We start from the raw sequence: 55419 nt of genomic DNA on the forward strand, positions 1-55419 counted from the left end.
ATCGAGAACTGCCTCGACTTGGGCGGCCTCAAAGCATTGGCCAATCAGGCCGAGCCCGGCGTGCGAGGTTAATTCCAGGTTGCGCGATTGCTTGACTTCAAAGCGTGGCATGATCAGTCGGGTGAAAACAGGAAATGCAATATTTTACTTTGCAATCAATGACTTGATCAACTATTGCATGGGCTGGAACACGGATTCAGGAAATAGCATTGCCTTAGACGTTGACGGTTGATTTACACATGAAAATTATTGCCATGTTTGAAATCTTATGAAAAATCAAAGTTCACATTATCCAATACACATAAAGTTCTTTAACTGTTCATGCCGAAGTGGAATTTCGATGAGCGGTGTTGATGGAATGCATTTTGATAAATGCATTCCATTTTGAAACTTTAATTTGAAAATTGGAGTGATAATGAATAAGCAAAGCAAACAGCGTATTCACTTGAAAACCGCGGCAATCGTTGTTGGATTATTGGCGGGACTGATCAGCATCAATGCCTCCGCGCAGTCGACGCCAGCGGCAAAAGCGACGTTTGCATATACGTCGCTTACCGTTTTGCCACCATGCAATAGCACTGACGCCGGCGGCTGTGCGGGCAAGGGCAGCGACGGCTGGACAAGCATTTTAATGCAGCAGCTCAAGACGGCTAATCAAAAAGACCTGTTTATCAATGCATCACTTCAATGCGGCATCGTGACCGATACGACGGTAAAAAGCGTCAATGGTTCCCTGGATACGGCGGAAGCGCGGGGAACCGTTCGCGTGAAAGTGAAGATTACCGCTCCCTCTGGCGCGGTCAGTTACGCTCAGCCCTCGACCGGTCAGGATGCCACCAACACGACTGGCGATGGCATCGTGTTCTGCGACCGCGTGCAGACGCTCAAGGCCAGGTTTTCAGGCCTGAACTGTAAGGCGGATTTGACAACCGGCGCGGTGACTTGCGCCGACCCGGAGGAGCTGCAGCTCATCTTGAAAACGCTGAACGCCAACGCATTTAATTTCGTGGCGCCGGGTCTCAGCTCCGGCGTGAATACCATCGAGGTGCTGGCACGGTCCTCCGCAAGTGGATCGGCAACCGGCACGAACGGGTCGCTTGGCAGCGCCAATGCGTTTATCGGCGCGGGATCGGTCGCCATTGAAGAAGTTCGCATGATCAAGGGTAATACCGGCGAGACAATCAGCTTCTAAACCAACGCTTGCATGCTGATGTTGCCTTGGGCGGTGAGTGATACTGCCCAAGGCAATCTTGTCGAGCTGATCGCCTTCCCCAAGCAATTTCCATCAGGTCGACTTGGTTTCGACCGCGAAGATCGCCGTCACCCCTTCCACGCTGAACTCGACCACCTTGAAATGCGCGCGCAGGTAATCTTCCAGCGCACGTGCGTTGTCGCGCTGGTTGTTGAATACGCCGAGCGCGTTCATCAGCCACATGAACGGCCGCGCCAGCAGGTTCTTGCGCACGCCTTCCGACAGCACCGTGGTGCCGAACAGGCGTCCGCCCGGCGCCAGCAGGGCCGCCAGATGGGTGAGGGCGATGCTTTTCTGGTCCAGGCTGCCCGGCACGCAGTGCAGCACATAATTGATGCTGATCGAATCGAAGGGCGCGACCGCGTGCTTCACCGGCTCCAGGATGTTCTGCACGTACGTTTCCGGCCGGTAGCGCGCCACCTTGGGCAGCGTCTTGGCCAGGCACTCGGCACTCAGGTCCATCAGCGCCAGGCGCGCCGTGGGCACCAGCGGCGCGCGCTTGAGAAGGAACCCGGTGCCGACCCCGACTTCCAGATGATTGGCGCTGATGTGCTTGCGGTAATGCGCATCGAGCCGGGCAATCGAGCATCCCCAGGCATATTTGGAAATCACGCCGTAGAGCAGCGCATCGTAGAAAAATAGGCTCAGCTTGTTGAAGTATTGCTGCGAACGGACAATCTTGACGTGGGTGAGTTCGCTGTCGCTGCTGATCATTGCCGGCTTTCTATGTTGGTATGAACAATTATGCCACTTTATCCATCCGGCAATCGCCGCCAGCGCCAGCGACGGCTTGCCTGGCGGCGGCCCCAGGTGACCGCGAGCAGGTACAATCGTGGTCTTCGCTTCTTTGACGACCACTATGTTTACCAAACGCCGTTCCCTGATTGCCCTCGCTGTGCTGCTCGCCGGCTGCGGCAGCAACCCCACCCCTCCTGCGGCCAAACCGGCCGCCGTGCTGCAACCGGCCGCCGCCGCGCTGCCCAAGAAGATCCGCATCGGCCTGGCCCTGGGTGGCGGCGCCGCGCGCGGATTTGCCCATATCGGCGTGATCAAGGCGCTCGAAGCACAGGGGATCTACCCGGAAATCGTGGTCGGCACCAGCGCCGGCAGCGTGGTCGGCGCCATGTATGCGGCCGGCAACGATGGCTTCGCACTGCAAAAGACCGCCATGGAGATGGATGAGGCCGAAATTTCCGACTGGGCCATGCCGCTGTTCGGCAAGTCCTCGGGCGTGCTCAAGGGAGAAGCCTTGCAAAATTACGTGAACAAGGCCGTCAAGAACGTGCCGATCGAAAAGCTCAAGATCCAGTTCGGCGCCGTCGCGACCGACCTGAACAACGGCCAGCCGATCCTGTTCCGGCGCGGTAACACGGGGCAGGCGGTGCGTGCATCCTCGTCCGTGCCGAGCGTGTTCCAGCCGGTGCGCATCGGCGACCGTTCGTATGTCGATGGCGGCCTGGTGGCACCGGTGCCGGTGCGCTTCGTGCGTGAAATGGGCGCCGATTTCATTATCGCCGTCAATATTTCGAGCCAGACCGACGCGCAGGCGGCCGTCAGCTCGCTGGAAGTGCTGATGCAGACCTTCGCCATCATGGGGCAGCGCCTCAATCATTACGAGCTCAAGGATGCCGACATCGTCATCTCGCCAGCGCTGGCAAAGATGGGCAGCAACGACTTTGCCGGCCGCAACCGTGCCATCATGGCGGGCGAGCAGGCGGCCGCGGCGATGATGCCGCAGATCAAAGCCAAGCTCAAGGCGCTCCAGCACTCATAAGCGTTATAGCCGTTCCGATATCGGCAGCGCCTGCGTTTGCCGTAAAATCTGCCGCATCTATTTACCTGGGATTGAACATGCCATCGAAACCGTACCTGAACTTCGCCGACGTCCAAAAAATCGCTGCCGCCGCACAAGCTGAAGCCATCGCCAACAACTGGGCGGTCACCATCGCCATCGTCGATGACGGTGGCCACCTGCTGTCGCTGCAACGCCTCGATGGCGCCGCGCCGCTGTCCTCGCACATCGCCCCATCCAAGGCCAAGACGGCGGCCCTGGGCCGGCGCGAGAGCAAGGTCTATGAAGACATCATCAATAACGGCCGCACGGCGTTCCTGACGGTGCCGTTCGTGGAAGGGATGCTGGAGGGGGGCGTGCCGGTGATCGTCGACGGTCACGTGATCGGCGCCGTGGGCGTGTCGGGCGTGAAGTCGGACCAGGATGCGCAGATTGCCAAGGCCGGCATCGCCGCCCTGGCCTGAGAGGGCCGGTCCGCCAGTGCGCGCGGACCCTGGACCTGGCGCTGCCGCTTAGCCGGCAGGCGTGGCGGCTGGCGCGGCGGCAGCGCCGCAGGCCGCTTGCGCTTCCGCCTTGCGCGGCACCGCCATCAGATTGCCGCGCAGGGTGCGCAAGACCAGGTAGTCGCAGCTTTCGCTGACCAGCTGCGCGCGCTCCATGCGCTCGCTCGCACCTTCGTTGTAGCGCACGGTTTTGTACGGCAGCGCCGGCGCGGTGGGCGTCGCCATGTCCGCTAGCGCAATATCGAGCGCTTGCGCGTACATGCGCGCACTTTCCCACTTGAGCATGCCGGCATTGTCGCCGAGCCACACATCCGGCCCAGCCTCGCCACCGCGCTCAGGCGAGACGATGCGGATGATGGTCTCGTAGGGCGTGGCGCGGCCCGCCGTCTTGATCGAAATGGCGTTGTCGAGAATCAGCGCCTGGTGGTCTTGTGTCAGGTAAAACAGCGGCACGCTGTCGACCATGATGTCGCCCGGAGCGGGCGCGGCCGCCTGCGCGATGATCTGCTTGGCGCCGCCGCTCTTCATGTGCGTCAGCGAGGCTTGCATCAGTTCCTGGTGGTGATAGGCATCCAGCACGCCCTGGTAGGGGACGAGGACTTTGTCCGCCTTGGTGCGGATGCGTTCCTTTTCAGCGTCGCGCATGGTGCCCGACACGATGGCATGCGTGGCGACAGCGGCCAGCAGGCCGACCAGGCCGGGAGCGGGGTACATCACTGCGCCGCCGCCGGCCCCGCCAGCCTTGTCGAAATTGACCGCCCCATGAAACTCCACCTTGTCGGCGGCCGGAAGGCGCAGGCCCACGCGCTGCGCCGTCGCATCGCTTGCGGCCAGGCCGGCCTGGGCCGGCACTTCCCCGGCCTGCACCGCTTGCCATGGCAGGGAAAGGCCCACGCCCGCGCACAGCGCCAGGCAGGCGGAAACGAGGTGGGGGCGTGGCAGGCGGCGGGCGAAACGTATCATCGGGGCTGGTCTTTCAGAAAAGTGAATGGCTTAATTGGACAAGGGCTTGATGATCTGGTCCTTGGTCATTTCCAGCACCTGGAAATACGCATTCGACACGCCAGGGAAGGTCGGCGGTTCATCCCATTTACCATCGGCAGCCTTTTGCACGTTCAGCGGCACGTACCATTCGTAGGAATTGTCGGTCAGGTTGACGATGTAGGCGGCACCGGCGATTTTCGCTTTCGGGTCGCTGGTCGGGATGTACGATGCGAAGGTGCGCTCAACGCCAACCATGCTCAGGCTGATCACCAGCAGCTTGTCGATCTTGTGGCTGGCTTTCAGGCCGGACATGTCCTTGCGCGTGAATCCGGGAGCAGCCTTGCCATTGTCGGGCAGGGCGGAGAAATCGATTTTCTCGATCATGGTGACGTTGGCGCCGCGCTGTTTGAGGACGGTTGCAACCTGGGCTGGCAATTGCGGCAACTCTTCGTAAGGCAGCGTCTTGATGTGGCTGGTCAGGGATGAGTTCATGAGCGAGGCCGCAGCCATGCACAACAGGCAATCCGCGCCAGGAAACTGGGTATCGACCACCGGCAGTGCGGTCATGACGACGCCATAGTTGTTGGCGGGCGCAACGAAGGCTTGCGGGGCCAGGGCGACCGGCGTTTGTGGCGGCGTCATGCAGCCGGTGAGGATGGCGAGGCAGGCGACCAGCGCGGCGGAGGAGAGACGTAAGTTCACGGAAGACCTATTATCAGAGCGGTAAATGAAAACAGGCCCGCTTCACCATGGTGATTTGGGCCTGCTGACGCGTTGCCCCGGCCGTAACGCGGCCGGCAGGACATGCATGTTTGATATTATAATCCAACTTAAATTGCCAAATGGAACTGTATTTATAAACTGTTGTTTTTGCTTGCTTACATATCAGCGGCGGGCATGGCTGTGCGCGCCCGCGAGGGCGCTGATCCGGTTTTTCGGTACTGCCTGATGCGGGTGATTACGCCGGCAATCGCGTATCTTGTCGTTTTGATTCGAGAAAGAGCCCCATGAGCGCTTCTGAACACCGCCCTCCATTGCCACCCTTTACGCACGACGCGGCCACCCTAAAAGTGCGCCTGGCCGAAGATGGCTGGAATTCGCGCGATCCGGCGCGCGTGGCGCTGGCCTACACCGCCGACAGCCGCTGGCGTAACCGCGCCGAATTCGTCACCGGTCGCGAGGCGATCGCCGGGCTGCTGACGCGCAAATGGGTGCGCGAGCTCGACTACCGGCTGATCAAGGAATTGTGGGCCTTCGGCGGAAACCGCATTGCCGTGCGCTTTGCCTACGAGTGGCGCGACGATGCCGGCAACTGGTTCCGCTCCTACGGCAACGAAAACTGGGAGTTCGACGAGCACGGCTTGATGGCGCTGCGCCATGCCAGCATCAACGACTTGCCGATCAGTGAGCGGGAGCGCAAGTTCCACTGGCCCCTGGGCCGCCGCCCGGACGATCATCCGGGGCTGAGCGAACTCGGTCTGTAAGTGTTGTTTTTTGTTTCAGCAATCCGGCGGCGCCGGGTCAGGCGTGGATCAGCGGGCCTTCCGGCGCCGAATCGGCGGCGCTGGTGCGTTCCAGCCATTCCAGCAGCAGCGGCATGTCGCGCACCTCGATTTCCGGACCCTGGACGAAGCCGACCTGGGTCAGGTTGCTGGCGTCGCACACCAGCTTGTTGACAGTCGGCGAGAGCTCGACCATCCTGCCGTACGATTTCCACACCTTGCTTGCCCATTTATGCAGGGACGAATCGTTGAAGCGGTTATTCTCGAAGTAGACGGTGACCGAGCCATCGCTGTTACCGAAGCCCACCATTCCCGAACCATTCTTGAGCTTCTCCTTGACCGCATCGTCGGCGCTCACCTTGGGCACGAACACGGCTGCCCGCCCGCCCGGATTGGGGCGCTCCATCGGCGTATCTCTTCCAAACGTAGACATAATCACATTTCCTGGTAAATGTTTGCCTGAGGATGCTGTAATAAATGTATAGAGGACGGTGGGCGATGTCCAGTAAAAGCGCGAAAAGGGCCGCAATGAGGCTAGTCGGCGATTGCCGGAAAGGCCGGGTTGCGCTATAATTTGGAGGTTTAGCCATTCATACACCTACCGTAGCGACTACCCACCATCCCTCATTCAAAATGACACCATCCCCCTGAGCGCAAGCGCACCGGGAAACCATGGTCGTCGGTCTGACGTGGCGCAGCTACGGTAACTTTATCAGGAGTTGCCCTTGCCGCCATTTTTTTCTGGCCCCGCCGTTCCAGCCATCCTGGCTCTCGCCGATGGAACGATATTTAAAGGTTTTTCCATTGGCGCCGCCGGCCATACCACCGGGGAAGTCGTGTTCAACACGGCCATGACCGGTTACCAGGAAATCCTGACCGATCCCAGCTACTCGCGCCAGCTTGTCACGCTGACCTATCCGCACATCGGCAACACGGGCGTCAATCCGGAAGACGTCGAGGCAAGCAAGGTCCACGCCGCAGGGTTGATCATCCGTGACCTGCCGCTGCTGGCATCGAACTTCCGTTCGACCCAGTCGCTGTCCGATTACCTCAAGGCCGAAAACATCGTCGCCATCTCCGGTATCGATACCCGCAAGCTGACGCGCCTGCTGCGCGAAAAAGGCGCGCAGGGCGGCGCCATTTTGGTCGGCACCCAGGGTAACGAGCCTTCGCAGGTGCAGGCACTGGAACTGGCGCGCTCGTTCCCTGGCCTGGCCGGCATGGACCTGGCCAAGGTGGTCTCGACCACCGCCGCCTACGAGTTCACAGAGACCGAATGGAAGCTGGGCGAAGGCTACGGCAAGCTGGCCGACGCCTTGGCGGCCCCCCAATTCCACGTGGTCGCGTTCGACTTCGGCGTCAAGCGCAACATCCTGCGCATGCTGACCGAACGTGGCTGCAAGGTCACGGTGTTGCCGGCCCAGTCCAGCGCCGCCGATGCGCTGGCGCTGAACCCGGACGGGATCTTCCTGGCCAATGGCCCGGGCGACCCGGAGCCGTGCGACTACGCGATCGCGGCCAGCCGCGAGCTGATCGAGCGCGGCATCCCGACCTTCGGCATCTGCCTGGGTCACCAGATCATGGCGCTCGCTTCCGGCGCGCGCACGCTCAAGATGAAGTTCGGCCACCACGGCGCCAACCACCCGGTGCAGGATCTCGATTCGCGCAAGGTGATGATCACCTCGCAGAACCACGGTTTCGCGGTCGACGCGCAAACCCTGCCGGCCAACTGCCGCGTGACCCACGTGTCGCTGTTCGACGGCTCGCTGCAGGGCTTCGCCCGCACCGACAAGCCGGCCTTCTGCTTCCAGGGCCACCCTGAAGCATCGCCAGGCCCGAACGACGTAGCTTACCTGTTTGACCGCTTCATCAGCATGATGCAAGCCGCTGAGAAAAACGAATTGTAGAAAGAGCCCAATGCCAAAGCGTAGTGACATTAAAAGTATTCTGATTATTGGCGCAGGCCCGATCATCATCGGCCAGGCTTGCGAGTTCGATTATTCCGGCGCCCAGGCGTGCAAGGCGCTGCGCGAGGAGGGCTACAAGGTCATCCTCGTCAACAGCAACCCGGCGACCATCATGACCGACCCGGAAATGGCGGACGTGACCTACATCGAGCCGATCACCTGGAAAGTCGTCGAGCGCATCATCGCCAAGGAGCGCCCTGACGCGATCCTGCCGACCATGGGCGGCCAGACCGCGCTCAATTGCGCGCTCGACCTGCACAACAACGGCGTGCTGAAACAGTACAACGTGGAGCTGATCGGCGCCTCGCCGGAAGCCATCGACAAGGCCGAAGACCGCTCCAAGTTCAAGCAAGCGATGACCAAGATCGGTCTCGGTTCGGCGCGTTCCGGCGTGGCGCACTCGATGGAAGAATCGTGGGCGGTGCAGCGCGAAATGGGCTTCCCGACCATCATCCGCCCCTCGTTCACCATGGGCGGCACGGGCGGCGGCATCGCCTACAACGAAGAAGAATTCGAGACCATCTGCAAGCGCGGCCTGGAAGCGTCGCCGACCAAGGAACTGCTGATCGAAGAGTCCCTGATCGGCTGGAAAGAGTACGAGATGGAAGTGGTGCGCGACAAGGCGGACAACTGCATCATCATCTGCTCGATCGAAAACCTGGACGCCATGGGCGTGCACACGGGCGACTCGATTACCGTGGCGCCGGCGCAGACGCTGACCGACAAGGAATACCAGATCATGCGTAACGCGTCGCTCGCGGTGCTGCGCGAGATCGGCGTCGACACGGGCGGCTCGAACGTGCAGTTCGCGATCAACCCGGCTGACGGGCGCATGATCGTCATCGAAATGAATCCGCGCGTCTCGCGTTCGTCGGCATTGGCCTCGAAAGCGACCGGTTTCCCGATCGCCAAGATCGCCGCCAAGCTGGCCGTGGGCTTCACGCTCGACGAACTGCGCAACGAAATCACCGGCGGCGCCACGCCAGCCTCGTTCGAGCCGTCGATCGACTACGTCGTGGTCAAGATCCCGCGCTTCACGTTCGAAAAATTCCCGGCTGCCGACCATCACCTGACCACCCAGATGAAGTCCGTCGGTGAAGTCATGGCGATCGGCCGCACCTTCCAGGAATCGTTCCAGAAGGCCCTGCGCGGCCTGGAAGTGGGCGTCGATGGCCTGAACGAAAAAACGCGCGACCGCGAAAAGATCGAAGAAGAACTGGGCGAACCGGGTCCGGACCGCATCTGGTACGTGGGCGACGCCTTTGCCCAGGGCTTCACGCTGGAAGAAGTGCACCAGCTGACCCACATCGATCCGTGGTTCCTGGTGCAGATCAAGGAAATCGTCGACATCGAACTGTGGCTGGATAACCAGACCCTGGAAGCGATCGACAAGCCGACCCTGTACAAGCTGAAGCAAAAAGGCTTCTCGGACCGCCGCCTGGCCTTCCTGCTGCACACCACCGACAAGGTCGTGCGCGAGACGCGCCATGCGATGGGTATCCGTCCGGTGTACAAGCGGGTCGACACCTGCGCGGCCGAATTTTCGACCGACACCGCGTACATGTACTCGACCTACGATGAAGAGTGCGAGTCCAACCCGAGCGACAAGAAAAAGATCATGGTGCTGGGCGGTGGCCCGAACCGCATCGGCCAGGGTATCGAATTCGATTACTGCTGCGTGCACGCGGCGCTGGCGATGCGCGAAGACGGCTACGAGACCATCATGGTCAACTGCAACCCCGAAACCGTGTCGACCGACTACGATACCTCGGACCGCCTGTACTTCGAGTCGCTGACCCTGGAAGACGTGCTGGAAATCGTCGCCATCGAAAAACCGGTCGGCGTGATCGTGCAGTACGGCGGCCAGACGCCATTGAAGCTCGCGCTCGACCTGGAAGCGAACGGCGTGCCGATCATCGGCACCTCGCCCGACATGATCGACGCGGCCGAAGACCGCGAACGCTTCCAGCAGATGCTGCAGAAAATGGGCTTGCGCCAGCCGCCTAACCGCACTGCGCGCACCGAGCCGGAAGCACTGGCGCTGGCGCAGGAGATCGGCTACCCGCTGGTGGTGCGTCCATCGTATGTGCTGGGCGGCCGGGCGATGGAAATCGTCCACGAACAGCGCGACCTAGAGCGCTACATGCGCGAAGCGGTCAAGGTATCGCACGATTCGCCGGTACTGCTGGACCGCTTCCTGAACGACGCGATTGAAGTCGACGTCGACTGCATCTCGGACGGCGTCACCACCTTCATCGGCGGCGTGATGGAGCACATCGAGCAGGCTGGCGTGCACTCGGGCGACTCGGCCTGTTCGCTGCCGCCGTATTCGCTCTCGCAAGAGACCATCGATGAACTCAAGCGCCAGACCTCGCTGATGGCCAAGGGCTTGAACGTGGTCGGCCTGATGAACGTGCAGTTCGCGATCCAGAAGACCGACGTCGATGGCGTCATGACGGACACCGTGTTCGTGCTGGAAGTGAACCCGCGTGCCTCGCGCACGGTGCCGTTCGTGTCCAAGGCCACCGGCCTGCAGCTGGCCAAGATCGCGGCGCGCTGCATGGTTGGCCAGACGCTCGAATCGCAGGGCATCACCAAGGAAGTCATCCCGCCGTTCTACAGCGTGAAGGAAGCCGTGTTCCCGTTCGTGAAGTTCCCGGGCGTGGACACCATTCTCGGACCCGAGATGAAGTCCACCGGTGAAGTCATGGGCGTGGGCATGACCTTCGGCGAAGCCTTCGTCAAGTCGCAGATGGGTGCCGGCGTCAAGCTGCCTGAATCGGGCAAGGTATTCCTGTCGGTGAAGGGTTCCGACAAGCCGCGCGCGGTGAAAGTGGCGCGCGATTTGCATTCGATGGGCTTCCAGGTCGTGGCGACCAAGGGCACGGCGGCGGTGATCACGGCGGCGGGCATTCCGTGCCAGGCCGTGAACAAGATGATCGAAGGCCGTCCGCACGTGGTCGACATGATCAAGAACCACGAGATCGCGCTGGTGATCAACACGGTCGAAGAAAAACGCAGTGCGATTGTCGACTCGCGCCAGATCCGGATTTCGGCTTTGGCCTCGCGCGTGACGACATACACTACAATAGCGGGTGCGGAGGCTGCGGTCGAAGGCATGCGTCATCTCGACGAGTTGCGCGTGTACGATTTACAAGGCCTTCATAAAACCTTAAACTAAGCAGCACGCAGTACCTCTTGACCACAGGGCGCGCGCCGGGAGCATTTTCCGGCGCGTGCCCTGTGGTTTTCACTTTTCAGTAGAAACGCGAATACGACATGAACACATCAGTTCCACTTACCAAATACGGCGCCGAACTGCTCAAGGACGAGCTGCACCAGCTCAAGACCAAAGAGCGCCGCATTGTGATCGACGCGATCGCCGAGGCGCGCTCGCATGGCGATTTGTCCGAGAACGCCGAATACGACGCCGCCAAGGAGCGCCAGGCTTTCGTCGAAGGCCGCATTGCGGAGCTGGAAGGTAAATTGGGCGCCGCGCAGATCATCGACCCGACCACCCTGGACGCCGAAGGGCGCGTGGTGTTCGCCGCGACCGTCGACCTGGAAGACCTGGACAACGGCACCAAGGTGACCTACCAGATCGTGGGCCTGGACGAAGCGGACCTCAAGCTCAATAAAGTGTCGGTCACCTCGCCGATCGCGCGCGCGCTGATTGGCAAGTACGCCGGCGACGTGGTCGAAGTGCAGGCGCCATCGGGCCCGCGCGAATACGAAATCCTCGAAGTCAAGTACATCTGATGCTGCTGGGGCGGGCCCGCCTGCTGCTCGTGACCGCGTGGGCGGGCAGCTTGTGGACGGTGGGTTACCTGGTGGCCCCGACCTTGTTCCGCACCCTGTCCGACAGCGTGCTGGCCGGGACGATCGCGGGCAGCATGTTCAGGAGCGCGGCGATGGTGTCGCTGGTGTGCGGCGTGGGTTTGCTGGTGCTGCTGGCGCTGGCGAAGGATGTCGACGCGCAGCGCAAGCGCTTGCTGATGCTGGTGGTGGCCGCGATGCTGGTGCTGCTGGCGGTCAGCAGCCTGGGACTGGGGCCGATGATGGCGGCGCTGAAGGAAGCGGCGCCTGGCGGCGTGATGGAGCCGGCCGCGCGCAAGCAGTTCGGCATGCTGCACGGGGTGTCGATGGTGTTGTATCTGATTCAGAGCGTGCTGGCGGGGGTGCTGGTGTTCAAGAACCCCGGGCCGTAGCAATGCCGCTTCTACCGTCTCGGCCACAATCTGGTCGTTCCCGCCTGCGCGGGAACGACGTGGATTTGCAACGCGGGGATTATTTTCCCAGCGCGCCTTTCTTGGGGCTGGACTGGCGCGGCTTGGCGCGCTTGATGGAGCCGCCTTCCGTCACACGCTCATTACCCTTGATCATCACCTTGGTCACGGACGGACGCTTGGTACCGCTTGCGCTCGCTTTAACAATGGTAACTTCGCGCATTCCTTTACCCGACTTGCCGCTGCGTTCCTTTACCACTTCCACTTTGGGACGGTAAATGACCAGCAGTTTGCCGATGTGTTGTACCGGAGCCGCATCGAGCTCGGTACAAATGTTCTCGTAGATTTCTGAGCGCATGGCGCGATCGTCGCCGAACACGCGGACCTTGATCAGGCCGTGCGAGTCGAGGCTGGCCGAGATCTCTTTGATCACGGCTGGCGTCAGGCCCGCTTCGCCGATGATGACGACAGGCTTGAGCGCATGCGCTTCAGCGCGCAGTGCACTGCGCTCGACGGGGGTAAGTTTTTGCATAATATTTTTAGTTAATCCTTTAAAAGCAGTATTCTACGCGAATGGCAAAGAACAAATTAAACAAAAACTGGTTGCACGACCACATAAACGACCCCTACGTGAAGTTAGCGCAGAAAGAGGGTTACCGTGCACGCGCCGCCTACAAGCTCAAGGAAATCGACGAGAGCGAGAAGCTGATCAAATCCGGCCAGGTCATCGTCGACCTCGGCTGCACCCCGGGCAGCTGGGGCCAGTACGTCCGGCGTAAGCTGGCCGGCAAGGATGGCGGCGGCATCAACGGCACCATCATCGGCCTCGACATGCTGCCGATGGAGCCGATCGCCGACATGCACTTCATCCTGGGCGACTTCCGCGAGGCGCGCATCCTGCGCCAGCTCGACACGATCCTGGCTGGCCGCAAATGCGACCTGGTGCTGTCGGACATGGCACCGAACCTGTCGGGCATCCCCACGGCCGATTCGGCCCGCATGGAGCACCTGATCGACCTGGCCATCGAATTTTCGCAATTCCACATGAAACCGTCCGGCGCCCTGGTCGTGAAATGCTTTAAAGACATGGGTTTCAGCCAGATCGTGGAGAAGTTCCGGGCCGAGTTCAAGGTGGTCAAGCAGATCAAGCCGAAGGCGAGCCGCGACAAATCGTCGGAAATTTTCCTCGTTGGCAAGGGCTTGAAAAATCCTACCGACAAGAATACCGCGCTGGAAGAAGAATCTCCCCTTGATATTTGACGGGTTTAGCCGCACATCAGCCAAGGAAAGCCGCAAAAGACATGGAAATTGGGTAAGAATTGCCTAATGTTCATGGCTTTTCAGTAGTTTTTCAGCCCGGCAGCGGGGCGTGCGTGGCACCGCCTGCTTATTGCGAGTAAAATCGGCGTTCTAAAATTGGTAAAAAGATGCGCCTGCATCGAAGGAGTTTTCGTGAATAATATGTTTTCAAAATCCGCCATCTGGGTAGTTGTTGCCCTGCTGTTGTTCATGCTGTTCAGGCAGTTTGACAACCACAGCGCTGCCGGCGGCAGCAAGTCCATCCCTTATTCCGAACTGCTCGATGAGGTCAAGGCCCGCCGCATCAAGGATGTGGTCATCGAAGGGCAGAACATCACCGCGACGCGCTCGGATGACACCAAGGTGCGCGCCACCGCGTCCATGCTCGACCGCGGCCTGGTATCGGACTTGCGCGATGCGAATGTGCATTTCGACATCAAACCGCCTGAAGATCCATCGTTCCTGACCACCGTGTTCATTTCCTGGTTCCCGTTCCTGTTGCTGATCGGCGTCTGGGTCTTCTTCATGCGCCAGATGCAGGGCGGCGGCAAGGGCGGCGCTTTCTCGTTCGGCAAGTCCAAAGCACGCATGATGGATGAAACCAACAACACCGTCACTTTCGCCGACGTCGCCGGTTGCGACGAAGCGAAAGAAGAAGTCAACGAAATCGTCGACTTCCTCAAGGATCCGACCAAGTTCCAGAAGCTGGGCGGACGCATTCCGCGCGGCGTGCTGATGGTGGGCCCTCCGGGTACCGGTAAAACCCTGCTGGCACGCGCCATTGCCGGCGAAGCCAAGGTCCCGTTCTTCTCGATTTCCGGTTCGGACTTCGTTGAAATGTTCGTCGGCGTGGGCGCGAGCCGCGTGCGCGACATGTTCGAAAACGCCAAGAAACACTCGCCCTGCATCATCTTCATCGACGAGATCGACGCGGTCGGCCGTCATCGTGGCGCCGGCATGGGCGGCGGTAACGACGAGCGCGAACAGACCTTGAACCAGTTGCTGGTCGAGATGGACGGTTTTGAAGCCAGCTCCGGCGTGATCGTGGTGGCCGCCACCAACCGCGCCGACGTGCTCGACAAGGCGCTGCTGCGTCCGGGCCGTTTCGACCGCCAGGTCATGGTTGGCTTGCCGGACATCCGCGGCCGCGAACAGATTCTCAATGTGCACATGCGCAAGGTGCCTATCGGCGCCGACGTCAAGGCCGACATCCTGGCACGCGGTACGCCTGGCTTCTCGGGCGCCGACCTGGCCAACCTGGTCAACGAAGCAGCCCTGTTCGCCGCACGCCGCAGCAAGCGCCTGGTGGAAATGAGCGACTTCGAAGATGCCAAGGACAAGATCTACATGGGTCCCGAGCGGAAATCGATGGTCATGCGCGAAGAAGAGCGCCGCAACACCGCTTACCACGAGTCTGGCCACGCCGTCATCGCCAAGCTGTTGCCGAAGGCCGATCCGGTGCACAAGGTCACGATCATGCCGCGCGGCTATGCCCTGGGCCTGACCTGGCAGTTGCCTGAACATGACGTCCTGTCCGGCTACAAGGACAAGATGCTGGAAGAAATCTCGATCCTGTTCGGTGGCCGTATCGCCGAAGAACTGTTCGTCGGTCAAATGTCGACCGGCGCGTCGAACGACTTCTCGCGTGCCACCAAACTGGCGCGCTCGATGGTGACGCGTTTCGGCATGAGCGACAGCATGGGCGTGATGGTCTACGAGGATAGCGAGAACGAAGGTTTCTTCGGCGGTGCCACCAAGACCATTTCCGAGGCGACCCAGCAAAAGGTTGACGCGGAAATCCGTTCGATTCTCGACACGCAGTACGCGCTCTCGCGCCGCCTGCTGGAAGAGAACCGCGACAAGGTCGAAAAAATGACCCGCGCGCTGCTCGACTGGGAAACCATCGACGCCGACCAGATCAACGACATCATGGCCGGGCATGAGCCGCGCGAGCCGAAGTCGGGTGTCCTGACCAAGCGCACGCCGCCTCCGGGCGACAGCGGTTCGGGCGGGGTTTCACCGAACGCGACAGCACCGGCGTAAATTTCTCCGGTTCTTGCAGGGTTGTATATAATGCCGTTCAGACAAGACTGAACGGCATTTTTTATGGTCGATCAATTAACAATGCGATGTAAACGGAATGCGACAATATTTTCAATGCGGCCGCTTTGGCTTCGACCTGGCGGCCAAACCCCTGGTCATGGGCATCCTCAACGTCACGCCTGATTCGTTTTCCGATGGCGGACGGTTCCAATCGCTTGAGTTTGCGCTCTCGCGCGCCGAGGAAATGGTGAGCGAAGGCGTGGACCTGATCGATATCGGCGGCGAATCGAGCCGCCCGGGCGCGCCCGGCCTGGCGCTCGACGAGGAATTGCGCCGGGTGATGCCGGTGCTGTACGCGCTGCGCGACCTCGGCAAACCCTTGTCGATCGATACCTACAAGCCCGAAGTGATGCGCGAGGCGATCCTGGCGGGGGTCGACATGATCAACGACATCAATGCGTTCCGGGCGCCCGGCGCGCTGGAGGCGGTGGCGGGCAGCGATTGCGCGCTATGCGTGATGCACATGCAGAGCACGCCGCAGACCATGCAGCAGGAGCCTGTCTACGGCGACGTGGTGCGCGAGGTCACCGATTTCCTGCGCGAACGGGTCGAGGCCATGCTGGCCATCGGCATCGAGCGCCAGCGCATCTGCATCGATCCGGGTTTTGGATTCGGCAAGACGGTGGAGCACAACTATGCCTTGTTGCGCAATATTGGCAACATGCAGCGGGAACTGGGGCTGCCCGCGCTGGCGGGCGTGTCGCGCAAATCGATGATCGGCGCCGTGACCGGCAAGCCGGTCGAGCAGCGCCTGGCCGGCAGCCTCGCGGGCGCACTGGCTGCGGTGGCGCAGGGCGCGCGCATCGTGCGCGTCCATGATGTAACTGAAACGGTAGATGCACTCACAGTGTGGCAAGCTGCCACCATTCATTAATTCATTAATTCATTGAGCAAAAGAGAAAACATGGCACGTAAATATTTCGGTACCGACGGTGTGCGTGGGCTGGTTGGCGTGGCGCCGATCACCCCTGATTTCGTGATGCGCCTTGGCTACGCCGCAGGTAAAGTCCTGGCGAAAACCAACGCCGCCTCCGGCCGCCCGACGGTCCTGATCGGCAAGGACACCCGTATTTCCGGTTACATGCTTGAATCGGCGCTGGAAGCGGGCTTCAATGCCGCCGGCGTGGACGTGATGCTGGCCGGCCCGATGCCGACCCCGGCCGTGGCCTACCTGACGCGCGCGCTGCGCCTGTCGGCCGGCGTGGTGATTTCCGCGTCGCACAACCCGTTCCAGGATAACGGCATCAAGTTCTTTTCCGAGCATGGCACCAAGCTGCCGGATGCGGTCGAGCACGAAATTGAAACCATGATCGACCAGCCGATGGAATGCGTGCCGGCCGAAAAGCTGGGCCGCGCCAAGCGCCTGGAAGATGCCAAGGGCCGTTACATCGAATTTTGCAAGAGCACCTTCCCGAACGAGCTCGACCTGCGCGGCCTGCGCATCGTGCTCGACTGCGCACACGGCGCGGCGTATCACATCGCACCACACGTGTTCCACGAGCTGGGCGCGGAAGTCATCGCCATCGGCAACAAGCCGAACGGCTTTAACATCAACGACGGCTTCGGCGCGACCGCACCGAAAGCCATGGCGGCGGCCGTGCTCGAACACCGCGCCGACCTCGGCATCGCGCTCGACGGCGACGCCGACCGCCTGGTCATGTGCGACGGCGCCGGCCGCATCTACAACGGCGACGAGCTGCTGTATGTGATGGTGCGCGACCGCATGATGACCGGCCCGGTTGCCGGCGCGGTGGGTACCCTGATGACGAATATGGCGCTGGAAGTGGCGTTCAAGGAACTCGGCATTGGTTTTGCGCGCGCCAAGGTGGGCGACCGCTACGTGCTGGAAGTGATGAAGGAAAACGGCTGGCTGTTCGGCGGCGAAGGTTCGGGCCACTTGCTGGCACTGGACAAGCATACTACCGGCGACGGTATCGTGTCCGCGCTGCAAGTGCTGTCGGCGCTCAAGCGCAGCGGCAAGAGCCTGGACAAGTGCTGCAAGGAACTGACCTTGTATCCACAGACGCTGATCAATGTGCGCGTGCCGTCCGGCTTCGACTGGACCAAGCATCCCGACATGGTGGCCGAGAAGGAAGCCGTGGAAGCGGAACTGGGCGATACCGGCCGCGTGCTGATCCGCGCCTCCGGTACCGAGCCGCTGATCCGCGTGATGGTGGAAGCGAAGAGTGCCCAGGTCGCCGAATCGACCGCGCGCCGGATTGCCAACAAGGTTCCGGCGTAAACAGGCAGCAGCGAAGGGGGAGGGCGCGGCCGCATGGATGGCCGCGCAGGTGAGTAGCGCGAGGACATTGAGGTAGAGTTTTCCGGGCTTCAACATTTCACGGAAAACTTCACGATGTGCCGTTGACGTTTACGCGTCCCCCGACGTATAATAACGTCTTCGGAGTGTGGCGCAGTCCGGTAGCGCACCTGGTTTGGGACCAGGGGGTCCAAGGTTCGAATCCTTGTACTCCGACCAAGTTAAAAGACGGGCTGTCATTCATTTGACGGCCCGTTTTCATTTCCGCGAGGCTTCCTCCCCGCGACAGACTGCCCATAGCTCAGTTGGATAGAGCATCAGCCTTCTAAGCTGAGGGTCACAGGTTCGATTCCTGTTGGGCAGGCCACTACAATCATTCGCTGTACTGCATGTTTTCGACTCATGTCCGACTGATCGTCCTTTCGTTTTCGCGAACTAAATCGTGAATACTTGGTCAAACCTCTAGCACTGTAATTGAGCTGAAATATCGGGAGAGCCGAATGAGCATGAAGATAGTCTTGGCGCCGCAATTTGAAGAAATGGTGCGAGCAAAGTTGGCTTCTGGCTTGTACGCATCAGCGAGCGAGGTCGTTAACGATGCACTGCGACTCATGAGTGAGAGCGACCAAGTACAAATTGCGAAGCTTGATCAGCTCCGTCAGGATATCCACGATGGCTTGGATAGTGGCCCCGTTGTTGATTGGGATCCCGATGAAATCAAGCGCTCCGGACGTGCGCGGCGCGCGGCCAAGGTGGAAAATGGTGCGTAGATGCCCGCCATCGTTGTCCCCCCGCACGCCCGCATCGACCTCGGCGCGATCTGGGATTTCATCACGCAAGACAGCGTCATTCACGCGGATGCGTTCATTGACGGGCTGAATAAAAAATTCAAGCTGCTGGCCCAACGGCCCGAACTAGGGCGTGTACGGGTTGACCTCATGCCCGACTTGAGAAGCTTTCCATATCAGCATTACGCTATTTTTTACCGTCCGACTCAAAGCGGCATGGAAGTTGTACGCGTGTCGCACAGTGCACGGAACGTCCAGGCACAATTTTTTCCTGAGTAAAATTTGGCGGTGGAAACTGCCTCGACTAATTCCGGCGACTGCCGGTCGTGCTAGAGGTCAAGGTGCCAATGTACCGCTCGTGCGTGACGGCGACGCCGGCCCGGCCTACGTTCGCCGCGTGCACCTTGGCGCGTGACCTCCCGCCCCCCTCAAGTACGAGGAGGCGCCTGACGCCGTCATCGCGGGTGCCTGTGCGCGACGAAGCTGGGCCGCTATCCTTGCGATGCACCGGATCGACGGCCAGGGCCGACGCCCCTGCATATGGTGAGTGCCGATCTGCTGGCGCGCTAGCGGCGCAGCGAGGCCGAGGTGGCCGCGCTCAAGGTAACGGCGCTGACGCGGCAAGCGGCGTAAGCGTCTTCCCAACAACGTCTGTAACGCCTGAACGGTCAGCGGCATGATTGAGTGCAGGCACAAATTGAATTGTGAAATGTGCGATACACGATTCAGAAACCGTCAATCACCGCGCTCCCGTGCGCCCGGAAACGGCAAGCGGGGGTACATAAGTGCCGCATTAAAAGCGCCCGCCACTGGCGCTGCGTGCAATCCATGGCCGACGACGGTTCGACTTCAAGTCTGTCTGGACCAACACCCGTGCCGCGGAGATGGCCGCACGCCAACGCACCCTCACCATTGCCCACTCGGCTGCGCCGTATGTCGACGAGATGCATTTTCATCCCGTACGTGCGTTTTCCGCGCCAAACTGCAATGTGAAGAGATGGTACGGGCAAAGGTGATTTCTGCCCTGTACGCATCAGCGGGCGAGGTGGTCCGCCATATGCATGAACCCGGCGCTAACGCAGGGTGCAAATCACCAGTTCCGGATCCGCATTGAGACGCAACGGTATCAACGTGCATCCGAACCCGCGGCTGACAATCATCGTCCCGTTGCCGGGCACCGGGAATTCGCCGTAGCAGTACTGGCGCGACAGCGGCCCAGTCGGCTGCACCAGCGGCGCCCCATCACGGCGGGCGACCTGCCCGCCGTGTGTGTGTCCAGCGAAGGCAAGGTCAAAGACTTCTTTGCCCAGATGCAGGAGCCCATCCGGAGAATGCGTCAGGAATAGCTTGACCTGGCGGGAGTCCGAAAACGTTCGGGCCGCGTCTGCGTTACCGGTCCAGGGGTCGTCAATGCCGCAGACGCTCACCATATCGAATGGCGCTGGCAGCGCGATATTGTGATTGACCAGGACTTGCACACCCATATCCCGCAAGACGGTTTCGATCGATTCGCGTCCGTGCCGGATGTCATGGTTGCCGATCACGGCATGGATTCCTAGTGCGGGGGCATACGCCGTCAGAACATCGCGCAACTGTGCGGCGTACCGGGCATCAAACGAGACATAGTCGCCGCCGAGCAGCAACACGTCAGGGCGCAGCAACAGCAACTGGTCGCGCAAAAGATCGAACAGGCCTGCGTGCGTGGTCGGGCCGGCGTGCAGGTCTGAGACAAACCCAATCCTAAGCGGAGCAGGCAATCGTTTTTCCTCGCTCAGGCTCATCTCATAGCGCACGACGCTGAGTTTGCCGTGCCAGCCCCAACGATAACTCCACGCCGCCACCTTGCCGCCCAAGAGCATGCCGCTGAGTATCCGTTCGATGATATGGCGAATAGGGCGCTGGCGCTTCTGGGGAATATCTGACATAGGGGATTCCGAATGCGGGAGCGGGCACTGTACACCATGTCGGCTTTGCGCCGTGCGCCCAGCCAAGAAATGTAGCCGGCAGGCGCGCTATCTACTCGTTTAGAGAGCGATCAATTTTGCTATCATGCTTCTCGCTTGTAGCGTAAGTGATCACCCGACAACCAGATGAGACGCCTTGAATTCTTTTTCCTTCGTGCGCCGCGCAGGGTCAATCCTGGCATTGGCGGGCATCTGTGCAGCGCTTCTTTTATTGCGACCGGCACCGCCCCGATCAATTCCCATTCGCCACGCTTGCAATACGTTTGTGAGTCAAGCCTCTCCGACCGTAACGCCAGCGCTTCGGCGTGGCAAGCACGGTCTTCATCTGGCGATCAGTTTCACGCCCGCAAAGGATGAAGAGTCCGATGCCATCACCGACGCAGTCGAGGCGGGAACGCGGGAGCTAGTCATTTATCCGGGCAAGCAAAGCGTGAACGCGGTCGGCATTCAACGCCACGATCTGGTCATCGCCGTCAAGTCGCGGGAGCATGCACAAGAGCTTTTGCGGCTCCTGTGCTTCTCGCGTCCTGATGAATTGGCCGACGCGACGGCAATACCTGAATAACGCGCTTCTTCGCATTGTCGACGCTTGCGGCGGCAGGCCCCTTGGCGATGGTGCTAAACCAGGAACTACCGGCCTGACCAGCTCGACGGAACTAGTCCGAAATTGCAGAGAATCATTGTGAGGCTCGACAAGGCACTGTTGGACACGACCAAGTAAATCACGAGCGCGTTGTGTTGCAAATGCGGGCCTTGTTAGTCGTCTCTGCTACACCCGCACGGCGCTGTCGCTCTCGCATGAGTGGTAGTTGAGCGATCGGCGTGCTTTTCAAAAACTAAAATTGCATTCGTGAATCATCGGTGCCACAATCCCGCCTCGTGTATGTATAGCCGCAGTCCATCCTCACCAACCGGGAACCCGATGTCACCTTCCAAAAAATCACTTGTGCTGCTGCTGGCCGCCGTCCTCACCGGGTGCGCTGGACCATAGATTGCCCCTCCCATGCAGGCACGCACGGCGGCAGGGACGCATACCATTCTCCCAACCTCGATCTTTACCACGACGGACGGCAACACAGCCTTGCTGGACGATGCGAAAACCCAGCTGTACACGCAAAACTTCGGGGGCGGCGGTGTCGCTGTTGGCTTGTTGCTTGGCCCGATAGGCGTACTGGCGAACGCAGCCATGGTCACGGAGACAACCAAATCCGACGCCGGCAAAATGGGTAACAAAATCAACATCAAACCGCGTGATCTGTTCGCACAAGCGACCAGGGAGACGGCATTCGTGCTGGTCGAGCCAGGCCAGGGCACCCCGGGCCGTGTGAATCCCTACTTGCTGATCACCAAAATCGACGACAAAGCACTGACCCTGGCGGCCGGCATGTTGATTGATCAAGGTGATGCACCGTCGGTGTGGCGGGGCAAGTATCTCTACCAGCTTCCGGGCAAATTTACGGTAGATCAGCTGGCTGCGCTCGACGACCCCCAGACCAGCCAGATCCAGGCTTCCATGACGAGTGCCTACGCACAACTGATCGCACGCGTGAAGGCGGACAGTCCGGAGCAACGCGCAAGCGAAGAAACGATTCACCTGGTCTCGTCTTTCGTTACGCCACGCTTTGAAACACCAATGTGGGGCTCGCTGATCAAGGAAGAGGGCGATCATGTTTGGGTGCACACCCGGCGCGATGCTGGCTATTTTGAAAGAAAATTTGCGGTACACGATTCAGAAACCGTAATTCACCGCGCTCCCGTGCGCCCGGAAACGGCAAGCGGGGGCGCATCAGTGCCGCATTAAAAGCGCGCGCCCGGCGTTGCGCAGCGCGCGATCCACGGCCGACGATGGTTTGGCTGCAAGTTTCCCTGACCAAAACCCCTGCCGTGGAGATGCTCCCAAGTCAACGCACCCTCGCCAATGCCAAATCCGTTGCGCCGTATGGCGACGAGATGGATTTCCGACCCGCGTTGCCGCTGAAGCAGAATGTCGCGCACAAATCGTCACTGAAATTTATCGGCGACAAGGACTACACCGACCGCCACGCCTGCGTTGCACCCATCTCCGCATTGCCGGCGCTCGCGGCCGCAAGACCCTTTGGCAATGCCGGTCATCCCGGAATTACCCGCCTACAGCACCCACGTACGCAGCGGCAGCCAGCCGATTGCTGCTGCATACGCCGCAACGCTGACCAGTCCCAGCGACGACAAGCCGACATAGGCACGAATCCATCGGGGCGCGGCATGATTGCGCACCGTCATCACCATGCCTGTCAATGCCAGCAATGGATAGAACACGCGGCAGACCAGGATCAGCAAGGAATAGGGGCCGATGTTGGCCAATCGCAGAACGGTGGTCATGCCGGAATCTGAAAAGGCCAGCAAAGGCAGCGCAAGCGTCACCGCCAATGCGGCGACGGCGACCAGCGGCAGCAAGCGAAAGTACAAGCCACCCCTGTCTGGCAGGATTGAATCAGATGGGCGGCCGGTCCCGCGAAATCAACCCCCTCACCGCCATTGGCCATCAGCACGTAGCCGGAACCGTTGCGCAGGGTGTAACCCAGCACCGAGGTGAACGAATCGATGCTGCCGTTGTGGCCTCGAAAGGTGATGCCGCTGTCGGCCATCGGCGTATTTCCCAAGCCATATGCGTTACTGAAACCGAATGTCGCCCCCAGGTTCGACTCGGCGCGCTCGATGCGTGCCACTGATTCTGGCGTCAATATCCGCTGCCCGTCCACGCTGCCCCGCCCGATATAAAAGCGCGCCAACTGGGCCAGTTCATGGGCGCTGATGACCAGCGAGCCAGCGGTTTCAGCACGATATGCTCGTGCGCCATTGCACCGCGTGGTGCGGGCCCGGCCGGGCGTCAGCGCTCATCCGGCGTCAACGCCGCCGACTGACGGCGGAGGTGCACCGGGACTCTGCTAAGCTGGCCGGCGCGACGATATGACGTCAGTGATCCACCTTCCGGCATCGTTACTGCCCGCCCGGCGGGCGCGGCGCCCCCATTTTTGAATCGAATAGATGAGTAGAAGCATGTCGATAAAATCCGCATTTCCCCCCATCACCTTGTGCCTGTCGCTGATCGCAGCGGCAGCGTCCCCGACCGCATTGGCCGCCAGCGTGCAGCACACCCCGGTCACGCCAGCCGTTCTGAAATCCGAACACATCGCCGTGCCAGGCAAGCTGGTCAAGGCCGCCCGCTTTGCCGACGCCGCAGGCGAGCACATTCTCGTCGTCAGCATGCGCACCGGTCCATCGAGCGCCTTCAACGCGGAGCCCGGCCGCGACGAGCTCTACGAACTGTTCTCCTCGCTGTACACCCGCAAGGCCAATCGCTGGGCCCGCGCATGGCTGATCGAAGATGCGAACGACTGCCCCGTGATCGATTCATCGGCCAGTTTTTTCCCCAAGTACATCACCATTACCGACCTCGACAACAACGGCATCGCCGAAGTGACCGTGCCGTACAAAATGTTTTGCAGCGGCGGCGTCGATTCCAGCGACCTCAAGGTCATCCTGCGGCAGGGAACCCAGAAATTCGCGCTGCGCGGACGTACGCTGACCGGTACCAGGAACGGTTCGCCGTATGGGGGAGAAATGGTGTTCGATGCATCCTTGTCGCTCAAAGAAAACGCCGTCTTCAAAGCGCATTTGCAATTCATCCGCGACAAGGTCTATATCGAACATTGAGACCCGGCGTCAACCTGATGCCAGGCAGGCGCAAGCACGCCTGCGCTGCCAGGCTGGAAAGAGGACGATGCCAAAACGCAATATCGTCAGGAATGTTGATGGAATCGATCCACACCATCCTGCCCATCAGAATGCTTCGACATACATGCTCCATGCGTCTGCCTCCGGAACCCGATACCTTCAGGGCGCGCTTGCGCCTGGGATTGGACAATATCGGATTCCCGTCGGACAACCCATGCGCATGGCGCGCGAATTCAACCGGCGCCATCGCGGCGCATCGATCACGGTGGATACGGCCCGCAAGTGGCTGCGCGGAGAAACCGTCCCGACCCAGGCCAAGCTGCGTTCCATCGCCGCATGGCTGCTGGTCTCGCCCGAATGGCTGGGCTTTGGGGATGGTGAACAAGGCCATCCAGCCACCCGCGAGGCCTGCGTGGACCTGGCCCTGATCGCCGACCTGCACCTGCTCGATGAAAAGTACCAGCTGCTGGCGCGCGAGTTCGTGAGCAAGCTCCTCGAACTGCAGGATGCCCGAGCGAACAACGATACTGGCCCGCAGGCCCCGATGGTATAGTACGGCACTGCGCTTGCCGCCGCTTGCGACGCGATTCAACTCCCCACGATCCACCAACCTGTCATGAAAAAAACCAGCACGACACCGCGCAAGCAGGCCAGCCAGTCCGGCACGGCGCCGGCCCATGCGTTCGACACGCGCCCGGCCGCCACCGCAATCGTCGGCATCGGCGCCTCCGCTGGCGGACTGGAAGCGCTCGAATTGTTCCTGTCGGGCGTACCGGCCGCCAGCGGCATGGCGTTCATCGTCGTGCAGCACCTCGATCCCGAGCACAAGGCCATGATGGTCGAGCTACTGCAGCGCGGTACCACCCTGCCCGTGGTCGAAATCAGCGACCGCCTGCGGGTCGAGCCGAATCATATGTACGTGATTCCGCCGAACCGCGATTTGTCCATCCTGCACGGTGTCTTGCACCTGTTCGAACCGGCCGAGCCGCGCGGGCTGCGCTTGCCGATCGACTATTTCCTTCGCTCCCTGGCGGCCGACCAGCAAGCCAACAGCATCGCCGTGATTCTTTCCGGCATGGGTTCGGATGGCTCGCTGGGTTCGCGGGCGATCAAGGAAAGCGGGGGCGCGGTGTTCGTCCAGGATCCGGAATCGGCCAAGTTCGACGGCATGCCGCGCAGCGCCATCGACGCCGGCCTGGCCGACGTGATTGCGCCCGCCGACGAACTGGCCAGCCGCATCCTCGCCTACCGGCGTCACGCGCCGCTGCTGGTCAGCCCGCCCGAACTGAGCTTGTCCGACGCCGACGGCAGCGCACTCGAAAAAATCGTCGTGATCCTGCGCGCCCAAAGCGGGCACGATTTCTCGTTCTACAAGAAAAGCACCCTTTACCGCCGCATCGAGCGGCGCATGGGGCTGCACCAGTTGGCCAGCATTGCCGACTACGTGCGCTACGTGCGCGACAATATCCACGAGGCCCAGCTCTTGTTCAAGGAATTACTGATCGGCGTGACCAGCTTCTTCCGCGACACGCCCGTGTGGGAACAGATCGAGGCCGACGTCTTTCCCGCCCTGCTGGCGGGCCCCCCCCCACGCCCCCCCGGGGGGGGGGGGCCCCCCCCGGGTGGGCCCGCGCAGGACCGGATTGGGGGGGCCGAGGGTTCCCCGCCCCCCCCCCCCCCCCCCGGGGGGGCCACCGCGCCCGCCCCCCGTCTTCCCCCCCGGGCGGGCGCCCCCCCCCCCCGCCCCCCCGTGGGGGGTGGGCCGCCAGCCTGTTCGACCGGCGAAGAAGCGTATTCGCTGGCCATCGCTTTCCGCGACACGCTCGAACGCCTCAAGCCGGAGGCCCGCTTCACCCTGCAAATCTTCGCGACCGATCTCGACAGCGACGCGATCGACCGTGCCCGCGCCGGCGAATTTCCGGGCACCATCGCCAGCGACGTGAGCGAGGCCCGCCTGCGCCGCTATTTTATCCAGCACAATGGCGGTTTCCGCGTCTGCAAGGAAATTCGCGAAATGGTCACCTTCGCGCCGCAAAACCTGGTGATGGATCCACCGTTTACCAAGCTCGACTTGCTCACTTGCCGCAACCTGCTGATCTACCTGGAAGCGGACTTGCAGAAAAAGCTGCTGCCCCTGTTTCACTACAGTCTCAGGCCGGGCGGCTTGCTGGTGCTCGGGAGCGCCGAAACGGTGGGCGCCGCCAGCGACCTGTTCGCCGCATGGCCAGGCAAGACGCGCATCTATCAGCGCCGCGAAAGCAGTCCGCGCACGGAGCTGGTCGATTTTCCCGCGTCGATTTATGGCCGCTCCCGCAAAGGGCTGGCCGCGCCGGTTCCCGCCGCTGGCGCGGCCCAGTCGGGTAGCGCCAGCGTGCAAACCTTGATCGATTCCTTGCTGCAGCAACGTTTTTCGCCGGCCGCGGTGCTCACGACCGACAAGGGCGACATCATCTATATCAGCGGCAAGACCGGGAAATACCTGGAGCCGGCCGTGGGCAAGGCCAACCTGAATATCTTCGCCATGGCGCGCGAGGGGCTGTCGGGGGCCTTGAACGAAGTCTTCGCCAGGGTCGTGCGCGAGCAGGGCAGCCAAGTGCTCAAGGGGCTGCGCGTGGGTGGCAATGACGGCGCGCTGATGGTCAATGTCGAAGTCCACAGCCTGCAGGAACCGGCACCGCTCAGCGGCATGGTCCTGATCGTGTTTTCCGACCAGCCGGCGGCGCGCGCAAAACCACCGCGCAAGGGCCAGTTGGCCGGCGCCGAGGCCGAGCGCATGGATGCCATGGCGCAGGAAATGCAGCAATCGCGCGGAGAGTTGCAGCGCGCCCGCGAAGAGATGCAAACCTCGCAGGAAGAATTGAAATCGACCAACGAAGAGCTGCAAAGCACGAATGAGGAATTGCAAAGCACCAACGAGGAATTGACGACCTCCAAGGAGGAAATGCAATCGATGAACGAGGAGTTGCAGACGGTCAATCATGAATTGTCGGCCAAGCTCGACGAATTGTCGCAAGCCAGCGATGATATGAAAAACCTGCTCAACAGCACGGACATCGCCACGCTTTTTCTCGATGAACAGATGTGCATCCGGCGCTTCACCAATCGCATCACCGGCATCTTCAAGCTGATCCCGGGCGATGCCGGCCGTCCGATTACCGATCTGGTGAGTACGCTGAACTATCCCGCGCTGGCCGAGGATGCCCGCGAAGTGCTGAGCTCGCTGGTGTTTCGCGAGGTCCAGGTCAGCGCGCTCGACGGACGCTGGTTCACCGTGCGCATCATGCCGTACCGCACTCAGGACAATCGCATCGACGGGGTGGTGATCACCTTTATCGACATCAGTTCCTCGAAAACCCTGGAACGCGCGCTCAGGCTCAGCGATGAGCGCTTCCGGATTGCCATCGAACACGCGCCGCTGACGGTGTTCAGCCAGGATCATGAGTTGCGCTATACCTGGGTGCACAATTTGCAGCCGCAACTGCGCTCCGGCGACGCCATCGGCAAGACCGACGCCGACCTGTTGCCACCCGACGATGCCGCGCGCCTGACCCAACTGAAACGCCAGGCGCTCGAACAAGGCCTCAGTGTGCACACCGAAACGACGGCGCTCCTGCACGGCACCACGCATTACTACGATTTTTATGCCGAACCGGCGCGCGACCATCACGGCGCGATTATCGGCGTCTCGGGCATGGCGTGGGAAATCACGGAACAAAAGCGCTCCGAGTCGCGTTTCCGGCAATTGCTGGAACATTCGCTGAACGCGGTCGCCTGTCACCAGGTGATCCTGGACGATGGCGTGGCGCGCGATTTTCTTGTTCTTGAAGTCAATCCCAAGTTCATGGAAATGACCGGGCTGCGCGACGTCGTCGGCAAGCGCCAGTCGGAGCTGGCCACCAGCGTCTATCCCTTCAATCCGGACTTGTTTGCCGCCTGCGCGCGGGTGGCCACCACGCGCAAGCCGGAGCGCATGGAAGTGTCCGCCCGGGATGGCGCACAATGGATCAATTGCTCGCTGTATTCTCCTGAGCCCGGCTACTTTATTTTGGTCAAGGAAGATATCACCGAGCGCAAACGGATGGAGGACACCCTGCGTCAAACCCTGTCCCTGCTGCAACGCGGCACCGCGATCCCATCGTCGCAAACGGGCGCGGCCAGGGACTTGGAACAGGTAGTGCGGGATGCGCAGGCCTTGCTGGAAGGCAGTATGGCAAAGCACACCGGCGGGCCAGGCACGGCCGTTTCAGATGCCGGCATCAATCGGAAAAAACAATCATGAGCCGTGAACAATCACTTCAAAGCGTATTGCGGGAGGACGCCGAACTGCGCCTGCACGAACAGCGGCGGGCGCAGGCGCCGCAGGCGGGCACGCAGCCGACGGGGCAGGCCGACAATCCGCAGCGGCTGCTGCACGAATTGCAGGTGTATCAGGTCGAACTGGAGTTGCAGAACGAACAGCTGGAAGCGGCGCGCGCCTGGATCGAGGCGGCCCTGGCCAGTTACACCGAACTGTACGATTTTGCTCCCGTGCCTTACTTTACGCTGACCCGCAGCGGGACGATTACCGAGACCAACCTGGCCGGCGCCCGTCTGCTGGGTACCGAGCGCAGCCGCGTGATCGACAAGCGCCTCGGCGTTTTCGTGGCCGAGTCCGACCGGCCCCGGGTGGCGGCATGCCTGAAGGCGCTGTTTGCCACCCAGTCCGATGCGCAGTGCGAAGTGACGCTGGTCGCCAAGAATGGTACCCGCCGCACGGTGGAACTGCGCACCGCGCTGGCCAACGATGGGGAGAATTGCCGCGCCGTCCTGGTCGACGTGAGCCAACGCACCGCCCGGGAACGCCAGACGCAGCGCCTGGCCGACGCCTTCACCCTGGCGCCCGAAGGCATGTTCATCAGCGACCACGATGGCATCATCACCGACATCAACCACGCGTTGACGGCCCTCACCGGGTTTGCGCATGCGCAGGTGGTGGGCCAGCATCGACGCATGCTGTGCTGCGAGGACCGCTCGCCCGGGCTGGACCAGGACATCATGCGCTCCCTCGCCATCAAAGGCAGCTGGAGCGGCGACATGTGGAACCGGCACCGCGACGGCGAGCTCTACCGGGTGACGGCTCACATCAGCGCCATGTCCGACGGCAGCGGAGCGCAAACCTGTGTCACGCGCTTTTCGCGCCATGACTGAACCGATACGCCGGCATGCGATGTGCCCGCCCGGGCGCAAGGCGCAAACGCAACAGGGCACGATCAAGCGATCGCCAGCCAGCCAATCCTGGTTCCTTGCGCTGTGCCTGTCGCTGGCCGGCGCCGCCGCGCCGCAAGCCGTGCATGCGGCGGCGGGAGCGGTGCAAACCTTCCCGGTCGCGCCCGGATTCCTGGCGTCCGAACACCTCCCGTCCAGGGGAACGCTGGTCAAGGCCAAGCGGATCGTCGACCGTGCCGGCGAACACCTGCTGGTCGTCACGCTGCGTTCCGGGCCGTCGACCGCGGCGAATGCAACACCCGGCGCGGTGGAACGGTTCGAGCTGTATGCCGTGCTGTACACCCACAAGGACAAGGACAAGGCCTGGACCCAGACCTGGATCATCCAGGATCACGTGGATTGCCCGGGCCTCGATTCAGGTGCGGAATTTTTCCCCGAATACATTACGGTCACCGACCTGGACAAGAACAGCCTGGCCGAAGTGACCGTGCCCTACAAAATGTCCTGCGGGGGCGGGGTGGATGCGAGCGAGCTGAAAATCATCCTGCGCCAGGGCGAGCAAAAGCTGGCGCTGCGCGGCACCACCCTCAGGAACACCAATGTCAGTGCTCCCTACGGTGGCGAGATGAGGTTCGACCAGGCCCTGTCGCTGAAGGAAAATGCGGTGTTCAAGGCCCATTTGAAGTTCGTGCGCGACAAGGTCTACGTCGAGGACTGAGCCAGCGGGCGTTCCGCCCCGGCAGCCGGCAAGGCCGCCAGGAACAGCAATCCCTTGATGCTCGGGAAAAAGCAGTACACGCCGCCGCGCGTGGTCACCAGCCGCGAAAAACCATGCAGGGTGCGGTTGGCGCTGCCTTTCGGCCCCTTGCCTGCCACGGTGAACGAACTCCTTGCCGGATCATTCACGCCGACAAGAACGTCCTCGCCGCTGATGTTGTACACGGCATTCCCGGCGGCGGGCCCTTCCGGTCCGGTGGCGGATTTCACAAAATCGGATGCCCGGTTCCACTCGCTGCTCAGGAACTCGAACTGGTTGCGAATGCTCGCATTGATGAAGTAGCCGATCAGCCCGCGTGCGTGCTGGTCGGGTCGCGTCTGGTCATACTGTGGACCGTAAGGCATCGAACGCCGCAGGATGCGGTGATGCGTGCTGTCGGTGCCGATCACGGCGGCATCGCGCGGATTGTTGCGCCGGATATGAGCGCCGATTGGGCACTTCAAGCCCAGCGTGTCGTCCGTGGCCGGGTCCGCGCTGACGAACTCGAAGTTGTTCAGTTCCGGGTCCGGCAGGCGCGTGCCCTGCATCGCCGGCGCCAGCGTCAGCGGATTGCCGTTGCGCCAGCGCCCGAGGATTTTTGCAGCCAGCAATTCGGTATCGATACCCGTCTCGGCCGCATGACGCGCCAGCATGGCCTCGAACCCGGCGACATCCTGCTCAAGGATGCGAAAAACGGCATAGCTACTATTGGTCGACAGTTCCGCCGGCAACACACGGTAAGTGCCGCCAGCAGCGTTCGGGTGGCCCAGCAGAAATTCACCGGCCGGCACAGGCGCCTGGGCATCGGGCGCATGGCGCTTGCGCGGCGGCGCCCCGATGATCGTCGGCTGCGCGATGCCGTGGCGATAACCGAAATGCACGGTCCTGTCAGGGAATTGCGCCCCATCCTGCGTGTACAACTCCGCCACGCTGCCCACGAACGCCGCGCGCAAGCGGGCGGACACGCTCTCCAGCGCCGCGCAGGAATCGGTCGCCCACACGCTGAGCAGGATATGCACCTGGGCGCCGTTGTCCAAGCCGCCAATCCAGTGTTGCGGCGCGCTCGCTCCCACATCGCCCACCGTCGCGGCGCTGGCCGGATCGGTCGCGCCGCGCTGGAACGCCGCGTCGAAGCTCGCCAGCTGTTCCGGGCTGACGCCGAGCGCCGCCAGCCCGGACGCGCTGAAGCACAGGTTGACGAAGATGGCCGGCTTGGGCACGATGCGCCTGGCCGTCGTAATCGTGGGCAAGCCATGATCGCCACGCACCAGCGCCGCGATCAGCTTGCCGGTCGCCGCCGCATCCGTGATCGTGAGCACGAAATGCCGCGCCAGATTCACGCGATAGCCGCGCAGAATGGTGCCTTGCACGTCGTCGAGGTCAATCGCAGCATCGCTCATCAGGTACTCCCGTCGCTCAGGCAAAAAAATCAGCGCAGCGGGATGCCAGCCCGGCGCGCGCGGCAGATCAGATCGCGGCGTGGATCGCTTGCACGGTGTGCGGGTAAGCTGCGTAGAAATAGGTGTTCGGAATATGTTCCGAGGCATTGTTCTGCGCGATAAACGCTTCAAACTCGGCCACGTGATCGACCACCGGCGTCAGCGCCGCGCCGCCGACTGTCAGCGACAGCAGCGCGTCGAACTCGTCGCTTAATCGGGCGACGAAATCATGGATATACGTACTGAAATCGCCATCGTACGAGGTGATAATTCCAATGACCAAGTCGTCCGATGGCAGAATCGACAGCAGGTCTGGTTGAAGATTTGCTTTCGAGCGATCGAGCAAGACGAGGCGGGCAAAGTGGACAGTGCCGATCGATTCCAGCGCAGCATTGATTTGCGGCAGCAGGAGGGCCAGCTTGGCAACGACAGTGGCTGCACTGGTGCCGGGAAGCACCGGCGACACCAAGGTAAGGGGACGGGTCATGATAAGCCTCTTTCATGAAAACCCAGGATGCGCGGCCGGCAGGTTGGCAACCGCGTCCTGTGCCAGCAAATGATAAGAGAATCCCCGCGCTGGCAAGCCCGCCGGGACGGGCAGCGAGCTTGATTCAGCTTAAGGCAGACGGACCTTGCACCAGGCACATGTCATCCCTGGAAGAGCGCCTCCAGCAGCGCACGCACCCAGGTTTTTCCCGCTTGCGTGGACCGCATCCCCTGGCTGCCGGCCGCGCCCGCGTAACTGCGGTCGCTGATCCCGTCATGCCGCAGCGCATTGGCAATGCTCACTCGCAACTGCTGCGTGCTGTCCAGTTTGCACAAGCCAACCATTTCCGGATCGCGCCGGGCGGAAGCAAATGTATATTGATCCTGCGCGAGCCGTATATGGCCCCCGCTGCTGTACACGAACCAGGCCCCGGTGGTCAGCGCACCGACCGTATAGTCGCCCCCCGCCGTGGCCGACAAGGGCACTTGCTCGGCCAGGCGATTGTCCGGCCCAGGCACCTGGTCCACCTGCGACCAGTTGCGGCTGACCGACAGGCGCAGATCGAGCGGCGGTGCGCCTGGTGCGACCGATTGCAGCGGGAAGCGCGTTTCGACCTCCAGCGTGCGCACATCGCACTGCCCGCCATTTTCCGGACGCAGGACCCAGCGTCCGCCGGTTTGGTTCAGCGCCTGCACGGTGCAGTCCTCGCTGCGGTGCGCCGCGGCGGACACCGGCAACAGCGTGCCCTTGGACCAGTGATGCTCGTACGCGGCGTCGATGCCGAGCGCCAGTTCCGGGCGCAGGTCCGGATTGCGGGTGCTGTCGGGATTCGACGCGCTGTTATCGATGGTCAGGGCAGGCGCGCAATCAGCCTGGCTGGATCCGGCGTCTTGAAGGCGCGCGTCAGCGCCATGCGCAGCTGGTCGCCAGCGCCGCCGGGCAGTTTGTAGAGCGTGTGCAGGATCGGACTGACTACGCTGCTGTCGTTGCGCACGTCCGCCAGGCCACTACCGCCGGCGGCGACGCCTGGGCGTGCGCCACGGCGGCCACCCAGGCGGAAACGAACAATGCCGGGGCCCTCAAACCGCACCGTCGATCACCACGGTCGCCCCGCTCATATAGCTGTTCTTATCGGAGACAAAGAACGCCGCCGCCTCCGCCACCTCGTCCACCGTCCCCAGGCGGCCCAGCGCGCAATGGCGCAGGTACTCGCTCATTTTCGCCGCCGGCACATTGCCGCTGACGCCTTCATCGAGCACGCCCGGCGCCAGGCAGTTGACCGTGATGCCGTAGCGGCCCACTTCCTTTGCCAGCGCCTCCGTCATGCCCTTGAGCGCCGCCTTGGCCGCGCTGTAGTGCACCGGCGCCTGCATCATCTTCACGCCCGCCAGCGAACTGATATTCAAAATGCGCCCGCGCTTCTGATGGATCATCCCGCGCAGCACCGCCTGGGTGGTCAGGAAGGCGCCCTTGACGTTGGTGTTCATCATCCGGTCCCAATCCTCTTCCTCCATCAGCGCGAGCGGCACCACCTGGCCGATGCCGGCGTTGTTGATCAGGATATCGATCGCCCCCGCATCCTGCTCGATGGTGCGCACCATCGCTTGCAGGCCCGCCTTGTCCAGCACCGACACCTGGAACGCCCACGCCTTCACGCCCAGCGCCTTCAGGGCCGCCAGCACGGCCTCCGCCTCCGCCACCGAGCGGGTATAGTTGAATGCGACATTGGCGCCTTCGCGCGCCAGTGCCATGCACAGGGCGCGACCCAGGCCGCGCGAGCCGCCGGTGACCAATGCGGTCCGTCCGTCCAGCATCCCCATTATTTGAGCACCACCGGCTTGCCGCCACCGAGGCCGATCGAATGCGGCGCGCGCGCCGGCGTTTCATCAACCCCGATCCCGGTCAGCGCCTGGCGCGTGTCGGTGCGGTGGAACTGTACGATCTGCACCGGTGCATCCGTCGTCCATGGCTTCTTGCCCCATGCCGCCAGTTCGGTCTCCGGCCCCTTGGCCGCACCCCGGTGGAACATATTGAAGCCGCAGGCCGGCATGATGCGTCCGTCCACCTGCGGGTAATGGTGGCAGCACTTGCGCAGCCGTTCCAGGTCGAAGTCGTGGCGGTCCATGTAGTGGTGCAAAAAGATCGACTTGGCCTGCTGCTCGCCGAGGTGAATCGCTTCCTTGGCGCTGACAGGCCGGTTCGGGAACATCACATCGATGGTGCGGCGCAGCGCCGCCAGGATGTCGGCCGAGCGCTCGATTTCATCCTGGCGCGCGAACACGTCGTGCACTACATCGCTCATCGCATCGTGAATCTCGGGCGACGCGCCCAGCGTGGCCGACGAACGCAGCAAGGTACCGTGGGTGCGGAAGTCGACAAAACGCCCGAATGGAATATGGGTGCCGTCGTTCATGCGCAGCAGGTAGCTGAGCGACACGCACTGCGGGTGGGAGCAGGGCAGCGGCGCGAAATCACTCACTTTCAGCTTGCCGTTGGTCTGCTCCTCGATTGCCTTGATCACGCCGGGGATGGTCAGCCGGTCCATCGGATCATGCGCGAACTGCCCGCCGCCGGCGCCGGTAAACGCCACCGGCTGGAAGTTCAGCGACAGGAAGTGGTCTTCGGACAGGAACATCTCCACCACCTGGCCGATCTGGTGCTCGTTGACGCCACGCGCGGCGACGAAAATCAGCTGGGTTGGAATACTCAGGTCCTTGAGCATCTTGAGCGCGGCGCTCTTTTCGTCGCACAGGTCGCGTCCACGGATTTTTTCGTGCGTATCGGCCGTAAAACCGTCGAACTGCAGCGCGACGTAGGCGCCGCTGGCCTTGATTTTTTCGGCAAAGGCGCGGTCGCGCCCGAGGCGCAAGCCGTTGGTGATGATGACGATGCGGCCGATTTCCTCACGCGTGGCAATCGCAATCAGTTCCATCAGGCGCGGGTGGCTGGTAGGCTCGCCGCCCGACAGCGCAATCGACTCCACCTGGCCCTCGTTGCGCACCAGCGTGTCGATCATGCGCGTGAACGCCTCGTTCGACAGGTGATACGCATTGGTGTTGTTGACGATGCAAACCGGGCATTCGAGGTTGCAGTAGTCGGTGATTTCGATGATCGGCAGGCAGGTGTGCTGTTCATGGTCGCCGCAGGTGCTGCAATCGGTCGGACAGCCTTTCTCCACTTCGGTGGCGAACACCAGAGGTTCGGTACCGGCGCGCGCGTACGAGTACGCATCCACGTAGTAGACAGCGTCTTCCGACACCAGCGCCTCGGACGGGCCGCACTTCTCGCAGTTCTTCACAAAATAGACTTTGCCGTCGCGGATCACCACATCGGCCGGCAGCAGCGCCAGGCACCCGGGACAGGTCGACGTCGTATGCTTGAAATAGTGGTCGCCTTGTTTCGCCGGATCGACCTGGCCGCGCGCGAGAAAACCCGCTACCCACGCCTTGGCGTCATCGGACACGATCTGTTCGGAAGGCCCGCACTGGGTGCAGTGGATCAGGCGTACCACGCCATCGTCGCGCAGCACCACGCGCGCTTCGATCGGGGTCGCGCAGCCGCCGCAGACCGCCATCTCGTGCATGAAGAAGGTGTGCTCGCGATCCTTGCGCGCGGTGCTCGTGTCGCAGCTAGTACATTCCATTTGAACCTTTCAACGATGATCTACTGGTGTTCGGCGTTAACTTTAGGATATCCTAACCTGAATTGCATGGTTTGAGTGGCCGCCGAGGGCTGCCGGCGGCAATCGACAAGCGTAAAGGGCAGGGTGGATGCGATACATACTTCTCGATAAAATTACGGCGCTTCAGCCGCCGCAACTGGCTTCGGGAGTCAAATGCGTGTCGCTGTCGGACGATATTTTTGCCGACCATTTCCCGGGCCATCCCATCATGCCGGGTGCGATGATCATCGAATCGATGGCGCAGCTGGGCGGGGTGCTGGTCGAGGCGAGCATGCGCGAACAAGGCCGCCACGACCTGCACGCGCTGCTGGTCACGGTGGACCGCGCCAAGTTCCGCCACCAGGTGCGCGCCGGCGACAAGATGGAACTCGAATGCCACGGCATCGTGGTGCACGAAGACGGCGGCCAGGTGCGCGCACTGGCGCGGGTGGACGGCAAACTGGTCGCCGAAGCCGAACTGGCTTTCGCCTTTGCGCGCGTCACCAATCCAAAACTGCTGGCGCGGCGCCGCGAGGTGCTCAATATCTGGCTTACCGGCTCGGCCGAAGAGCCATGACGCAGGTGCGGGTGTTCGTGCGTGGCGTTGGCGCCATCACGGCATTGGGCGTGAACTGGCCCGCCTCGCTCCAGGCACTGGCCGCCGGACGCAGCGCCGTCAAGCAGGTTGCCGGCTTCGACGTGACCGGTTTTCCCTCCACGGCCGGTGCCGAAATCCACGGTTTTACCCACACGGGTGACCGCCGCCTGGCGCTGGCCAGGGTAGCCGCGCGTGAAGCGTGGCAGGCCGCCGGGCTGGATGTGGCTCCCGACCGTCTTGGCATCTTCCTTGGCGCCGAATCGGGGCGCGCACCATTCGCCACCTTGCATGAATTGACGCGCGGCGCCGGCGGCGGTGCGCGCTTCGACCATGCGCAATTCGGCGTCAAGGCCGCCGCCCTGGTGGCCGAATTCGACGCCTCCATCATCTCGCCCGCCGCCGTCACCTCGGCGCTCGCCCGCGAATACGGCGCACATGGCCCGGCCGTGACGATCTCGCTGGCCTGCGCCTCGGGCGCGAGCGCGATTGCCGAAGCGGCACGCGCGATCCGCCTCGGCGTGTGCGACGTAGCCCTGTGCGGCGGCGTCGGCGCCGATGTCGATCCGATGATGCTGGCCGGCTTCGGCCGTGTCGGCGCCCTGAGCGCACGCGGCGTCTCGTGCCCGTTCGACGTGCGGCGCGACGGCTTTGTGGTCGGCGAAGGCGCCGCCATCGTGGTGCTGTCGCGCGAACGCGGCAACGCCACGGTGGAACTGGCGGGCGAAGGCCGCAGCCTGGACGCCCATCACCTCACCGCCCCCGATCCCCAGGGCGACGGCGCCGCGCGCGCCATGCGCACCGCGCTCGCCGCCGCTGGCACGGATGCTGTCGGCTACATCCAGGCGCACGGCACATCGACACCGCTCAACGATGCGGTGGAGGCGCTGGCGTTGCGGCGCGTGCTCGGGCGCAGCCTCGACGCCGCCCACGTCAGTTCGGTGAAAGGGGGGCTCGGCCACTGGATCGCCGGCGCCGGCGCGCTCGGCTTCCTGTGCGCGCATGCCGCGCTGGAGCAGGGCATCATCCTGCCGACCGCGAACCTGACCCAGCCCGATCCCGCCTGCGCCCTCCCGCACGTGTTGGACCACGCACTGCACGCAAACGTCGACGCCGCCCTGGTCAACGCCTTTGCCTTTGGCGGTGCCAATTGCAGCCTGCTGGCGAGGCGCTGCGCGTGAGACAGGTATATATATCCGGCGCGGCGGCCGTTAGCGCATTCGGCTTCGCCTGGCGCGGACTGGCCGGCCATGCCGGATTTGGCGCCAGCCGCCAGCTTGCGGCAAGCCATGGCGAGGTGATGGCGTCCGAAGTCCCTCCAATCCCGGCCGATATCGACGTCGACGCGCGCGCCCGCAAGCTGATGGCGCATCCGGCGCGGCTGGCGGCCGTTGCCCTGCGCCTGGCATTGGCCGACGCACGCTGGACGGCTGCGCAGCGCGAACAAGCGGCCCTGTACCTGGGCGTTGGCGCATCCGGCTGCTCCATGAGTGAGTTGACGCGCATGCTGGCGGCCAGCATCGCCGAGCATGCATTTTCGCTGGAGCGTTTCGGCGGCGCCGGTCTGGCCGCCTGCAATCCCTTGTTCGCGTTCCAACTGATGAACAACTTCACGCTGTGCCACGGCGCGATCCTGAACGGCACCGGTGGCCCCAACGGCGCCTTCTATTCGCGCGGAACCGGGACCGTGGCGGCACTGGCGGAAGCACACTGGCTGGTCCAATCCGGAGAATGCGGCACGGCGCTGGCCGGCGGCGCCGATTCGGCCCTGCATCCGGTCACCTGGACGCAGCTCGACGCCGCAGGCTATCCCGCGCGCGGCCTCGTTCCAGCGGAAGGCGCGGGCCTGCTCGCCTTGTCTGCCTGCGCCGACGGCGCGCTGGCGACGCTGGACGCCGTCAGCTTTCACAGCGCGCGCGCCTGGGAGCGCAATGCGGACTTGGTGCTGAACGAGGCGCGCGACGACACCTTCGTCGTGCTTGCGCCATGGGGCAGCGAGGCGCGCACCCGCCTTGGTAACCGCGCTGCGCTCGACGTCAGCCGGGCCCTCGGCGACGCGCTCGCGGCGGCGCCGGCGCTGGCCTGGTGCGTGGCGCTTGACCTGATAAGAACGGGCCGCTGCCGGCGTGCGGTCGTCTTCAGCAGCGGCATCGATGGCGGCCTTGGAATCGCACGGTTCGGGAGCGTGGCATGACGCGCGCGGTCATCACGGGCGTGGGCGCCGTCAGCGCATTTGGCATCGGCGTGCCTGCGCTGTTCGACGGCTTGGCCGATGGCCGCAGCTACATCGCCCCGGTCCGTTCTTTCGACGCAGCCGCCTTCGATACGCGCGTGGCCTGCGAAGTCGCCAATGGCGACATCGGGCGTGGCTGGCTACGCGCGCATCTCGGCGACCTGGGCGACGCGGAAACTGTGCTCGACGGGTACGAACGCGCAGGCGCATGGCGCGACCGCAAATGCATGTTTGCCTTGCTGGCCGCCGTCGAAGCGTGGCGCATGGCTGGTTGCGGGCAGGGCGACGACGAAGCATCGATGGTGATGGCGCTTGGCCTCGAACAGGCTTTCCTCGACGATTTCGGCCCCATGTTCAGCGGCCAGGCGATCGATTGGTCGGTCGAAGGGCAGGCAGGCATTCGCTTCCGGTCCGACGTGGACCTTGGCGCGCGCCTGGTTGGCGACGTGCTTGGCCTGGTCGGGCAGACCGTCGTCAACGCCTCGGCGTGCGCCGCCGGCGGCCTTGCCATCGCCCACGCGGCATCGCTGATCGAGCGCGGGGCCGCATCCATCGTCCTGTGCGGCGGCGCCGACTCGATGGTCAATCCGTTCGGGCTGGGAGGCATGTCGCGCCTCGGTGCGCCATCGCCGCGCAACGACAGCGATGCCTGCCGCCCGTTCGACCTGCGCCGCGATGGCCTGGTGATTGGCGAGGGCGCCGCCATGTTCGTCATCGAATCGGAGCAGCGGGCAGCCAGCCGTGGTGCGCGTGTGCTGGCTCGCGTGCTTGGCTATGGCAGCACCCAGGACGCCTACCGGGTCACCGCGCCGCGTCCGGACGGCGCGGCTGCGCAGCGGGCAATGGAGCTGGCGCTCCGGCGCGCGCAGCTGTCGTCCCAGGACGTTGGATATATCAATGCCCATGGCACTGGCACGCCGCTCAACGACGTTGCCGAAGCGCGCGCGATCGCCGCCGTGTTCGGCCCCGGCGCGGTTCCCGTCAGCTCGGTCAAGGGCGCCATCGGCCACCTGATGGCGGCATCGGGCGCGATTGAAGCGGCGGCCTGCCTGCTCGCTTTCGAGCGAAATCTGCTGCCGGGGACGGCCAACCACCGTGACCTGGACCCGCAGTGCGAGGTGGACGTGATCCGTGCGCCGCGCGCGGCCGCTGTTGACGTGGTACTCAGTAATTCGTTCGGTTTTGGCGGCCAGAACGTGTCCTTGATCCTCGGGAGGCCCGCATGAAGGCGGCGCTGACCGGCCGCGCATGGCGCACCCCGCTCGGTTCCGGCATTGACGAGGTGGTCGACCGCCTGCTGGCCGGCGAGTGCGCGGCGCAGCCCAACGCGCGCTTCGACGCGCGCAGCTACGCCTGCATGCTTGCCGCCACCATTGCCGCGCCACCGGTACCCTCGCGCCATGCGCGCTTCCTGCGGCGTATGGGCTTGTACGCGGTCGAAGTGGCTGCCGAGGCGATGCGGGACGCCGGCGTGGCCGGCGGCGACCGGGTCGGGCTGTTCTTCGGTTATGGCGGGCTGCGCGCGCACTGGGACGACCTGATGCCCGCCTTTGAACACCAGCGCGCCGATGGACATGGCGCATGGGAGCGGGGCCTGGCGCTGCTGCACCCGTTCTGGATCCTGCAGCACCTGTCGAATAACGCGCACGCCATCGCCGCGCAGGAATTGGGCGCGCGCGGCGAAGGTGCGACCTATGGCGGCGCCAATGCCGGCGCGCAGGCGCTGGCAGGAGCAATCCGCGCGCTGGCCGCTGGCGCCGTCGACGTGGCACTGGTGGTTGGCTACGACAGCCTGGTCGAGCCGGAAACACTGGTCGAATTGGCCGCACGCGGTTCCTCTGTATCGAATGCCCTGGCGGCGCCGTACGACATGGCTGCACAGGGTTTTGTACCTGGCGAAGCTGCCGCGGCCCTGGTCTTGCAGGGCAGCGGCGCCGCGCGCGCATTCATCCAGGCGCTTGACGGCGCCGATGGCGAAAAGAGGGAGCCCCAGCCAGCGCTGCTCGCTCGTCTCGTCGGTGCGCTTGCGCGTCCCGGCGATGCGGTCGATGGCTGCGGCCTGGCACTGCCAAGCTTCGATGCGGCAGAGCGCCGCGTGGTGGCCGATATCACCGGCGTCGATGCGCCCCTGTGTTGTATCATGAGCGCCATGGGACAAATCGGCGCCGCCACTTCAGTTGTTCAAGCCATCGCGCTGGCCGAGCTGCTGCAACGCCAGTGCATGCCGCCGCTGGCCGGCCTGCGCGAGGCCGCGCCCGGACCACTGCGCCCGATCTTGCGGGCCGAGGCTACGACCCATCGTTCCGCCATCGGCCTGTCCGCCAGCGCGCCTGGCCTGGCCGGCATCGTCCGCGTGGAGCTGCCATGAAAACCGCACTCGTTACCGGCGGCTCGCGCGGCATCGGCGCGGCCATTGTGCTCGAACTGGCGCGCAAGGGCTTTACCGTCATCCTCAATTACCGCAGCGACGATGCGGCGGCCGCTGGCGTCGCCGAACAGGTTGCGTTAATCGGCGGCGAATGCGTGCTCGCGCGCGCCGACGTTTCAAGCCCCGCACAGGTCGATGCCCTGTTTGCCGACATCGACAGCAAATTCGGCCAACTCGATGTCCTCGTCTGCAATGCCGGGGTGCTGCGCGATACGCTGCTCGGCGCCAGCGAGCCGGCCGACTTCGACGATATCTTTTCGGTGAATATTTCGGGCGTCGTCAATTGCTGCCGCCAGGCCTCGCGCCGCATGGTGTCGCGCCGGTGCGGCGTGATCGTCAACATGTCGTCGGTGGCGGCCACGCGTCCCGGCCGGGGTCAGAGCAATTATGCCGCGTCCAAAGGCGCGGTCGAAGCGTTTACAAAGGCGCTCGCGGTCGAACTGGCGCCGCGCGGCATTCGCGTCAACGCGGTGGCGCCGGGCGTGATCGACACCGATATGACGCGCGACATCCGCGCATTGGCGCCGGAAGAACTGAACAAGCGCATCCTGCTCAAACGTGTCGGCAGTGCGCGCGAAGTGGCCGCCGTGGTGGCCTTCCTGTGCAGCGACGACGCCAGCTACGTCACCGCGCAGGTGTGGAACGTCGATGGAGGATTCAAGGCGGAATGAACGAACAGACTACCCTGGACTGGTTTCTCTCGCGGCGCAGTACGCGCGAATTCACCGACCGCCCGGTCGAGCGCGAAACGATCGAGCGCCTGCTGCTGGCCGCGACCAGTGCGCCATCGGCCAGCAACCGCCAGCCGTGGCAATTTGCGGTGGTGCGCTCGCGCAGCCTGCGCGCCAGCATCGCCGATGCGGTGCGCGAGCGCGCCGACGACATGAAGGCGGTGATCGCGCGCGGCCACCACGCCGAGGACTTCGGCAGCTACGGCGACTTTTTCCACGAACCGTTGATGAGCGCCGCCGTGATCATCATTCCGCAGTACCGCGAATTCCCCGACCTGATCGCCAACCTGCTCGCCTCGGGCGGCGCCGACCCGTCCGCTTACCACACGGCTGGCGCCATGCAGGCCGAACTGTGCTCCACCAGCGCCGCCGTCATGAACCTGCTGCTGCAAGCGCACGCCAGCGGCCTTGGCGGATGCTGGATGGCGGGGCCGATGATCGCGCGCGACCGCATTTGTGCATTGCTCGGCATCGCCGCGCCCTGGCAGATGGTCGGCGCGATTGCGCTGGGCTACCCGGCCGGCCCCGTACCCGAACAAAAAACCCGCAAACCGCTGGGCCGCGTGGCCCGCTGGTTTGACGACGAACATACCGACGAGGACTCCCATTAAATGACCACCACAACTGCCCAGGAAATTGAAGACACCGTGCGCGCCATCGTGGCCGAGTCGCTGGCCATTCCCGCCAGCGACGTGCCGCCGACGGTCAGCCTGATTGGCGAACTCGGTGCCGAGTCGCTCGATTTTCTCGATATTGTGTTCAAGCTGGAACGCACCTACGGCATCCAGGTCACGCGCGGCGAATTGGAACGGGCTGCGCGCGGCGACATGTCCGACGACGAATTCGCACCCGGCGGCGTGATCTCGGATGCGGGCCTGGCGCGCCTGCGCGAGCTGATGCCCGAAGTGGCCGACCAGATCAAACCGGGCCTGCATCCGGGCCAGATTCTCAGCCTGTTCACCGTGCAGACCTTCGTCCACCTGGTCGTCGGCAAACTCGAACAGCGCAGCAGCAACGTCGCCTGACGCGATGACACGCTGGATCGGCGGCCCGCTGTTCGATGCCTGCTTCTTTTTCGGCAGTGGCGTCGTCGCGCTGTTGGCGGGCTTGCTGATGCTGGCCGCGCCCGTCACCGTGCTGCCCATGTGGTTCGCCTGGATCTGGCTGGTGGAAGGCCCGCATCTGCTGGCCACGTGGCAGCGCACTTATCTCGATGCCGGCTTCCGGCGCGAGCGTGGCCGCCTGCTGTGGACCAGCCTTGCCTGGCTGCTGCCCGGCCCCGTTTTGCTGGGCGTATCGTGGATCAGCGGCCGCCCCGAGCCTTTTTTGCTGTTCCTCGGCGCTGTGGCGCTGTGGTCCTTCCATCACGGGGTGCGCCAGCACCACGGCATCTTGTCGGTATACCAGCGCCTTGGCGACGCCGATGCCGCCGCCCGCAAGGCCGACAGGCTTCTGCTGCACAGTATCCTGTGGGTGGCCTTCGGCCTGCTCGCGCTGGCGCATCCGGCCAATGTCGACCTGGCGGCGCGTGTATCGTGGGGTGCGCACGCCATTACTGCGCTGGCCATGCTGCTGGCGATGGCCGTGCTGTTGTGGGCGGCGCTGCTGGTGCGGCGCTGGCGCAGCGGCAGCGCCGTCCTGCCAGGAATATTCGGCCTTGTGGTGGCTGTGGGAACAACCCTGTTCTCGCTGTTTGCGGTCGGCCTGCGCGAGCCGCTGCTGGCCAATCCGCTCACGACCGAACAGGTGTTCATGGCCGCGACCATCGTCGGTGGAACGCTGCATGGCTTGCAGTACATCGGCATTGTCATCGCCACCGAGCGCCGGCGCGCGCGCTCCGGCATGGCGGCGCGATGGGTGTACGCCATCATGCTGGCCGCCTCGCTGCTGTACGTCGCCTTGAACCTGGCGCGCGGCGGGGCGCCGGTGGGTGCGGCGCCCGGATCGGCATCCGCACAGGTGTTCCTGGCGCTGTATTGGGGCCTGTTCTGCCACCACTTCTGGCTGGATCAAAAAATCTGGCGGCCCTCGTCGGATGCGCGCCTGCGCGCCGAACTTGGACTGGAAACCGCATGAAACAGAGCGAACACCCGGTCTCGCAAACGTACGCGAAGTACATCAATCCATCCTTCATCCAGTTGCTGGGCGTGCTCGGTTACGGGCGCGTGTTCACGCGCGCCAGCGATGTCTGGCTGTGGGACAGCGAGGGACGGCGCTACCTGGACTGCCTTGCCGGTTTCGGGTCGGTGAACCTGGGCCACAATCACCCAGCGCTGATCGCGCGCCTGCACCAGCTGCTGGACGAACAGGTGCTGCACTTCTGCCACACAGGGCCGGCCGCCGGTGCGGCGGCACTGGCCGAGGCGCTCGCAAAGCGGCTCGCCGCGCCGCTCGAAGTCAGCCTGTTCGCCAGCAGCGGGGCCGAGGCGGTGGAAGCGGGACTCAAGCTGGCGCGCGCCGCCACCGGGCGCAGCGACTTCGTTTCGTGCGACGGCGGCTTTCATGGCACCACGCTCGGCACCTTGTCGGTGATGGGCGCCGAGCGCCTGCGCCAGCCCTTCGAGCCGCTGCTGGCCGGCTGCCACCGTATCCCTTTCGGCGACCTGGAAGCGCTGGAACGCGTTCTCAGGACGCACAAGCCGGCCGCGTTCCTGGTCGAACCACTACAGGCGGAAGGTGGCGTAATCCTGCCGCCGCCCGGCTATCTGCGCGCCGCGCAGGACCTGTGCCGCGCGCGCGGCACGCTGCTCGTCCTCGACGAAATCCAGACCGGCCTTGGCCGCACCGGCACCTTGTTCGCGCATCAGGCGGAAGATGTCGTGCCCGATGTGCTATGCCTCGCCAAGGCGCTGTCGGGTGGGCTGGCCGCCATTTCGGTGGCGGTGACATCGCGCGCGCTGTTCGACAAGGCGTACGGTGGCGCGGGGCGCTTCGATCTGCACAGTTCCACCTACCAGGGCAACGCGCTGGCCTGCGCCGCTGCCCTGAAGACGCTGGAACTGATCGACGACGAGAATCTCGTCGCACGCAGTGCCCTGCGCGGCGCGCGCCTGTTGGACGGGCTGCGCGAGCGCCTGCGTGGGCACCCGCTGGTCAAGGAAATTCGCGGGCGTGGCCTGCTGGTCGGGATCGAGTTCGGCCCCACTGGCAGTTCCTGGCTAGACAAGCTGGCGCCGTCGCTGGTGGACAAGGTCTCCGAAGGCATGTTCGGCCAGTGGGTTGCGGTCAGGCTGCTGGAAGCGGGCATCCTGGCGCAGCCCGCGTCATCGCGCTGGAACGTGCTGCGGCTCGAACCAGCGCTGACCATCGGCGACGAAGAAATCGATTCGGTGGTGGAGGCGGTCGGCACGATCCTCGACGAGTACCGGGGTATCGCCCCCATCGTGGCGGACGTCACGCGCCGGGCGGGCGCGCAATGGAGGGGTGGATGGCAATTCTGAAAGGACCAGGCCTCGTCGCACGCACCAGCCGCGACCTGCGCTTCATGGGGGGCATCCTGCGCAAGCAGCCGTTCCAGGTGCTGGTGCAGGTCACCAACCGCTGCAATATGCGCTGCTCGTTCTGCGGCTTCTGGCCGAACGGCGTCGCCCCGCGCCTCGAACTGACGGTCGCCGATTACCAGCGCGTGGCGGCCGAACTGGCGCGGATCGGCACCTTCCTGGTGTCGGTCGAAGGCGGCGAGCCGCTGCTGCGGCCGGACATCATCGAGATCGTGCGCGCTTTTGGCGAGCGCCATGCGCCGGTCCTGTATACCAATGGCTGGTTTGTCGACGACGCCAAGGCGGCGGGACTGTTCGCGGCCGGCGTGGCGCAGGTCGGCGTATCGATCGACTTTGCAGACGCGGCGCGCCACGACCAGAAACGAAGGCTGGATGGCGCTTTCGACCAAGCCTGGCGCGCCGTGGACACCCTGCTGGCGCATGCACCCCATGGCGGCAAGCAGGTGCATGTGATGACGATCCTGATGAAGGAAAACCAGGATGACGTTGAAAAGCTGCTGCAAATGAGCGCGGCGCGTGGCGTCGGCCACTGCGTCACATTGCTCTCGACCGACGGCTTCAGGCGCGGCAAGAGCGAGGAGGACCAGCTGCCGGACGCCTCGCTCAGCGCCAAAATGCTCGACCTGTGGCAGCGCTATCCGCACCTGCGCACCTTCCGCGACTACCTGGAACGCATGGATGCCTTCGTCGAACGCGGCCCCATGCCGGCCTGCCACGCCGGCGAGCAGTCTTTTAACATCGACCATCTCGGCAACGTATCGCCCTGCATCGAGCGCATCGATTCGGTGGTCGGCAACGTGCGCGACGAGCCGCTGGCGCAGATCGTCACCCGCATGCGGGGGCTCGATTCGGTAGCGCGCTGCCAGGATTGCTGGACCCTGTGCCGCGGCTTCACGCAGGCGCTGGGGCAGGGCTCGACCCTGCGCTCGCTAACAGACCTTTCCACGCGCATGCGCTCCCAATGAACCATGAAACGGACCACCCTGTGATCGACTCCGATACGTCCGCGCCGCCCTTGCGGCTGGCGGGAAAACGCTGCCTCGTGACCGGCGGCTCGCGCAACCTTGGCCGCGCCATCTGCGTGGCCTTCGCCGCCGCCGGCGCGCGCGTGGCGTTCACCTATGTCAAGGACGACGAACAGGTCGAAGTCACGCGCGCCATGTTGCGCGAACTGGGTGTCGAACCGTTGGTGTTCAAGGGATCGGTCACCGATGCGGCGCATGCCAGGAGTACCGTCAATGCTATCGTCGCTGAATGGGAAGGGCTGGACATCCTCGTCAACAACGCCGGCGTGATGCAGGTGCTGCCGATCGCCTTGCTGGAAGAGGATGACTGGGACCTGGTGCTCGATACCTGCCTCAAAGGTGCGTACATCTTCTCGCGCGCCGCGCTGCGGCCGATGCTGAGGGCAAAGAAGGGGCACATCCTCAATATCGGGTCGATTGCCGGCGAGCGGATCGTCGAGTCGCCCGTGCATTACGCGGCGGCCAAGGCCGGGCTGCAAGGCTTTACCCGTGCGCTGGCCAAGGAAGTAGGGCGCTACGGGATCGCTGTCAATGACCTGTCGGCCGGCCTGCTTGAAGCGGGCATGGGCCAGCAGGCGCCCCAGTACCGGCTGGACGACTACACCACGCACTGCCCGCTGGGGCGTACCGCCACGCTCGAAGAAACCGCCGCCTTTGTCACCTGGCTGGTGTCGGACGAGAACAGCTTCATGAGCGGCGCGCGCCTGACCTTCGATGGAGGATTGTGATGGACGCGCTGCTGCATCGGGGCTACGATGATTTCCGCGCCTTCGTCAATCCGCTCGTCTCGATGCGCGCGACATTGAGCAGCGAGCCTTACCTGCTCGAACGGGTGGAGCAGGGGCGCCTGATCGATGCCGACGGCAAGCACTACACCGACCTGCTGGCCGGTTGGGGTACGCAAGCCTTCGGGCATCGTCCGCCGGCCATCGAGGCGGCGTTGATGGCGTTCCTGAACGGCAGCGCGCCCTCGTTCTACCCGTCAGGTATCAGCCCGTATGCGGGATTGCTGGCCAGCCGCCTGCATCAGCAAACCGGATACGATGCGGCGTTTTTCGCCAGCGGCGGCACAGAGGCGGTGGAAGCGGCGCTCAAGCTGGTGCGCGGCGCCACCGGCAGGCCGCGCATCGCCTGCATCCAGGGCGCCTACCACGGCTGCACTTTCGGCAGCGTGGCGATGATGCAGGCGGGCCCGTACCGCGACATCTTCGGGCCACACCTGCCGATGATCGATGCGCTGCCGTTCGGCGACATGGACGCGCTGGAAAAAGCCCTGGCCGATCCGTCGCTGGCCGCCATCGTGCTCGAACCGATCCAGGTCGAAGCGGGCGTGCGCCTGCCCGATGCGGCTTGGCTGGCCCGCTTGTGCCACGGCACGGGCGAGCGCGGCGTGCTGCTGGTGGCCGACGAAATCCAGACCGGGCTTGGACGCACCGGCCGGTTTTTGTCGAGCGAGGACTGGCCGCGCCGGCCCGACGTGGTCACGCTCGGCAAGGCGCTGGGCGGCGGCCTGATGCCCCTGTCGGTGATGCTCACGCGCCGTGCGATTTTCGACGGCGTGTACGGCAAGTTCGCGCTCGCCGAGGCGCACGCATCCACCTTCAGCGGCAATGCGCTGGCCTGCGTGGCGGGGCTGGCGGCGCTCGACCTGCTGGACGACGCGATGCTGGCCGAGGTGCGGCGCAAGGGTCGCCTGCTGCGCGACGCGCTCGACGAATGGGTGGCGCCGTCGCCATTGGTCAAGGCGATCCGTGGCGAAGGCCTGATGCTGGGCATCGAGCTCGACGCCCCCGATCATCCGTGCTACCAGTTCGACTACCTTGGCGTGCCCGAACTGGCCTCGCAGCCGGCCATCGGCATGCTGCTGGTGCACCGGCTGTACAAGGCCGGCTACATTACGCAGATCTGCGGCCACGCGTGGCAGGTACTGCGCGTGCAGCCATCTTTTGCGATATCCGACGATGAGCTGCTGGCGTGCGTGCATGCGCTGCGCGACGCGCTCGACTTCCTGTGGGACCTTCAATGAAACGCGTACTTGTACTGGGCGGCAGCGGCGCCCTGGGTTCGGCCCTGCTGCGCGAACTAAAGCGCAGCGGCGCCGACGTGGTGTTTACTTACTGTCACGGCGCGCAGGCTGCCGCCGCCATTGGCGAGGAACTCGGTTTCCAGGCCTACGCCGCCGATTTCGTGCAGGCCGACGCGATTGAAGCGCTGTTCGATGCGCTCGCGCGCGACGCCCGCCTGCCCGACGTGGTGGTCCACTGCGCCGGCGTGGCGCCGATTGCGCTGGTCGGCGCCGTGACAGTGGCTGCCTGGGACGCGGTGCATGCCGTGCACGGGCGCGCCGCGCTGCTGTGCGCCCAGCAGATGGAACAGCGCGGCCTGCGTGGCGCCCTGGTGCTGGTGGCCGCCCTCGACGGCTTGCAGCCGGTGCCCGCGCCCGCGCATTACGCGGCCAGCCAGGCGGCCCTGTGGGGCCTGACCATGGCGCTGGCCAAGGAACTCGGTCCCAAGGGCATCCTGGTCAATCTCGCGGTGGTGGGCGTGCTCGATGGCGGCATCGCGGCGGCGCTCGACCCCAAGCTGCGCGAATCGTACCGGCGCTACTCGGCGCTGGGCCGCACCGGCACCTGCATCGAGGCCGCGCGCGGCCTGCGCTGGCTCGCGCTCGAAAACACCTATCTGAACGGCGCCCAGTTTCCGCTCACGGGCGGGCTGGGATGAACCGTGCCGGCGGCGTCTTCTTGCTGCTGTTGCTGGCGACCCTGGCGGTGCAGAAGACGCAGGACGGCCTCGCGCCCGAACTGCTGTGGATGTGCCACGTCACCAGCGCGATGCTGGCGCTCGGCCTGGTCGCCAATGTCGCGCCGCTGATCGTCACCGGTTTCCTGTGCCAGGCGGCCATCGCCTTGCCGGCCTACGTGCTGCATGTGGCGACCAGCGGCCACACATCGGTCGCCTCGTTCATGCTGCATGTGTGCGCGCCGGCGCTCGGTGCGATGGCGTGGTGGGGCAAGCGCGTGCCGGCCGCGATTCCATGGGTCGCGCTGGCGACTTACCAGTTGCTGATCGCGTTCAGCCAGGCATTCACGCCCGAGAGCCTGAATGTCAATCTCGCTTTCCGCCCGTGGGACCCGTTGGTAACGTTCATCCCGTGGGGCTGGCCGGTGCGGGCGCTGAACCTGGCGCTGATGCTCGCGCAACTGGTCGCGGCGCGCTGGCTGTGGAATCGCTACCTGGCGAAAACGGCTAGCTGAACACCTTGGGCAGCTTCCATGCGCCGGCACGGTGGAATTCGCGCGCCAGCACCGCCGCGCCGGGCACGGCCACCAGATACCAGCACAGGACCCGCAAGGTCACGCTCACCGCCATGCCCTGGGGTGTCAAGGCCGGATCGAGCATGTAGCTGGTTGCCACTTCGGCCACGCCGATTGCGCCCGGTACCGGCGCCAGGTAGGCGACCATCAGGCTGGTCGAAAAGATCGTCAGCGCTTGCAGCCAGTTCAGACTGAAGCCGAAATGGGTGGCCAGCAGCCAGCCGATAGTCACGTAGGTGAGCAGGAAAACGACTGACGCAAGGTGGCACACCAGATGCTGCACGTCGGTCGACTTGCCGATGGCGGAAATCGCGTGCGCGCTCTGGCCGATACCGAGCAGGATTTTCTGCCACAGGCTGCCGTCCTTCATCGTGCTGGCGCGCCGTCCGGTCCAGCGCATCACCGGTCCGGGAAAGAACGCCATCAGTGCGAGCAGCAGGGCAATGCCCAGCAGCGGCGCGGTCAGCAGCGGCAAGCCCACCTGCAAGGCGGCCGGTAGCGCAATGGCGTGGCCGAAGGTCAGGGTGGCGCACGACACCAGGCAGATCCACAAGGTCATGTAAATGCTTTTGCTGACTGACGCCGCCAGCGCCTGCGGCATCGGCACGCCCTGGCGGGTAAGCATGAACATCATGGCCGGCGTATGCAGTTCGGCGCTGGGCGTGAGGCTGGTGACGAAGTAGCTGACGCACGTCAGCTTCAGGCCCTGCGCGAAACGCAGCGGATGGCCGAGCACTGCGAGCATGCTGCGCAGGCGTATCCAGTCCAGCATGTAAAACAGGCAGGTCAGCGCCGCGAGGCCCAGCCAGAGGGGCAGGGGAATGGTGAAGATCAGGGCCAGCACGCCGGCCAGGCTGGCGCCGCTGGCATGCGAGAAGAAACGCGCGGTCAGGTAGATGGTCAGCGCGAACAGGAGGGTGAACAGGATTTTTTTCAAGAGGGACGGGTCGCTTCAATGAACTGCATATATACCGCCGCCAGGTGGCCGGCGGCGGTGGGGATGATCTGTTCCGCCTGGGCCGCGAACTCGGTGCGCGTCAGCGAGCGGCGCAGGCCCACGCGCTTGAGCAGGCGGCCCCAGTGATGGTTGGTGCGGTCCGGCGTGAAGCGGCGCGTGAATGCGGCCAGGCCGGCGGCGGCGTCGCGCGCGCTGCCGTACTGGCTTGGGACGTCGAACGGCAGCGCCGCCAGGTGTGGGCCGTTGGCCTCGACGTACCACTCGTAGCCGTCGGTCAGGTGCGCCACGCGGCTGGCGTGGACCGGGCAGGCCATGTCGATCACCAAATGCGAGGCCATCCCCAGCTGCACGAAGGCGCGCGCGTGCTGGCCGTTGCGCCATGCCGCCACGGCGCGGTCGAAGCAGGCCTGCGCCTTTGCCGGCGCGCTGGCTGTCACGAACGGGATAAAACCGCCACCGAGATAGCGCCCGGAGAAGTGGCTCAATGACCAGTGTTCCCAGATCTTTTGGCGGCGCGGCAGGTAGACCACGTCTTCACGGATCGCACCCAGCACCAGCGCATCGCGGAAGCGGTTAAATATCGGGTCGTCCAGCTTGCGCACGGCAAGGCTGATCACCAGTTGCAGACCGTTGTATCTCATCGCTCCTCTGCCGCCGCGGCCTGGTAGCGTGCCAGCAGGGCAAGCAGTTCGCCGTAGTGGCGCTGGCCGCCATGATCGATGCAGAACTGCGCGGCGTGCGCGAGGAAGCGGGGAATGGCTTCCTGCGGCAGGTCGAGCGCGCGCAGGATGTCGTGTTCGTCGCTCATGGCACGGTCAGCCTGCCGCTGCCCAGGGTGGCGACCGGCGCGCCCGGAGCCACGGAAAAGCGGGTGTCGCGGTCGCGGTACAGGATGTTGTAGGCGCACGAGGGGACGTTGCGCCCGTCCGGTTCGCGGATGCCCACGCAGCACTGGCGAATGCGGTCGGTGTCGAAGGTTTCTTCGTCCATGTGCGAATGGACGTAGATCGCCTTGGAGCTTTGCTCGCCGATGCGCATGCGCTGTTCGGTCGACAGGCCGGGGCCGAACATGCGCGCCAGCAGACCTTTGAGCGTGGCCAGCACCAGGTCGCTGTCGGGGCAATCGATCTCGCCGGCCCACAGGCGCGTGATCACGTCTTGCAGCCGCAGTTCCACCTGCGGCGTCGGTTCCAGGTACAGTGTGCCGGTCAGCAGCGCGCGCAGGTCGGCGCGCTCCATGAAGCGGGTGAAGGGTAGCCAGCGCCCGTCGTCCAGGCGCAGCATATAGGTGATCAGGTAGCACATCGGATGGCTCGACGGCGAGGGCACGAAGTCGCTGATGCGCAGCGCGCCATCGGTCTGCTGTTCAAGGTCGGCCAGCACGTCGTAGGTGGTGTAGCGCCCGCGCCGGTCGAAGCGCGATCCTCCCTGGCCGGTGAAGGTCATCGTGTGCAGTTCGACGCTGCGGATGAAGTCCTTTTCCAGCGCGAGCTTCACGAAGGCGCCCACTTCATGGTCGTTGCTGCCGCGCGCGAGCACCGGCAGCAGGGTGGTGTCGACCTTGTATTTTTCGAGCAGGGCCAGCACCCGCATCTTCGCCTGGTAGAAATTCCCGCCCAACATGTCGATATTGGTCCCCGGCGTGAACGAGTCGAACGACAGCACGATGCGCGCGTCCAGCGCAGCCAGGCGTTCGAGCAGCCATTCATCCTTGAGAAAGCGCAGGCCGTGGGTCGAGATGGTGATGCGGTTGATGCCTTCGGCGTGGCACAGTTCCACCAGCCGTTCAAAGTCCGGGTGCTGGGTCGGTTCGCCACCGGTCAGGTTGATCATGCGGTTGCTCGGGTCGGCGCGCCGCATGTGCCCCAGGATGGCGCGCAACTGGTCCTGCGACATGTGAAACGCGCCTTCGTTGCGGTTATGCGTGTAGCAGATCGGGCAATCGAGGTTGCAGGCCGAGGTAATCGGCACGATCGGCAGCAGCACCTGTTGTTCGTGGCTGGTGCAGGGGCCGCAGTCGAACGGGCAGCCCTGGCTGGCCGGCGCCGCGCCAGCGGGCGGGGTGAGCACGGGCGGTTCGTCCATCATGGCGTCGTACCAGGCCGCGTTGGACGAGACGATGACTTCTTCGGAGCCGTGCTGCGGGCAGCGCTTGCGCATGACGATGCGCCCCTCGCTGCGCCAGATGGTGGCGTCGATGCTGCGTTTGCAGGTCGAACACAGGCTTGTCGTTCCTCGTACCAGTTCGTCGCTCATTGAGATCCACTTGGCAAATGCCGGACCAGTCCGGGTGTGCTGTGATTGTAATGGCAACGCCGTAAATCGCAAAGCCGCGCATGGCGGCGCAGTTCATGCCTTGGGCGCCTTCTTGCGCGCCAGCGCGCGGCTCTCCTGCTTCAGCTCTTGCGAGACCGGGCAGACCGCCTGCATGAACGAGGCCAGGGTATTGGCCAGGTTGTCGCCCTGCAGGCGGTAGAACACGAATTGTCCGCGCTTGTCGCTGGCGATCAGGCCCGCCGTTTCGAGGATGCGCAGGTGCTTCGACAGGGACGGCTTGGTCATCTCGAAGCGCGATGCGATGTCGCCCGCCGACAGCTCCGTTTCGGAGAGATAGGCCAGGATTTTGCGGCGCGGCGTGGAGGCCAGGGCGGCGAAGATTTGATCCATGATGTGCTGCTCGCTTGCTGGAGGATGAAGCGCCATGATACACCACGCTTTCCTAATTAGATAATTAGCTAGTTAGCTAAATGTGGTGCATAATCGCGGCACCGACCAACTTTGCGATTGCGAGATCACCATGCAAGCTCCCGAGCCGCCGGCATCCGAGCCGGCTGTCGTCTACTACAACAGCGCCTGCCCGGTGTGCGATGCCGGCGTGCGCGGCCAGCGCGAACGCATGCGCGGCTGCGTCATCGAATGGCGCGATGTGCACGCCGAACCCGAACTGGCGGCGCAGCTGGGCATCGATATCGAGCAGTTGCACGAGCGCCTCCATGTGCGCGACGCCAGCGGGCGCATGCTCTCCGGCGACCGGGCCTTTGCCGCGCTGTGGGCCGCCACGCCCGGGCAGCGCTGGCTGGCGCCTCTGGTGCGGTCCATGCACTGGCTGGCAGGCCCGCTGTACAAGCTGCTCGCGCGCCTGCTGTACCGCTGGAACCGCCGGCGCGGGCACTGGTAATCCCTTTCTACTTACTTGACGGATCACGATCATGTACATACCAACTTCCGAGCTTCATCCGAACGCCGACCCGGCCGAACTGGCGCGCTTCAACAAGCTGGCCGCGCGCTGGTGGGACGAACAGTCCGAGTTCAAGCCGCTGCACCGCATCAATCCGCACCGGCTGGCATGGATCGATTCCCTGTGCCGCCTGGCGGGCAAGCAGGTGCTCGACGTCGGCTGCGGCGGCGGCATCCTGGCCGAATCGATGGCGCGCCATGGCGCCAAGGTCACCGGCATCGACCTGGCGGACAAGCCCTTGCAGATCGCGCGCTGGCACGCGCAGGGCCAGGCGGTCGATGTGCGCTATGCCTACAGCAGCGCCGAGGCCTGGGCGACCGGTCACGCAGGGCAGTACGACGTCGTCACCTGCATGGAGATGCTGGAACACGTGCCGCAGCCGTCGGCCGTGATCGACGCTTGCGCGGCACTGGTCAAGCCGGGCGGCTGGGTGTTTTTTTCGACGATCAACCGCAACCCGCTCAGTTATCTGCTGGCGATCGTGGGGGTGGAATACGTGCTGCGTATTCTGCCGGTTGGCACGCACCAGTACAGGCGCCTGATCAAGCCGGCGGAACTGGCCGGCATGGCGCGCGACGCTGGCCTCGTGCAGACGGACCAGCGCGGCCTGGGCTACAACCCGCTGACGCAGCGCTTTCGCCTGCATGGTTTTCTCGGCGTCGGCTATTTGCTGGCGATGCAAAAAGCGGCGTGAGGACAAGCTTCATTCGCCGGATGGCAGCAGCGGCGCCGCCATGACCGCCCAGCCGTCCTGCCAGCAGCATGCGTGGCCGAAACCGGGAACCACCGTCACGCGCGGCCTGGCGCCGGCCGGAAAGCGTGCCGCGTACGACGCCAGCACGGCGGGCGGTACGATGTCGTCATCGGCGCCTACCCAGTGCTGCTGCGGCACGCGCGCCAGTTGCGCGGCGTAGTCGGCCGGATTGAGCGAGGCGGCCAGCGGCGACAGGTGCTGGATGCGCGCCCAGGCGGCCGTGTCCAGGTTGGCGGCCACTGTCAGCAGCAGGGCCACGTCGGCACGCCGCGCGGCCAGCAGCGCGGCCACGGCGCCGCCACCGGAATACCCCACCAGGACCAGGCGCTGTGCGCCGGCCCGCTGCATCAGCTGGTCGAGCGCGGCGTTCATGCTGTCGATGACTTGTGGGCTGTAGCGCGCATCGGTCCACACCGCGCTGCGGCATGCGGCGGGCAGGGCGCCCGCCTGGAACTGGCATGGCCGCGCCAGATACGCCACCGCGCCGCCGGGATGGCGCAGCGCCAGGTGCAGGGCCACCGGCTGCAGCGGCGTCGGATCGGGCGAGACGGTGCTCGCGCCCAGCCACGCCAGGCCGTCGCCCTCCACGTACACCGTCAGCGTCGCTGCGCGCTGCGGCGCCGGGCTCCAGCTGGCGAGGGCAAAAGCGCCTGCCGGGAGCGTGCTGCGTTCCCAGCCTGCCGCGCGCGCCAGTGCGTCGGCTTGCTGAAGGCGCAGCGATGGATCGATGGCGCCAC

58 protein-coding genes and 2 tRNA genes (1 of these 60 only partly in view) are annotated in these 55419 nt (G+C 63.9%); 40 read left to right on the plus strand and 20 right to left on the minus strand.

Translation table 11 applies throughout. The annotated features are described in order from the left end of the window. The first annotated feature begins 415 nt into the window (after positions 1-415). Positions 416-1192 carry a hypothetical protein gene (locus F2P44_RS10070; RefSeq protein ID WP_167086577.1) on the plus strand — a complete coding sequence of 259 codons (777 nt, stop codon included), beginning with the start codon at positions 416-418 and terminating at the stop codon, positions 1190-1192. Positions 1193-1285: 93 nt separating this feature from the next. Here the strand turns inward: F2P44_RS10070 and F2P44_RS10075 are convergent, their stop codons facing one another. Continuing rightward, the gene (locus F2P44_RS10075; RefSeq protein WP_167086578.1) at positions 1286-1966 is read right to left on the minus strand and encodes a class I SAM-dependent methyltransferase; all 681 of its coding nucleotides are present in this window, start codon (positions 1964-1966) and stop codon (positions 1286-1288) included. 145 nt (positions 1967-2111) lie between these two features. On the opposite strand from F2P44_RS10075, the gene F2P44_RS10080 reads away from it, so the two are divergent. Together F2P44_RS10080 and F2P44_RS10085 are read left to right on the plus strand one after the other, a co-directional pair. Continuing rightward, positions 2112-3026: a patatin-like phospholipase family protein gene (locus tag F2P44_RS10080; RefSeq protein WP_167086579.1), complete on the plus strand. Its 915-nt coding sequence runs from the start codon at positions 2112-2114 to the stop codon at positions 3024-3026. A 77-nt stretch (positions 3027-3103) separates the two neighbouring features. Next, entirely contained in the window at positions 3104-3508 is a 405-nt protein-coding gene (locus F2P44_RS10085) for a heme-binding protein (RefSeq protein ID WP_167086580.1), read from the plus strand. A 48-nt stretch (positions 3509-3556) separates the two neighbouring features. On the opposite strand, the gene F2P44_RS10090 is transcribed toward F2P44_RS10085, so the two are convergent. Further along, positions 3557-4510 carry a hypothetical protein gene (locus tag F2P44_RS10090; protein WP_167086581.1) on the minus strand — a complete coding sequence of 318 codons (954 nt, stop codon included), beginning with the start codon at positions 4508-4510 and terminating at the stop codon, positions 3557-3559. A 30-nt stretch (positions 4511-4540) separates the two neighbouring features. After that, positions 4541-5233, minus strand: a complete 693-nt coding sequence (locus F2P44_RS10095) for a YajG family lipoprotein (protein ID WP_223165018.1) — start codon at positions 5231-5233, stop codon at positions 4541-4543. Positions 5234-5538: 305 nt separating this feature from the next. Between F2P44_RS10095 and F2P44_RS10100 the strand changes: the two genes are divergently transcribed. Further along, positions 5539-6015, plus strand: a complete 477-nt coding sequence (locus tag F2P44_RS10100; protein ID WP_167086582.1) for a nuclear transport factor 2 family protein — start codon at positions 5539-5541, stop codon at positions 6013-6015. Between the two features lie 37 nt (positions 6016-6052). Here F2P44_RS10100 and F2P44_RS10105 read toward each other — a convergent pair whose 3' ends face one another. Beyond that, the gene (locus F2P44_RS10105; RefSeq protein WP_167086583.1) at positions 6053-6466 is read right to left on the minus strand and encodes a hypothetical protein; all 414 of its coding nucleotides are present in this window, start codon (positions 6464-6466) and stop codon (positions 6053-6055) included. A 292-nt stretch (positions 6467-6758) separates the two neighbouring features. On the opposite strand from F2P44_RS10105, the gene carA reads away from it, so the two are divergent. The 4 genes from carA (at position 6759) to F2P44_RS10125 (ending at position 12208) form a co-directional block, all read left to right on the plus strand. Next, on the plus strand, positions 6759-7940 hold the full coding sequence (gene carA / locus F2P44_RS10110) for a glutamine-hydrolyzing carbamoyl-phosphate synthase small subunit (RefSeq protein ID WP_167086584.1): 1182 nt from the start codon (positions 6759-6761) through the stop codon (positions 7938-7940). Positions 7941-7950: 10 nt separating this feature from the next. After that, the gene (carB, locus tag F2P44_RS10115; protein ID WP_167086585.1) at positions 7951-11181 is read left to right on the plus strand and encodes a carbamoyl-phosphate synthase large subunit; all 3231 of its coding nucleotides are present in this window, start codon (positions 7951-7953) and stop codon (positions 11179-11181) included. Between the two features lie 98 nt (positions 11182-11279). After that, complete coding sequence (greA, locus tag F2P44_RS10120; RefSeq protein ID WP_167086586.1) at positions 11280-11759, plus strand: transcription elongation factor GreA; 480 nt, start codon at positions 11280-11282, stop codon at positions 11757-11759. Beyond that, entirely contained in the window at positions 11759-12208 is a 450-nt protein-coding gene (locus F2P44_RS10125) for a DUF4149 domain-containing protein (protein ID WP_167086587.1), read from the plus strand. The genes greA and F2P44_RS10125 overlap by 1 nt, the downstream gene beginning before the upstream one ends. Positions 12209-12287: 79 nt before the next feature. On the opposite strand, the gene F2P44_RS10130 is transcribed toward F2P44_RS10125, so the two are convergent. Then, positions 12288-12758: a YhbY family RNA-binding protein gene (locus tag F2P44_RS10130; RefSeq protein WP_167086588.1), complete on the minus strand. Its 471-nt coding sequence runs from the start codon at positions 12756-12758 to the stop codon at positions 12288-12290. A gap of 41 nt (positions 12759-12799) precedes the next feature. Here F2P44_RS10130 and F2P44_RS10135 point away from each other — a divergent pair, with 41 nt between their 5' ends. The 8 genes from F2P44_RS10135 to F2P44_RS10170 all read left to right on the plus strand — a co-directional run bounded on the left by F2P44_RS10135 (position 12800) and on the right by F2P44_RS10170 (position 18955). Next, entirely contained in the window at positions 12800-13486 is a 687-nt protein-coding gene (locus F2P44_RS10135; RefSeq protein WP_099880503.1) for an RlmE family RNA methyltransferase, read from the plus strand. A gap of 192 nt (positions 13487-13678) precedes the next feature. Continuing rightward, on the plus strand, positions 13679-15568 hold the full coding sequence (gene ftsH / locus F2P44_RS10140) for an ATP-dependent zinc metalloprotease FtsH (protein WP_167086589.1): 1890 nt from the start codon (positions 13679-13681) through the stop codon (positions 15566-15568). A 97-nt stretch (positions 15569-15665) separates the two neighbouring features. Continuing rightward, positions 15666-16502: a dihydropteroate synthase gene (gene folP / locus F2P44_RS10145; RefSeq protein WP_167086590.1), complete on the plus strand. Its 837-nt coding sequence runs from the start codon at positions 15666-15668 to the stop codon at positions 16500-16502. A 30-nt stretch (positions 16503-16532) separates the two neighbouring features. Beyond that, entirely contained in the window at positions 16533-17870 is a 1338-nt protein-coding gene (gene glmM / locus F2P44_RS10150; protein ID WP_167086591.1) for a phosphoglucosamine mutase, read from the plus strand. A gap of 160 nt (positions 17871-18030) precedes the next feature. Beyond that, positions 18031-18107, plus strand: a tRNA-Pro gene (locus F2P44_RS10155). A 71-nt stretch (positions 18108-18178) separates the two neighbouring features. Further along, positions 18179-18255, plus strand: a tRNA-Arg gene (locus F2P44_RS10160). Between the two features lie 133 nt (positions 18256-18388). Then, on the plus strand, positions 18389-18658 hold the full coding sequence (locus tag F2P44_RS10165) for a type II toxin-antitoxin system ParD family antitoxin (RefSeq protein ID WP_167086592.1): 270 nt from the start codon (positions 18389-18391) through the stop codon (positions 18656-18658). Further along, positions 18659-18955: a type II toxin-antitoxin system RelE/ParE family toxin gene (locus F2P44_RS10170; protein ID WP_167086593.1), complete on the plus strand. Its 297-nt coding sequence runs from the start codon at positions 18659-18661 to the stop codon at positions 18953-18955. It abuts the gene before it with no gap. Positions 18956-19749: 794 nt separating this feature from the next. Here the strand turns inward: F2P44_RS10170 and F2P44_RS10175 are convergent. After that, entirely contained in the window at positions 19750-20601 is an 852-nt protein-coding gene (locus F2P44_RS10175) for a metallophosphoesterase (protein WP_167086594.1), read from the minus strand. Positions 20602-20776: 175 nt separating this feature from the next. Here F2P44_RS10175 and F2P44_RS10180 point away from each other — a divergent pair, with 175 nt between their 5' ends. Continuing rightward, on the plus strand, positions 20777-21205 hold the full coding sequence (locus tag F2P44_RS10180; RefSeq protein WP_167086595.1) for a hypothetical protein: 429 nt from the start codon (positions 20777-20779) through the stop codon (positions 21203-21205). A gap of 438 nt (positions 21206-21643) precedes the next feature. Beyond that, positions 21644-22441, plus strand: coding sequence for a hypothetical protein (locus tag F2P44_RS10185; RefSeq protein WP_167086596.1), 798 nt, complete (start codon positions 21644-21646; stop codon positions 22439-22441). Between the two features lie 326 nt (positions 22442-22767). On the opposite strand, the gene F2P44_RS10190 is transcribed toward F2P44_RS10185, so the two are convergent. Both F2P44_RS10190 and F2P44_RS10195 read right to left on the minus strand, forming a co-directional pair. Next, on the minus strand, positions 22768-23073 hold the full coding sequence (locus F2P44_RS10190) for a hypothetical protein (RefSeq protein ID WP_167086597.1): 306 nt from the start codon (positions 23071-23073) through the stop codon (positions 22768-22770). Continuing rightward, on the minus strand, positions 23037-23408 hold the full coding sequence (locus tag F2P44_RS10195) for a serine hydrolase domain-containing protein (protein ID WP_229423486.1): 372 nt from the start codon (positions 23406-23408) through the stop codon (positions 23037-23039). The genes F2P44_RS10190 and F2P44_RS10195 overlap by 37 nt, the downstream gene beginning before the upstream one ends. A 268-nt stretch (positions 23409-23676) precedes the next feature. Here F2P44_RS10195 and F2P44_RS10200 point away from each other — a divergent pair, with 268 nt between their 5' ends. The 5 genes from F2P44_RS10200 (at position 23677) to F2P44_RS10220 (ending at position 30277) form a co-directional block, all read left to right on the plus strand. Then, positions 23677-24333 carry a M949_RS01915 family surface polysaccharide biosynthesis protein gene (locus tag F2P44_RS10200; protein ID WP_167086598.1) on the plus strand — a complete coding sequence of 219 codons (657 nt, stop codon included), beginning with the start codon at positions 23677-23679 and terminating at the stop codon, positions 24331-24333. 235 nt (positions 24334-24568) lie between these two features. After that, positions 24569-24907 (plus strand): hypothetical protein, encoded by a 339-nt coding sequence (locus tag F2P44_RS10205; protein WP_229423487.1) that lies wholly within the window; start codon positions 24569-24571, stop codon positions 24905-24907. Between the two features lie 63 nt (positions 24908-24970). Next, complete coding sequence (locus F2P44_RS10210; RefSeq protein ID WP_167086599.1) at positions 24971-28633, plus strand: chemotaxis protein CheB; 3663 nt, start codon at positions 24971-24973, stop codon at positions 28631-28633. Beyond that, on the plus strand, positions 28630-29541 hold the full coding sequence (locus tag F2P44_RS10215) for a PAS domain-containing protein (RefSeq protein ID WP_167086600.1): 912 nt from the start codon (positions 28630-28632) through the stop codon (positions 29539-29541). The genes F2P44_RS10210 and F2P44_RS10215 overlap by 4 nt, the downstream gene beginning before the upstream one ends. 19 nt (positions 29542-29560) lie before the next feature. Further along, positions 29561-30277, plus strand: a complete 717-nt coding sequence (locus F2P44_RS10220; protein ID WP_370662667.1) for a M949_RS01915 family surface polysaccharide biosynthesis protein — start codon at positions 29561-29563, stop codon at positions 30275-30277. Here the strand turns inward: F2P44_RS10220 and F2P44_RS10225 are convergent. The 6 genes from F2P44_RS10225 to F2P44_RS10250 form a co-directional block, all read right to left on the minus strand. Further along, on the minus strand, positions 30262-31716 hold the full coding sequence (locus tag F2P44_RS10225) for a Dyp-type peroxidase (RefSeq protein WP_167086602.1): 1455 nt from the start codon (positions 31714-31716) through the stop codon (positions 30262-30264). The genes F2P44_RS10220 and F2P44_RS10225 overlap by 16 nt on opposite strands. A gap of 67 nt (positions 31717-31783) precedes the next feature. Further along, entirely contained in the window at positions 31784-32242 is a 459-nt protein-coding gene (locus F2P44_RS10230) for a hypothetical protein (protein ID WP_167086603.1), read from the minus strand. A gap of 161 nt (positions 32243-32403) precedes the next feature. After that, complete coding sequence (locus F2P44_RS10235; RefSeq protein WP_167086604.1) at positions 32404-32979, minus strand: hypothetical protein; 576 nt, start codon at positions 32977-32979, stop codon at positions 32404-32406. A 113-nt stretch (positions 32980-33092) separates the two neighbouring features. Then, positions 33093-33332 (minus strand): hypothetical protein, encoded by a 240-nt coding sequence (locus F2P44_RS10240; RefSeq protein WP_167086605.1) that lies wholly within the window; start codon positions 33330-33332, stop codon positions 33093-33095. Further along, positions 33322-34062, minus strand: a complete 741-nt coding sequence (locus F2P44_RS10245; protein WP_167086606.1) for an SDR family NAD(P)-dependent oxidoreductase — start codon at positions 34060-34062, stop codon at positions 33322-33324. Before F2P44_RS10245 ends, F2P44_RS10240 begins: the two co-directional genes overlap by 11 nt. Next, the gene (locus F2P44_RS10250) at positions 34062-35885 is read right to left on the minus strand and encodes a radical SAM protein (protein ID WP_167086607.1); all 1824 of its coding nucleotides are present in this window, start codon (positions 35883-35885) and stop codon (positions 34062-34064) included. Before F2P44_RS10250 ends, F2P44_RS10245 begins: the two co-directional genes overlap by 1 nt. Positions 35886-36012: 127 nt before the next feature. Between F2P44_RS10250 and fabZ the strand changes: the two genes are divergently transcribed. Genes fabZ through F2P44_RS10325 form a run of 15 tightly spaced genes read left to right on the plus strand, consistent with a single transcriptional unit; the run spans position 36013 to position 49672 of the window. Then, on the plus strand, positions 36013-36480 hold the full coding sequence (fabZ, locus tag F2P44_RS10255) for a 3-hydroxyacyl-ACP dehydratase FabZ (protein WP_167086608.1): 468 nt from the start codon (positions 36013-36015) through the stop codon (positions 36478-36480). After that, the gene (locus F2P44_RS10260) at positions 36477-37679 is read left to right on the plus strand and encodes a beta-ketoacyl-[acyl-carrier-protein] synthase family protein (protein WP_167086609.1); all 1203 of its coding nucleotides are present in this window, start codon (positions 36477-36479) and stop codon (positions 37677-37679) included. The genes fabZ and F2P44_RS10260 overlap by 4 nt, the downstream gene beginning before the upstream one ends. After that, positions 37676-38692: a beta-ketoacyl synthase N-terminal-like domain-containing protein gene (locus F2P44_RS10265; protein WP_167086610.1), complete on the plus strand. Its 1017-nt coding sequence runs from the start codon at positions 37676-37678 to the stop codon at positions 38690-38692. The genes F2P44_RS10260 and F2P44_RS10265 overlap by 4 nt, the downstream gene beginning before the upstream one ends. After that, positions 38689-39957, plus strand: a complete 1269-nt coding sequence (locus F2P44_RS10270) for a beta-ketoacyl-[acyl-carrier-protein] synthase family protein (RefSeq protein WP_167086611.1) — start codon at positions 38689-38691, stop codon at positions 39955-39957. The genes F2P44_RS10265 and F2P44_RS10270 overlap by 4 nt, the downstream gene beginning before the upstream one ends. After that, entirely contained in the window at positions 39954-41099 is a 1146-nt protein-coding gene (locus F2P44_RS10275) for a beta-ketoacyl synthase N-terminal-like domain-containing protein (protein WP_167086612.1), read from the plus strand. Before F2P44_RS10270 ends, F2P44_RS10275 begins: the two co-directional genes overlap by 4 nt. Continuing rightward, on the plus strand, positions 41096-41830 hold the full coding sequence (locus F2P44_RS10280; protein WP_167086613.1) for an SDR family NAD(P)-dependent oxidoreductase: 735 nt from the start codon (positions 41096-41098) through the stop codon (positions 41828-41830). The genes F2P44_RS10275 and F2P44_RS10280 overlap by 4 nt, the downstream gene beginning before the upstream one ends. Then, positions 41827-42501, plus strand: a complete 675-nt coding sequence (locus F2P44_RS10285; protein WP_167086614.1) for a nitroreductase family protein — start codon at positions 41827-41829, stop codon at positions 42499-42501. Before F2P44_RS10280 ends, F2P44_RS10285 begins: the two co-directional genes overlap by 4 nt. Continuing rightward, positions 42502-42915, plus strand: coding sequence for an acyl carrier protein (locus F2P44_RS10290; protein WP_167086615.1), 414 nt, complete (start codon positions 42502-42504; stop codon positions 42913-42915). Between the two features lie 4 nt (positions 42916-42919). Continuing rightward, the gene (locus F2P44_RS10295; RefSeq protein ID WP_167086616.1) at positions 42920-43966 is read left to right on the plus strand and encodes a hypothetical protein; all 1047 of its coding nucleotides are present in this window, start codon (positions 42920-42922) and stop codon (positions 43964-43966) included. Further along, the gene (locus tag F2P44_RS10300; protein ID WP_167086617.1) at positions 43963-45330 is read left to right on the plus strand and encodes an aspartate aminotransferase family protein; all 1368 of its coding nucleotides are present in this window, start codon (positions 43963-43965) and stop codon (positions 45328-45330) included. Before F2P44_RS10295 ends, F2P44_RS10300 begins: the two co-directional genes overlap by 4 nt. Beyond that, complete coding sequence (locus F2P44_RS10305) at positions 45318-46355, plus strand: radical SAM protein (protein WP_167086618.1); 1038 nt, start codon at positions 45318-45320, stop codon at positions 46353-46355. Before F2P44_RS10300 ends, F2P44_RS10305 begins: the two co-directional genes overlap by 13 nt. Further along, positions 46352-47143: an SDR family NAD(P)-dependent oxidoreductase gene (locus F2P44_RS10310; protein ID WP_167086619.1), complete on the plus strand. Its 792-nt coding sequence runs from the start codon at positions 46352-46354 to the stop codon at positions 47141-47143. Before F2P44_RS10305 ends, F2P44_RS10310 begins: the two co-directional genes overlap by 4 nt. Next, positions 47143-48441, plus strand: a complete 1299-nt coding sequence (locus F2P44_RS10315) for an aspartate aminotransferase family protein (protein WP_167086620.1) — start codon at positions 47143-47145, stop codon at positions 48439-48441. The genes F2P44_RS10310 and F2P44_RS10315 overlap by 1 nt, the downstream gene beginning before the upstream one ends. Then, positions 48438-49139, plus strand: a complete 702-nt coding sequence (locus F2P44_RS10320; RefSeq protein WP_167086621.1) for an SDR family NAD(P)-dependent oxidoreductase — start codon at positions 48438-48440, stop codon at positions 49137-49139. The genes F2P44_RS10315 and F2P44_RS10320 overlap by 4 nt, the downstream gene beginning before the upstream one ends. After that, positions 49136-49672, plus strand: coding sequence for a hypothetical protein (locus F2P44_RS10325; protein ID WP_167086622.1), 537 nt, complete (start codon positions 49136-49138; stop codon positions 49670-49672). The genes F2P44_RS10320 and F2P44_RS10325 overlap by 4 nt, the downstream gene beginning before the upstream one ends. Here F2P44_RS10325 and F2P44_RS10330 read toward each other — a convergent pair. The 5 genes from F2P44_RS10330 to F2P44_RS10350 form a co-directional block, all read right to left on the minus strand. After that, on the minus strand, positions 49665-50669 hold the full coding sequence (locus F2P44_RS10330) for a lysylphosphatidylglycerol synthase transmembrane domain-containing protein (RefSeq protein WP_167086623.1): 1005 nt from the start codon (positions 50667-50669) through the stop codon (positions 49665-49667). The genes F2P44_RS10325 and F2P44_RS10330 overlap by 8 nt on opposite strands. After that, complete coding sequence (locus F2P44_RS10335) at positions 50666-51331, minus strand: zinc dependent phospholipase C family protein (protein WP_167086624.1); 666 nt, start codon at positions 51329-51331, stop codon at positions 50666-50668. Before F2P44_RS10335 ends, F2P44_RS10330 begins: the two co-directional genes overlap by 4 nt. Continuing rightward, positions 51328-51498: a hypothetical protein gene (locus F2P44_RS10340; RefSeq protein ID WP_167086625.1), complete on the minus strand. Its 171-nt coding sequence runs from the start codon at positions 51496-51498 to the stop codon at positions 51328-51330. Before F2P44_RS10340 ends, F2P44_RS10335 begins: the two co-directional genes overlap by 4 nt. Next, entirely contained in the window at positions 51495-52946 is a 1452-nt protein-coding gene (locus tag F2P44_RS10345) for a radical SAM protein (RefSeq protein ID WP_167086626.1), read from the minus strand. The genes F2P44_RS10340 and F2P44_RS10345 overlap by 4 nt, the downstream gene beginning before the upstream one ends. 93 nt (positions 52947-53039) lie before the next feature. Beyond that, positions 53040-53357, minus strand: coding sequence for a metalloregulator ArsR/SmtB family transcription factor (locus tag F2P44_RS10350; protein ID WP_167086627.1), 318 nt, complete (start codon positions 53355-53357; stop codon positions 53040-53042). Between the two features lie 130 nt (positions 53358-53487). On the opposite strand from F2P44_RS10350, the gene F2P44_RS10355 reads away from it, so the two are divergent. Further along, positions 53488-53868: a thiol-disulfide oxidoreductase DCC family protein gene (locus F2P44_RS10355; protein ID WP_167086628.1), complete on the plus strand. Its 381-nt coding sequence runs from the start codon at positions 53488-53490 to the stop codon at positions 53866-53868. Between the two features lie 31 nt (positions 53869-53899). Beyond that, the gene (gene ubiG, locus F2P44_RS10360) at positions 53900-54622 is read left to right on the plus strand and encodes a bifunctional 2-polyprenyl-6-hydroxyphenol methylase/3-demethylubiquinol 3-O-methyltransferase UbiG (RefSeq protein ID WP_167086629.1); all 723 of its coding nucleotides are present in this window, start codon (positions 53900-53902) and stop codon (positions 54620-54622) included. 9 nt (positions 54623-54631) lie between these two features. Here ubiG and F2P44_RS10365 read toward each other — a convergent pair whose 3' ends face one another. After that, positions 54632-55419: the 3' portion of an alpha/beta hydrolase gene (locus F2P44_RS10365; protein WP_167086630.1), read on the minus strand. The gene runs 28 nt beyond the window's last position; the window shows 788 of its 816 coding nt (coding positions 29-816); its start codon lies beyond the right edge, outside the window; its stop codon occupies positions 54632-54634.

This window comes from Massilia frigida (assembly GCF_011682175.1).
Taxonomy (GTDB): domain Bacteria; phylum Pseudomonadota; class Gammaproteobacteria; order Burkholderiales; family Burkholderiaceae_D; genus Telluria_A; species Telluria_A frigida.

Bases quoted from the DNA above. Each gene is read 5' to 3' on its own strand.
- folP (WP_167086590.1), top strand. From the start codon at position 15,666: ATGCGACAATATTTTCAATGCGGCCGCTTTGGCTTCGACCTGGCGGCC.
- F2P44_RS10105 (WP_167086583.1), bottom strand. From the start codon at position 6,466: ATGTCTACGTTTGGAAGAGATACGCCGATGGAGCGCCCCAATCCGGGC.
- glmM (WP_167086591.1), top strand. From the start codon at position 16,533: ATGGCACGTAAATATTTCGGTACCGACGGTGTGCGTGGGCTGGTTGGC.
- F2P44_RS10070 (WP_167086577.1), top strand. From the start codon at position 416: ATGAATAAGCAAAGCAAACAGCGTATTCACTTGAAAACCGCGGCAATC.
- greA (WP_167086586.1), top strand. From the start codon at position 11,280: ATGAACACATCAGTTCCACTTACCAAATACGGCGCCGAACTGCTCAAG.
- F2P44_RS10280 (WP_167086613.1), top strand. From the start codon at position 41,096: ATGAAAACCGCACTCGTTACCGGCGGCTCGCGCGGCATCGGCGCGGCC.
- F2P44_RS10275 (WP_167086612.1), top strand. From the start codon at position 39,954: ATGAAGGCGGCGCTGACCGGCCGCGCATGGCGCACCCCGCTCGGTTCC.
- F2P44_RS10080 (WP_167086579.1), top strand. From the start codon at position 2,112: ATGTTTACCAAACGCCGTTCCCTGATTGCCCTCGCTGTGCTGCTCGCC.
- F2P44_RS10185 (WP_167086596.1), top strand. From the start codon at position 21,644: ATGCAGGCACGCACGGCGGCAGGGACGCATACCATTCTCCCAACCTCG.
- F2P44_RS10340 (WP_167086625.1), bottom strand. From the start codon at position 51,498: ATGAGCGACGAACACGACATCCTGCGCGCGCTCGACCTGCCGCAGGAA.
- F2P44_RS10285 (WP_167086614.1), top strand. From the start codon at position 41,827: ATGAACGAACAGACTACCCTGGACTGGTTTCTCTCGCGGCGCAGTACG.
- F2P44_RS10170 (WP_167086593.1), top strand. From the start codon at position 18,659: ATGCCCGCCATCGTTGTCCCCCCGCACGCCCGCATCGACCTCGGCGCG.
- F2P44_RS10320 (WP_167086621.1), top strand. From the start codon at position 48,438: ATGAAACGCGTACTTGTACTGGGCGGCAGCGGCGCCCTGGGTTCGGCC.
- F2P44_RS10085 (WP_167086580.1), top strand. From the start codon at position 3,104: ATGCCATCGAAACCGTACCTGAACTTCGCCGACGTCCAAAAAATCGCT.
- F2P44_RS10135 (WP_099880503.1), top strand. From the start codon at position 12,800: ATGGCAAAGAACAAATTAAACAAAAACTGGTTGCACGACCACATAAAC.
- F2P44_RS10260 (WP_167086609.1), top strand. From the start codon at position 36,477: ATGACGCAGGTGCGGGTGTTCGTGCGTGGCGTTGGCGCCATCACGGCA.
- F2P44_RS10355 (WP_167086628.1), top strand. From the start codon at position 53,488: ATGCAAGCTCCCGAGCCGCCGGCATCCGAGCCGGCTGTCGTCTACTAC.
- F2P44_RS10100 (WP_167086582.1), top strand. From the start codon at position 5,539: ATGAGCGCTTCTGAACACCGCCCTCCATTGCCACCCTTTACGCACGAC.
- F2P44_RS10125 (WP_167086587.1), top strand. From the start codon at position 11,759: ATGCTGCTGGGGCGGGCCCGCCTGCTGCTCGTGACCGCGTGGGCGGGC.
- F2P44_RS10295 (WP_167086616.1), top strand. From the start codon at position 42,920: ATGACACGCTGGATCGGCGGCCCGCTGTTCGATGCCTGCTTCTTTTTC.
- F2P44_RS10335 (WP_167086624.1), bottom strand. From the start codon at position 51,331: ATGAGATACAACGGTCTGCAACTGGTGATCAGCCTTGCCGTGCGCAAG.
- F2P44_RS10215 (WP_167086600.1), top strand. From the start codon at position 28,630: ATGAGCCGTGAACAATCACTTCAAAGCGTATTGCGGGAGGACGCCGAA.
- F2P44_RS10075 (WP_167086578.1), bottom strand. From the start codon at position 1,966: ATGATCAGCAGCGACAGCGAACTCACCCACGTCAAGATTGTCCGTTCG.
- F2P44_RS10200 (WP_167086598.1), top strand. From the start codon at position 23,677: ATGTCGATAAAATCCGCATTTCCCCCCATCACCTTGTGCCTGTCGCTG.
- F2P44_RS10270 (WP_167086611.1), top strand. From the start codon at position 38,689: ATGACGCGCGCGGTCATCACGGGCGTGGGCGCCGTCAGCGCATTTGGC.
- F2P44_RS10245 (WP_167086606.1), bottom strand. From the start codon at position 34,062: ATGGGGATGCTGGACGGACGGACCGCATTGGTCACCGGCGGCTCGCGC.
- F2P44_RS10130 (WP_167086588.1), bottom strand. From the start codon at position 12,758: ATGCAAAAACTTACCCCCGTCGAGCGCAGTGCACTGCGCGCTGAAGCG.
- ubiG (WP_167086629.1), top strand. From the start codon at position 53,900: ATGTACATACCAACTTCCGAGCTTCATCCGAACGCCGACCCGGCCGAA.
- F2P44_RS10175 (WP_167086594.1), bottom strand. From the start codon at position 20,601: ATGTCAGATATTCCCCAGAAGCGCCAGCGCCCTATTCGCCATATCATC.
- F2P44_RS10290 (WP_167086615.1), top strand. From the start codon at position 42,502: ATGACCACCACAACTGCCCAGGAAATTGAAGACACCGTGCGCGCCATC.
- F2P44_RS10300 (WP_167086617.1), top strand. From the start codon at position 43,963: ATGAAACAGAGCGAACACCCGGTCTCGCAAACGTACGCGAAGTACATC.
- F2P44_RS10325 (WP_167086622.1), top strand. From the start codon at position 49,136: ATGAACCGTGCCGGCGGCGTCTTCTTGCTGCTGTTGCTGGCGACCCTG.
- fabZ (WP_167086608.1), top strand. From the start codon at position 36,013: ATGCGATACATACTTCTCGATAAAATTACGGCGCTTCAGCCGCCGCAA.
- F2P44_RS10210 (WP_167086599.1), top strand. From the start codon at position 24,971: ATGAAAAAAACCAGCACGACACCGCGCAAGCAGGCCAGCCAGTCCGGC.
- carB (WP_167086585.1), top strand. From the start codon at position 7,951: ATGCCAAAGCGTAGTGACATTAAAAGTATTCTGATTATTGGCGCAGGC.
- F2P44_RS10305 (WP_167086618.1), top strand. From the start codon at position 45,318: ATGGCAATTCTGAAAGGACCAGGCCTCGTCGCACGCACCAGCCGCGAC.
- F2P44_RS10220 (WP_370662667.1), top strand. From the start codon at position 29,561: ATGTGCCCGCCCGGGCGCAAGGCGCAAACGCAACAGGGCACGATCAAG.
- F2P44_RS10310 (WP_167086619.1), top strand. From the start codon at position 46,352: ATGAACCATGAAACGGACCACCCTGTGATCGACTCCGATACGTCCGCG.
- F2P44_RS10250 (WP_167086607.1), bottom strand. From the start codon at position 35,885: ATGGAATGTACTAGCTGCGACACGAGCACCGCGCGCAAGGATCGCGAG.
- F2P44_RS10345 (WP_167086626.1), bottom strand. From the start codon at position 52,946: ATGAGCGACGAACTGGTACGAGGAACGACAAGCCTGTGTTCGACCTGC.
- F2P44_RS10205 (WP_229423487.1), top strand. From the start codon at position 24,569: ATGCGCATGGCGCGCGAATTCAACCGGCGCCATCGCGGCGCATCGATC.
- F2P44_RS10315 (WP_167086620.1), top strand. From the start codon at position 47,143: ATGGACGCGCTGCTGCATCGGGGCTACGATGATTTCCGCGCCTTCGTC.
- F2P44_RS10090 (WP_167086581.1), bottom strand. From the start codon at position 4,510: ATGATACGTTTCGCCCGCCGCCTGCCACGCCCCCACCTCGTTTCCGCC.
- F2P44_RS10350 (WP_167086627.1), bottom strand. From the start codon at position 53,357: ATGGATCAAATCTTCGCCGCCCTGGCCTCCACGCCGCGCCGCAAAATC.
- F2P44_RS10225 (WP_167086602.1), bottom strand. From the start codon at position 31,716: ATGAGCGATGCTGCGATTGACCTCGACGACGTGCAAGGCACCATTCTG.
- F2P44_RS10230 (WP_167086603.1), bottom strand. From the start codon at position 32,242: ATGACCCGTCCCCTTACCTTGGTGTCGCCGGTGCTTCCCGGCACCAGT.
- F2P44_RS10165 (WP_167086592.1), top strand. From the start codon at position 18,389: ATGAGCATGAAGATAGTCTTGGCGCCGCAATTTGAAGAAATGGTGCGA.